This is a genomic window from Stieleria tagensis (genome assembly GCF_024129865.1).
In the GTDB taxonomy this organism is placed as follows: domain Bacteria; phylum Planctomycetota; class Planctomycetia; order Pirellulales; family Pirellulaceae; genus Stieleria; species Stieleria tagensis.
This window is the reverse complement of the sequence record NZ_JAMYFE010000007.1, coordinates 1-57,671: the sequence shown is the minus strand read 5'-3', so window position 1 is coordinate 57,671 and position 57,671 is coordinate 1. Positions and strand designations below refer to the sequence as shown.

Sequence of the window (57,671 nt, the reverse complement as noted above, 5' to 3'; positions counted from 1 at the left end):
GGGACCGACTTTGCCGCTTCTGACGAAGAGTTCCAGTTGTCGCCCTCGGGCGTCGGATTGGATGCCGACCTGGAAAGCAGCTCCCAAGTCATCGAAGTCGAAGATTCTGAAATCGTGTCCGACGCGGTCGACCTGCAAGACGATTTTGGCGACGACGCCGGATTTGCCGATGCGGGATTCTCCGAAGGTGCCTTTGACGACGCTCAGCCGCTTGATGCGGATGCATTCGAGGAAGCACCGGCCGGCGCCGTGGGATTGGATGCCGATCCGATGGGCGACGGGATTTCAATGGACGAGGTCAGCGATTCACCGGCCGTCGGTGCCTCGGCCGGCAGCATCGGCTACGAAATCCCTTTCTCGCTGATGCAGTGCCTGTCACTGATGTTCATCATTTTGGTGCTCTCGCTCGGCGGGATGCTGATGACCGACCTGGTTCGCAATATGTGGGCCTACAACGAAACCTCCGCGCCGGTCAGCTCACTGACCGATTCACTGATCGGGTTGATGGGCTGGGGCTCGTAGTGGCGCGTTAACTGTTAGAAGTGGGGTAAGCGTCCAGCTTGCCGTCATTACAACAGGTGAATCGCAAGCTGGACGCTTACGCCACGATTCGGGCGTTCCAGCGGATTGGACGGGTACGAAAACTGGGGGTGAGACGTCTATACTGACAGCGTCAGGATGAAACGCTCCCCGCCGGAAACGGATTTCCCCACCTTCCCCGCCCAAAATTCGAATGAAGACCACGGACCTGTCTGTGAATCCATCTCTGCGCACAGACCCGGCCAGTTGGCTCAAGCTGGTGATCCTGTTGCTGACCTCGACGCTGGCCCTGGGCTGTCAACAGCAAGACGAGATTGTCACCTACACCATCCCGACTCAATTGCCCCCGGAATTGCGGCCGGCTGATGAGCGATTGTTGGCGGTGATGGTGCCCCGCGGCGAATCGGTGTGGTTCTTCAAGGTGATGGGCCCTGCAGATGCCATCGCATTGATTGACCAGCCGTTTCGAGATTGGGTCAGCCAAATTCAATTTGATGAATCCGGCGAACCGGTTTTGGACGCGCTGCCCGAGGGCTGGCGGCAAGGCGGTAAAAAGCCGATGCGGTTTGCAACCATTGACATCAATACCCCTAAAAAACAACTGGACCTAAGCGTTTCCACACTGTCCTCGTTTGGCGAGTGGGATGCCTATGTGCTGCAGAACGTCAATCGTTGGCGAGACCAAGTCAGTTTAAAACCGTCGGATGACAAATGGGCCGGCGGCGAACCGATTGAGATCCAATCGGCCGAGGGCGAGGCGGTTTGGGTTGATCTGACAGGAAAACCTGGTGCCAATTCGATGGCCGGCGGAGCATCCAGCGGACGAGCGCCGTTTCTGGATCGCATGCGAGCCGGTGGTGGTGGCATGCCGCCGATGGCTGCGGGAGACCCGGTTGCGGGAGGCCCGCCAGCGGCAGACGCTGCTGCCGGGACGGGCACTGAACCATTGAAGTTGGACTTTGATCTGCCCGAGGGCTGGCGGCAGGGGAAAAAGACGACGATGCGGATCGAGGCCTTTCTGGTCGGTCCGGAAGAGGCTGAGGCCGAGGTCACCGCGATCCCGGCACGCGGAGACGTGCGTTCCAACGTGGCTCGATGGATGGGGCAAGTTGCCGGTCAACAGCCAGGTGACGATGCGGTCGATGCCATGCTGGCCGGCGTGGATGAATTCGACGTTTCCGGCCGTCCAGCAAAGCGGTTCATCATCGCCGGCGATCAGGACTCTGACCAACAATCGATCGATGCGACGATTATTCCGCTTAGCAATGGTGAGAGCTTGTTCATTAAAATGACAGGTCCTCCCAAGACGGTGGCCGAGAACGCGGATTCACTGAGAACTTTCCTGGATTCGCTTTCGTTCTAACTGTATCGACAGGCCAGTGATCCAACGACTCACGAGATTGAAATCAAAATGGCAACGGCACCCAAACCCACCGACGCGACGACACAACAGCGCAATTCGTCCGATGTGATCACATCGTCGGATGTACTGGCCGCGCTCGGGTCACTGAAATTAACGGTCACGTTGTTCGCCGCCTCGTTGATTCTCGTTTTGGTCGGCACCTTGGCCCAAGACGAAATGAACATGCAGGACGTCAAGGAGCGTTACTTCACGACTTGGGTGGCTTGGATGCACCTGGACGATTTCTTTCCCCAGGCGTTCGTGCCACATGCGCAGCCGTTTCCCGGTGTGATTCCGTTTCCCGGCGGGGCGATGATTGGGCTGTTGTTGCTGGTCAACTTGATCGCGTCCAAAACGACTCGCTTCAAGGTCTCGTCATCGGGTAGTCGCTTGATGGCGGGCATCGTGTTCTTGGTCGTCGGTTTCGCGGTTGCGGGGCTGATCGTTGCCAGCGGACACAGCAGTGATGGGCTACAGGGTGCGCCACCGATTTCCTACGCAGCGCTCTGGCGGTTCGTCCAGGCGACCGGGATCGCGGGAGCAATCGGGCTGACCGCGGTCGCCATGAATGTCCAGCACCGTTCGCTGCGACGGGTGGCGTACTTTTTTGCCGCGTTGGTTGCCGGTGTGATTGTTTACACGTTGCTATCGGGCACACAGATTGGTGAACCGGGACTGCGGATCGTTTGGCAGTTGACCAAAGGCCTAGGTGCCGGATTGATCTTGTTGGTCGGATGCCTGTTGATCTTTGGACGCCAGGGCGGCAATTTGCTGCTGCACTTTGGGGTCGCCCTGTTGATGTTCGGTCAATTTGCGTTTGGTGATCGCCAGTTAGAACAACGAATCAGTTTGATCGAAGGCGCGTCGACCAATTCGCTGGTCAACCTGGACCGCGTCGAGTTGGCGTTCATCGTTTCCGACGACGACAAAGACACCGTGACCGCGATCCCCGGGGCTCAGGTGGAGGCGGCTAAATCCAGCGGCGACTTGATTCGCGACGATGCCTTGCCCGTGGACATCAAAGTCCTGCAGTACTTTGGGAATTCCGATTTGGTCAATCCCAAGCCCGGTGCCGAGAATCCGGCGACCACCGGCGTGGGTAAAGAGGTGCAAGCGATTGCGGCGCGGCGACGCGGCGGAACCGATGGCGAAGTCAACGTGGCGGCGGCCTACATCGAATTGATCGACAAAGAATCCGGCCAGCCGATCGGCACGCACCTGGTCAGCCAAATGTTGTCCGACCGCGAAACACTGGTGCCCGACGGATCGTCCGAAGATGTCTACGACACCGTCAAAATCGGTGACACCGATTACAAGATCGGTTTGAAGTATCACCGCGAAGTCAAACCGTACTGGGTTCATCTGGAAGACGTGCAGCGTCGTAACTACAGCGGTACCGAAACGCCACGTGACTACAGTTCGTATATTCGCATCATCGATCAGGAGACCGGTGAAGATCGTCGTGAACGTGTTTGGATGAACAATCCGCTGCGCTATCGCGGGGAAACCTTTTTCCAATCCAGTTACACGCCGTTGCCAAACGGCAAAGAGTTGACCGGATTACAGGTCGTTCGCAACAGCGGATGGTTGATCCCCTATGTCGCCTGCAGCATCATGGCGCTGGGCATGTTGGCTCACTTCATGGGCACACTGAAACGTTTCGTCGGTCGCCGCGAGCGGGAGTCGGTCAAAGAATTGGCGGCACTCGATGACGCCGCGCGGAAACGTCGCCTGTCGTTCACACCGGCATGGATTGCGATCGCCATCGCCGGCAGTTTCGCGCTGTTGATGTTGATTCCTTGGCCGGCCGTGATGACCTCGCTGCGCCCCGCCACGCGAGACACTGAATTCGATTTCTATACCGCGGGGAAAATCCCGGCGCAGTTCGGCGGACGGGTGATGCCGCTTGATGCGTTCGCCCGCCAAACGCTCAAGGCGATCAGCAACAAAGAATCGTTGTCGATGGACAACGCACCCGAAGCGATCAAGAAACGCGTGGACGGTAAATCGATGCCCGCGATCCAGTGGTTGATGGAAGTCGCGGTCGACCAATCGGCGCTACGTTACTTGCCAATGTTTCGTGTCGACGCCGAAGAGGTTCGCAGTCAATTGAAACTGGAGCGTCGCGAAAGCAAGTTGTATTCGCTGGACGAATTGTTGTCCCAGTGGTCGGCGGCCAGCGCGTTGATCGCCGCCGCCCGGCAAAAAGACGAAGCGGCGCTGTCGTTCAAAGAACGCAAGTTGCTGGAACTCGATCGCCGTACCCGCCAATACATGTTGACCGCCGAGGCGTTTCAGTTGCCGCGACCGCCGGAGGTACCGACCGACAATCTGCCCGAGGGCATCACGGCCGAAATGGTCCAGCAGTTTGCCGTCTCGCAATTGAAGCAGCGGATGGATTCGATTCAAACCATGCCTACGGCGCGGATCATTCCACCGACGCAAGACGAAGTGGCATCGAGTGTGAACGACCCGGATTGGAAAGCATTCGCCCCAGCATTTTTCGACGACGCATCGCAGGGGCCGTCCGCGGAAGGCGACGGCCAATGGGCATCGGATCCGTTTAGCAAAATGATCGAAGCCTATGCCGACGAGAAACTGAATTATGAAGGTTTCAATCAAGCCGTTGATGATCAATTGTCGCTTTCGGCAGGCTATGCGGTGCCCGGATTTAGTTCCCGCAAAGTCGCTTTGGAACGTTGGATGGAATCCAATTCGCCGCGGATCCGAGCGACGATCCTGTACATCATTGCGTTAGTCATGGGACTGGTGTTTTTCGCGACCGGTGGACACCGCTTGCGCAACGCTACCTGGGGTGTGTTGCTGGTAGCCGCAACGATTCACTCGGTTGCATTGCTTAGCCGAATCTATATCACCGGGCGCGCACCGGTGATCAACATTTATTCGTCGGCCGTGTTCATCGGTTGGGCGGCAGTGGTTTTCGGATTGGTCGTGGACCGTATTTTCCGCTTGGGATTTGGCAACATGTTGGCTGCGATCACCGGGACATTGTCCCTGTTGGTGGCATGGGGGCTTAGCTCCGGTGACACGATGCCTGTGCTGCAGGCGGTCTTGGACACGCAATTTTGGTTAGCCACGCACGTGATCAGTGTCTCACTGGGCTACGTCGCCACGTTGGTCGCCGGCATTTTGGGAATCGGTTATCTGGTTAACAATTGGCTGGGGGCGAGCGAAAAATCCCGTCAATCGTTGTATCGAATGATCTATGGTGCCACCTGTTTTGGAATTCTGTTCAGCACGATCGGAACGATCCTGGGTGGCTTGTGGGCCGACGACAGTTGGGGCCGCTTTTGGGGCTGGGACCCCAAAGAGAATGGGGCCCTACTGATCGTGATTTGGAACGCGTTGATGTTGCATGCTCGCTGGGACGGGATGGTCAAGGCACGCGGATTTTCGCTCCTGGCGATCGGCGGCAATATCGTCACCGCCTGGAGTTGGTTCGGGACCAACGAACTGGGGATCGGACTGCACAGCTACGGATTCACGGAAGGCGTGCTGCGAACATTGATGGTGTTCATCACGATCCAAATCGCCTTCATCCTGGCGGGGCTGTTCTACTGGCGCAAGCCCAGCAGTACGTAACGATGCACAGGGCACGTTGGTGTGGAGGATTTATCCGACCGGATTCTGGGAGCGTCTACCCGGTCGGATAAATCCTCCACACCAGCGCCGAGTGGATGTTAGTCGGCGGCGTTTTCCTGTGGTGTGCTGAGCAATCGGCGGCCCAGATTGCCGTAGCGGTGGTAGTCATGCGAAATCGATTGCTCGTTCATGTAACGCAGCGTTTCGATGGGCGCATCGTCGATGACGGTTTCCGCAACGATCGTGACGAATGCCGTGCGGCAGGCGTCATGCAGCACGGTTGCCAACTGTTTGGTTGGTACCAGTAACCGCAATCGATCGACACGTCCATCGGAGATCTCTGCGGCCAACGCGACGTCTGATTCTTCGACCCATTCCGGGTGCCATGGCGAGGTGGCGGCCAGCACCAGGTGATCGGAGACGGACTGAATCAATTGCGTTCCCGGCGGGTGTTCTGAATCGAACGAGTAGGTGACGTTGCATCCAGCGGTTGCCGCGGCGATCATCGACAGCGCGATGTCGTTGGCCGATTCGTTGCCTAGCAACCGGATCCGCAATTGTTTGACAGGCAGATAGCGGCGCCAGTTGTCTTGGCCGATCAATCCGAAGTGATCATGCATCTTGCCAAAGGTGTCGTGCCAAGCGATTTGGGCGTCGGCGGCGAAGCGTTGGACCAGTTTGCGGTCGAGTTGGCTGTGTTCGTCCGCAACCGCCAGCAGAGCTGACAATGCATCTTGAATCGATGGCTGCTGGATGCCGGTGTCGTCTGTTTTGGCCGTTGTAGTGGTTTCATCGACGGGTTGGTCAGGGCCATCGCGGTCAGGGCCATCGCGGTCAGGGCTATCGAGATGGATCAGCGGCAACACATAGTGCGGCCCGCCGGCTTTGGCCGCCGGCCCATAACCACTGCTGCCGACGCCGCCGAACGGTTGACGCAACACGATCGCACCGGTCGAAGGACGATTGACATATAGATTGCCGGCATGAATGTTGTCCCGCCACAATTCTTGCTCGCGGTGATCCAGACTTTCCAGCGCGCTGGTCAATCCGTATCCCGTCGCATTGACCATTTCGATGGCTTCTTCCAGCCGGCCGAAGGGCATCACACCCAACACCGGACCGAACAATTCGGTGCTGTGGGTGAAGCTACCCGGACGCACGTTCCATTTGATCCCGGGGCGATACAGTTGTGGGTTGTCGTCGACGTGGCGCGGCATCACCAACCAGTCTTCACCGGGTTCGAGTTCTTTGATGCCCTGTTCCAGATCACCTGACGGCGGACGAATCAGTGGACCGACACGTGAGGTGACGTCCCATGCCGATCCGACAGGCAGACTTTCGGCGGCGTCGGCCAACGCCTCGCGGAACTCTTTGTCGTCGTACAGTTCTTGTTGCAGTAGCAGCAAGGAGGTCGCGCTGCATTTTTGTCCGCTGTGACTGAATGCGCTGTGCAGCACATGTTTGATCGCCAGGTCGCGGTCACACAACGAGGTCACAATGGTCGCGTTCTTGCCACCGGTTTCGGCGATCAGATGCAAGTCCGGTCGCGACGCCAACATGGTCTTTGCGGTTTCCGTTCCGCCGGTCAACACGACGGCGTCGATTCGCGGGTCCGTGACCAGACGTTGTCCCGCTCCGCCGCCGCTGCAAGGGATCAATTGCAGCGCCGATCGTGGCACGCCGGCGTCCCAGAAACAGCGGGCGATTTCGTAGGCCGGCAAGACCGTGTCGCTGGCCGGTTTCAAGATCACCGTGTTGCCGGCGGCGAGCGAGGCGACGATGCCGCCGCAGGGGATCGCCAGGGGAAAATTCCAGGGGCTGATGACGGCCACGCTACCACGGGGCCGGATCGAGAATCGCCCGGCCGCGGAACGCTCCAGATAGGGCTGCATCGTCAACGGATAGAACTCGGTGAAATCGATCGCTTCGCTGACCTCCGGGTCGGCTTCGGTGATCAATTTTCCGCCATCAATCATCATCGCGCCGATCAAGTCACCTCGGCGCAGACGCATGTTTTGCGCCGCGGCACGAAATAGATCGTAGCGTGATTGCCACGACATCTCTCGCCATCCGGCGGGATCGTCGTGGGCAACGCCGATCGCGTCCAGCACGTCTTGCTCGGTCGCTTGGACGAATCGACAGGCAACGCTTTCGGGCCGTGACGGGTCATAGGATTCACGGGTCTGGCGGCCGGCGTCGCTATCGGCGGCACGTGATTCGTCGCCGATCAACAACGGAATCGACACCGCTTGGTCGTCGCACTTGGGTTTCCACTCGGCGATGACCGACTGCGCCCACTCCGAGTGATGTGGCAATGACCAATCCGTGTCGGGCTCGTTGATGTATTTCCACCAGCGCGCGGCCGGCTCGGGTTGGGCGGCAGGTTGGCGGTGGTCTTGCGTGCGACGGGGGTTGGTGTCGACGTCGTCGATCTGACCTAACGATGTGGTGAAGTCAGATGCCAGTTTGTGCCAGGCTTCGGAGTCCGGTGTCAGACGAAACGAGTAGCGAAGGAAATTTTCCGGGCCGGTGTTTTCATCTAACCGACGAATCAGATAGCCGATCGCATGTAGGAAGTCGTCGCGCCGACAGGCCGGTGCATACAACAACATTTTTGGTGTCGATTCACACAGGGCGCGGCGCTGATGATTGGCCATGCCTTCGAGCATTTCGAATTGCATGCGGTCCAGGACCGTTCCGGTCAGGTCGTCGGCGGCGGGCTGATCCAACCGGGTGCGATTGCCCCATAGCAGTGCCAGTGCGATGTCGAACAAGTTGTGCGATGCCACACCAATCCGTACGTGACCTTGGGCGGCCGCGTCGATCATCAGCCGCAGCATGCGTTTGAAATTGGCATCGGTATGCACTTTTTCCTTGTACGGCGTTTGTGGCCAGCCGCCGACCGAGGCCTCGACGCGTTCCATTTCCATGTTGGCGCCTTTGACCAACCGGACCGTGATCGGTAACCCCCCGGTGGCGACTCGCTCGGCGGACCACTGCAGCAGGTCTTTGAGGACCAAGTAGGAATCAGGCACATAGGCTTGCAGGGCGATTCCGGCTCGGGCTTTTTGCATGCCGGGTCGACCCAGCGTGTTCTTGAAGACGTCTGCGGTCAAATACAGATCGCGGTACTCCTCCATGTCCAAGTAGACGAACTTGGATGTCGAATGGCCTTTGGAGTTGACGTAGGCTTCGCGGATGGCGGCGCGATACAGCAGTTCCAAACGGTCTGCGACGACACGCACGGTGTGTTTTCTGGCAACGGTCGAAACCTGGCTGTAGATCGTCGACAGTTTGACGCTGATGCACGCGATCTCGGGTGTCCGCAACGCCTGTAGGTAGTGCTGCAATCGTCCGCTGGCGTCGTGTTCGCCCAGCAGCGCCTCGCCCAGAAAGTTCAGGTTCATCTGCAGCCCGGTTTCCTGCCGAGCCGCCAAGTGTTCGCGCAGCGGTTCTTGTTCGGCAGGCAGAATCACGTTGGCCGTCTCCTGCCGCATTTGTTCTTTGACCATCGGCACCGCGACGCCGGGCATGTAGCCGCCAAAGGTCTGAAAACCTTTCAGCATGGTTCGTTCCAACGGGCTGAAGAACCGCGGGATACCCTGCACGTCCAAAATGTGCGTCAACTGATCCGCAACGCGAGCCGGGCTGTGCGTGCGAAACGCTTGGTCAGTCATCTCGACCAATGTGGCTTTGTCGCCTGGGTGACCGATCATCCGGTCCAGTTCGGCCTGTTGACGGCGTTCCTGCGGCGTCTGCAAGGTCTGCGAACGGATCAACAGAGCTTTAGCGATCGCAATCGCCGCGGCTGCATCGTCGCCGGGATGGTTGTTGGCGATTGCCAGCAGAGATTCGAGATCGAGTGGTTTGTCGTCGGCCATTGCTTTATAGAACCAAGGTGCGGTAGACGGTCAGTTGATGCACGATAGGCGGCTCGGCAACCACGTCGCAACAGGGCGCTAACTGGTATTGTTCATGACCTTGGCGTCGAGCGACGCAAATTCATCGTTGGTACGGTGTTACGAGAGCCTGTCAGAAATCAATCTGCGCCAATCAGCCAGCCGCGCACCCGGGGGCCGGTTTTTTGGAGTTGGTAATGTGGGTCACAAGGGACGGTGAGCTAGTGCCGCAGGGACCGTGAGTTAGCGCTCGACGGCTGATGAATCATCCGGGCGCTAGTGTTGGCGGATCGCTGGGCCGCCGGAAGCACGGCGAAGGCTACGGATTTCGCCTGCTGGACGAGAGGCAATCGCAGGCGCCGCGGCGGCGGGCAGGAAGATTTGATGCCAGCTGGAGACGGCGCTGCTGGGGGGATCCAAGATCGCAGTGATCTGTTGAGTGTCGCTGCGGCCGCCATCGGTCCATGCGATCGGACGGCTGTGCGCATAGATGGCTACGCCCGGCTGTGCCGCGTCGCAGACTCCGGTCAACTGAATCGATGCGTCGTTGATTTCAAAATCGATCGCTGCGATCCCGCGCGGGGTGGCATTGGAACTGCCGATCGCCGCCTGTTCGTCGATGATCAGTCCCAAACGATCCCGCATCGATGCCAACAGCGGATAGCCGAGTCGAATTTCGGTGGCCCGCAATGAACCGATCATGCTGACCCGCCGACCGGGCTGGATCAGACAGCGTCGCAGATGCAATTCCGCATCGCCGATCACACGGTGTGGCAAGTCTTGTGTCAGCCGACTGAGTTCGATTCCGGTGATCGTTGGATTGCCCAGTTCATACACCCAGCCGTCGGCTTGTTGACGGGCGGTGATGCTGCCGGAAAAGTGCGCCTCCGGTCCCAGCATCTCGGCGGCCGGAATGTATTCGGCGATGGCGGAGCAGGGCAGGGCAGTGCCGTCGGTGGAAAACACCACTTCGGTACTCGGCAAGGGATTGCTGCGATCACGAAACAAACTGGCGCGCAGCAGCGGCTCGCCTGGCGTGCTGGTGTCCCCCGCCGACGCGATCACGCGCACCCCAGTCGACTCGGGGGTGACGGTCGCCGAAACGTCTTTCAGCGGCAGCGATCCGGTGCGGCTATGAATGTTCAGATTGGACGCAATGATCTGGATCGGCAACACCGTGTGCGCCGGCGCGCTGATCAGCCGGTCGTGGATCAACGACCAGGCGCGGCCCAGCCCGGCGGATTGCAGTTCGGGCTGGTGCAGCCAGATGCCGACGCGATCCTCGTCGTGCAAGTAATCGATCAGGCGGATTTTGGCGATGTTTCGACCCGTTTCCGGATCGCTCATCCGTACATTTTTCAGCACGTACTTGCCCGGCGCGATTTGCTGGCAACTGTCGATCTGGAACACCAGCCCCGTTTCACGTCCCAGCTGATACGTCAGTTTTGCCAATTGGCGTGATTGGTACCACGAGGTCCAGGTCACCAGCACGGTCATCACCACCAACGAGGTCGGCACCGCGCAGCAGAAAACGAACAACAACCGAGCCACGGCTCGCTGGGTTCGTTCATGCATCCATGCAACCCCTGAGGATAGGAAACCCTGAGGATAGGAAAGTCCAGCTTGGATTCTAGGTCTGATTCCCCCGTCGTCGGTAGACCGGTTTAGCCGCCAAACCGGGGAAAACCAGCCAACCGGCGGTTGCTAGCAAACCGGGCTGGTGTGGAGGATGTATCCGACCGGGTGTGTTTCCCGTAGCTGGGCCCGCCAGGGTTCAGACCGACAGAACCCTGGCGGGGCCAGCTACGACACTGGCTTGCTGCGACGCTGCATGGTCGGATAAATCCTCCACACCAGCGCTACTCCGTTTGGATTGGGACTTGGTATTTCCAGACGACTTGGCGGACGCCTTGTTTCTTTAACCAGGCATGGACGCTGGCAAAAGCCGCTGCGGCGTCTTGGGTGGGTGACAGGTACAGCGAGACCAGCGATTGACCGTCGCCGGGGCGGGGCAGCGGGTCGATCTGTGGCGTTTCGTCCATCAGGTCTTCCTCGACCACGTAGGCTTCGACCAAAACGCTGGTTGCCAGCAGGGGACTGTCGGCGGCGAGATAACCCAGTTCTGTCAGCAGCGGTTGCAGATAGTCTTTGGGCTGTGGCGATTCGCCTTTCTGTTCATAGGCCCGTTCGTCTTCTCGCCACAATTTGAGGGCTTGCTCGTATTGGGCATACGCTTTGTAGAGCCGACCGGCTGATCCCTGGGCAGTGTCGGCTTGTCTGTCAATCCAATCGAGCCGGTCCTGTTGCACCTGTTTGGCGCGATCGGCAGAGCGTCGGATTTGTTGGCGAAAGTTCTCGGTGGTCGGATCGTTGGTGATATCGACCGACTGCGGTTCCGCCGAATCCCAAGGCACTGAATCGGATCGGCCTTGCAGGACTCGCAATTTCGTTTGCAGGTCGCGCTGCTTGTCGGTGAGCGAACGTTTGGGCGTCCAGGGTGCGATCGGAACGAATTGTCCGATGGGATCGGGCAGGTCGTCCGCGGCGGTCGTCAATTGGTCGGCCAATTCATTGTCGACGACGACCATCAATTCGGGCGTCATGGTCGCGAACGATCGCCGCCAGATCGCATCGTCCATCGATTCGAGTCGCGGATCCTCGTTGGCTTGTCGTTCCACCGCTTGGGCTTGGGCAACAAAGTCCAGATCAAATTCGGCTTGTGGATCAGCCGCCATTGATCGAGTCGGCCGGCTGGTGAAGACCACATCACCGAGTCGTGAGACGGAATCGTCGGTGTTTTCCGTCAGCTGCGTAAAGGCGGCGGAGGCGGAATCGGCATCGGGAAAACGCCAGGCCAGCAGGTCCAGTTTGGTCTGTCCCGGTTCGGCGGCGGGTTGGCCCAATTTGAAATCACCGTCGCTGAGCGGGACCGACAGATGCTGGGATTGGAATTCGGGGAATTCATCAAACAGATCATTGCCAAACCCGACCACGGCCAGCGTAAACAGGCCGATGATGCCTGACACTAAACCGGTGAAATAGAGAGCCCAAAGCCCCAACGTGGCCGGCCAGTTGGGCGGGCGGACGGTCACGTTTTCGTAAACCGACAGCACCAGTTTTGCCAGTGCTGTGGTGCCTTGGGTCGGCAGTTTCGCTTGCTCGACCGCGTCGGACACAATCCGAATTGCTTCGACCGGCATCTTGTCTTGGGTCGGTTCGGGCAGCGTCTGGCCGCGGACCAGTTCGGTCGCTTTCGTGGTTCGCCAGACGGTCGGCAGACCCACCATCATGGCGAACCCGATGCCGAATAAAAATGGCTCGCCCGACCAGGCGGCGAATGCCAGCAGCATGCCGATGGTCATGATCCGAAACAGCAAGTCCATGACTTTGGATCGCGAGAACAGGGTCAGGTGCGCAACCTGGCCTCCGTCAAGCGGCAGGAAAGGCGCCAGGTTCATCACGTTCAAGATCAACGTGAACAGGGCAGCGTTAAAACAAAGTTCATTTCCGGTTGCCCAGCCGACGACGCCCAGCAGCAAACCGATGGCGATGCTGGGCAGCGGACCGGCCAGCGCAACGATCGCTTTCTTCCAGCCGCTGACGCGATAGTTTCGACCGCTGACCGCGGCGCCCAGCAGGGGAATGAAGAACATGTGGATGTTCTTGTATCCAAACAGCTTCATCGCGACGTAGTGCCCCAGTTCGTGGACCAACAGAATTGGCACCAGCAACAGCACCATTTCGATGTCCCACTGCATCGCACCCAGGCCGACGAAGAACGCGATCGAGACCGCCAGCAACAAGATCTTGGTCAGCCAGCCGGACTGTTTGGTTTCCTGGTGCCGGACCGCGTCGATCAGTGGTTGCAATTCATCGACCGGGGAAGCTTCCGGGGCCGGTTGGCTGGGCAACGGAGCGTCATCGGGCACAAGTTCGGCCAGCGGAACCGCGTCGTCGAAGGCGCCTGCCTGGGAAGCGGCTGGATAAGCGACCGACGAGTTGCCGGCGGTGCCAGCTGCGACTGCGGCGCGCTCGGTCGCCGCGCTGACGATCGGGTTGGCAGCGGGTCCGGGGACGAACACGCCACGTTTTACTTGAAAGGCTACAAATTCTTCGTGAGTGTGCTCCAGCAGATCGAAGGCGGACTCGGATTCGTTGGCGATCATCGGCCGGGCATTGCCCAGGGCATCGCGGAGGTGATTCTGGTGCAGTTCTCGCAGTCGTGGCGGATCGACTTTGGGGTGATACTCCGCCGCCCAGTCCGGCGGATCGATCAAGTCGCGCGTGGCTGCGGTCGTCAGAACGATTTTTCCGCCCGGGCCGAGTGAATACAGGGCCAGGCGGGCAAAACGATTGTGTTTTTCCAAGTTCGGCCACAGCCGATAGCGGACCCAGGCGACGGTGTCACCGTCGGCGGATCGATAGGCCGCGCCGCCGTAGCGCGTGTTGTTTTGGACGTCGTGGATTCCGATCCAATCGATCCGCGTGAACCCCATGTCGGCCAGCTGTTGGTCCAAGCCGGTCAGTGCCGTCATCAGCTCGGGTTTCAGCGCCTGGCCGGCGATCCGAAACGGTTGCAGCGACGCGACCGGCGGGATGTCGGTGGAGGATGGGATTGGGATGCGGAACAGTTTGACGAAGCAGGCGATCACCAGCACGATCGGTTTGGTGATCCAGTTTCCCTCGTACAGATACTCGGCAAACGAGACGTGTGGGGCGCTTAATTTAAAGAACATAGTGCCGAGTCGTTCGGTGAGGAAAATTGCCGGGCCGATCACACGCTTCGTCGGGTCAGGATCGACCGGAGAACAGCGATGCTTCTTCGATCGTGATGATGCCTTGGAACGCTTTGCTGAGCGCGCTGACTCGCAGTGTCCGCATGCCCTCTTTCACCGCTTGTTGGCGGATCGCATCGACGGATGCATTTTCAAAGATCATGTCGTGTAGCTTTTCCGACAACGTCAGCATTTCGAAAATCGCGACCCGACCGCGGCAACCGGATCCGTTGCATTTGGTGCAGCCTCGGCCGCGATGAAAGCTGGCTTTCTCGGCCTGTGCTGGGCTGATCCCCAGCGATTTCAACTGCGCGGCGGAGACATTGACCGGGGCGCGACAATGTTGGCAGATTCGCCGGGCAAGTCGCTGGGCGACAACGACTTTTAACGCGGCGGTGATCAGGAACGGTTCGATTCCCATGTCCCGCAGTCGTGCGATCGCGGTGACGGTGTCGTTGGTGTGCAGCGTGGACAACACCATGTGCCCGGTCATCGCGGCTTGAAAGGATGTCTTGGCCGTTTCCGTGTCACGAATTTCACCGACCAGGATCACGTCCGGGTCTTGCCGCAGTAACAATCGCAACACTTGGGGGAAATCCATGTCCAGGTCGCGGCGGACGTTGACTTGGGTGATCCCGAACACGTTGAATTCCACCGGGTCTTCGATGGTGGTGACGTTGCGCTCCATTTGGTTCAGCCGATTGATGGCCGAATACAGCGTCGTCGTTTTGCCGCTGCCGGTCGGGCCGGTGACCAGGCACATGCCGTATTGTTGTTCGCTGGCCGTGGCCATGACCTGGGCTTCTTTGGCGTTCATACCCAGTTTCGTCAAATCCGAATTCAGCCCGGTCGCGTCGACCACTCGCAACACGATCTTTTCGCCGAATCGCGTCGGCACCGACGATACGCGGTAGTCAACACTGCGGCCGTCGATCACCAATCGCAGACGACCTTCTTGCGGTCGGCGGCGTTCGGAGATGTCCAGTTCGGACAGGATTTTCACACGTGACGAGATCTGTGGGTAATCGCTGGCCGGGCCGGCGGCGATCTGCGACAGGCTGCCGTCGACACGGATTCGCACGCGAAAGGCTTGTTCGAACGGTTCAAAGTGGATGTCCGATGCGCCGGCCTGGAACGCTTTGGCAAAAATCGAGTCGCAGAACGCCACGTTCTCGCCGCCCGATTTGTCGGACGGCGTGTCGTCACGATTCGCAGCCTTGGGCAGTGAAACGCTGGGCAAAATCTGGGGAGGCTGATTCATTTCATAGGGGTGGGACGGGTTACGGAGCAGGGCTGGTTATGCGATTCTTGGCGCATGAACGCAAACGATTTTGAAAAATACGACGGCCTGATTTTTGATTGCGACGGCACGCTGGCGGATTCGATGCCGGTCCATTATGTCGCCTGGCGTGACACGCTGCAGCGGCACCGTATCGAATTTCCCGAAGCACGATTCTATTCGATGGGAGGGATGCCGAGTGACAAGATCGTCACGCTGCTGTCGACAGAGCAGGGCGTACAGGCCGATCCGGTCGCCGTGGCGAATGAAAAAGAGGTTTATTTTCAGACGTTGATCGACCAGGTTCGCCCCAAACAGGCGGTCTGTGACATCGCTGTGGCCTTTCATCGCAGAAAACCGATGGCCGTGGCCAGTGGCAGCGGGCGGATCGTGGTGGTCAAGCAACTGGTGTCGCTGAAGATCGACGAATTGTTTGCCGCCGTGGTGACCGCCGAAGACACCGAACGTCACAAGCCCGAACCCGATGTTTTCTTGGAAGCGGCGCGGCGGATCGGCGTGCGTCCGGAACGTTGTGTCGTGTTTGAGGATTCTCCGTTGGGTTTCCAAGCCGCCGAAGCGGCCGGGATGGATTGGGTCGATGTACGCTGAGCATGCTATCCTTTTGAATCTCGTCCGGTGGATGCCGGATCCCCGCTCTGTTCTTTGATTCATCGTCTTCCGCAGCATGAACCGCAACGACGCCGGCCGATTTGATTACTCGGACATTGATGCGGGAGATTTGTTGCCGGGATGTTCGATCCCGGTGGTTGGTGACGACGGGCCACTTGGCGACGGCCAGCCGTTGCATGCGTTTCGCCGCTTTCAACCGTTGGCGATGGATGGACATGGTCCCGCCGCACTGCGTCAGATCGCCGATTCGATGACCGATGTGATTCGGTCGCTCGATCGGTTGCACGGATTGGAACGTTGTTACGGGCGCATCACGTCGGGTTCGCTGCACAATCGTGGGACCGAACGGGCGCCGGCGGCGACGTTGTGGATCGACCCGCAGCGGGCAGCCCAGTCGGATGCCGTTCATGGTGGCGACAGCGAAGCGATGTATTGGACCGCGCCGCGATTGAAATCCGCCGCGAACGCTCATCCGGCCGATGACTGGTACGCACTGGGGATCGTGCTGGCTGAATTGGCGCTGTCGTCCAGTGCGGTCCGCAAGATTTGGGAGCTCAGTCGCCAAGACGGCCAGTTCGCCGAAAGTTTGATCAAGAACCTGAACGTTTCCGGGTCGGCCAAGCGATTGGCAAAGATGGCGACGGCGTTGATCCGTGACGGCGCAGCGGGCAAAGTGAATCCTGCAACGATTCAGCGGCTGAGTGCGCGGCGACCGGTCTATCCCGCTGGGCTGATGTATTGCTTGCTTGCGATCATGACCGTCTCGGTGTTGATGAACGTTATCGGTGCCTCTCTGCAATCGGGGCAACGAAAACAGCAGCAGCAACTACTGGCGGCGATGGAAAAGGATGTGGACCGCTTGACGCAAGAAGTCGAAACGATGCATTTGAAACAGGCGGAATCGAAACTCGTTGCGACTGCGGTACCGCAACCGGCCGCTGATGTGAACCCCAGCGGCGGTGATCAACGCCGTTGGACCGAGCAACTGGCCGGTCGGTCACTGGAGCAAGTCATCGCGCAGGCCGGCGATTTTCGATCGTCGCAGTGGGCGCGGTCACTGGAAACATTGGCGACTGTCAACGGCCAGCAATCATGGCGGGCGGCTGATCCGACGCTGCGCCGCTTGATCCAGTTGGCCGTCGATGCGCCCTGGGAATCTCGCCGGATCGAGCAGGCCACTCAGCGGCTCGATGCACTCGGCGAAGCCTACCAGCGCTGGCAATCCTGGGCTCGCAGCAAACGCGGCATCGGTGAACTGCAAACTCAACAATCATTGCTGCCGTCGGGCCAAGTCAAAGATTTGCTGGGGCAGTGGTTGGGGGAAGCGTTGGAGGTTCGTCAGTTTGATTTGCGAGTGATCGATGTTCGTCCCGCGGCCGACAACTCGTTCACCGCGCACCGGGTCGGGTTTGATACGCCGCGTGGTTCGGCGTCGCTGGATTGGCAGTGGGAAACCAGCGAGGGCAAAGCCGCCTCGATCGAATTGCCCGTGGAGGATTATCACGCCGGCGATCCGCTATCGTTCTGGTTGCAACAGGACAGTTCGATTCCGCTGTGGAACACCACGGTGATCGCGCACACGCTGGAAAGTCCGTTGTTGGTTTGGCAACTCGGGCGAGAGCTGCGGCTGGAGGATAGCGAAAGTGGCTATTCTGTGATTTTGACAACAAACAAACGATTTGGACCGCCCGTTTCGATTGGAGATCGGGCCTTGGGATCTGGGGCAAAAACAGCACCCCCATCGGCAACGAAAAAGGTCGTTGATCCGATGGATTCGTTACCGTTTTAAATGCCAGCGATTGAAATGCAGTTCGATGGGTGAGTTTTGAGGTGACACGGTTGCATGAGACATTGATATTTCCCGGCCCGACGCGAACCGGCCTGTTGATTTTGCTTGCCAGTCGCGGGTTGGTGTGGAGGATTTATCCGACCGGCTTTATTCTTCGCAGAAAACCGTCGCCCGGGTCGGATAAATCCTCCACACCAGCGCTCCCGGGTCGGATAAATCCTCAGTGAACTCCAAGTCTCAGTGAACTCCAACATTTGATGGCTCCATGATTCGATCTCTCTTTACTTTGACGCTGATCACCTTCGTTGCGATTCCTGCGTCGGCATTCGATCCTTCCGAATGGTTATCGGTCGGCGGGGAAAAGTCCACTTCGCCGCAAACCAATTCAGCACGCAACAAGCTGGATACCCGCGAATTGTTGCAGCGTTATCCGGTCGGCAAGACTTGGGCGGCATCCAAGGTGTTGCGGATTCGCGGATTAGCAGTCAACGAGAATTGGGGAATCGAGGGACGTACGAATGTCGTCTACACGAACCGCTATTCCAGCAAGACACAGGTGTTGGAAAACGAACTGGGCGATCTGACGTTTCAGATCGATGTGTTGGAGGCGTCGCAGCAACGTGTGACCAGCGAGAAACGGTTGCGAGTTGCCGATTTCAGCGATGCATCACCGATTCTGAAAATTGGTTTGGAGCAATTGTTGGATGTGACCCGCACCACCTTGCCGCCGGCCGACGTCGCTTACAAGCTGATGATGACGTATGGGAAAGTCGATCCCCGGTATGAGAAAGTGTTGACTCGGTTGGCTCAGGCCAGCGGATTTGACGTCGAACGATTGACGCAGATCGACGAGGCTCAGCTGGTCGAAGACCCGGCGCAATATTCTGGATGTCAGTTCGAAGTCGTTTGGTCCAACGGTTTGGGTGTCACCCGCGTGCGGCAGACCGATGGACCGGTGACGGTCAAATTGGATGACATTCGCCGCTGGGCCGAGGCGGCTGATCCGCTGTTGGACTATTACGTGATGGACAATGTGAATCGCCCAGTCGGCGACACCTGGAGTGTGGATGCCGGCAATGCCAGTGGGATGTTGGTCCATCAGCAGGGTGGGCAATCCGAAGGCACGCTGAAGATGAAGTACTTGCGAGACGCCAATTACGACAACCAGACCTGTCGCCAGCTGGTGATCCAGAACGGCGATCTGACGTTGGCGCTTGACCAGAACGCCAAATCCTATGATGCACGGGTGCGGGGCATTCAAGGGCGAGTGTTTTATGGCAAGTCAGACTATCTGGTGTTGCAGGCCAACGGGACCTGCGAGATCAAAGCCAATGTGAAAAGCAAAACTCATCTGCTGTTTGGAACCAAGTGGCAACGCGACGTTCAGACCGATTTTCGCTACGAGGCCCAGTTGATTGCGAGCGGACAGTGACCCAGGGCCTGCCGTCGCCGCGCAGTGCGATTGAATTTCAAAACCCCGGCGCGGTGATCCGGCTAAACGATCAACGTTCATTGATCATCGGCCGATCGGACAAGCCCGTCGACGGATCTGAATTGCATACCGTTCGTCATCGCGGGTTGATGGATCACCACGCCGCGTTGACGATCGTGGATCGGGATCGGGTGCAGGTCGAGAATCTGTGTCCACAGGATTCGAGTGTCTTTGTCAATGGACGCCCGATGCATCATGCACTGCTTCTCGGTGGCGACGTGCTACAGATCGGTCCGCTGGCGTGGCGGTTGGACAGCGGCAAACAAGTGCTGGTGCCGGTGTCGCCGATCGCCGGATTTGATTTGGCCGTCGATGCGGAAGTCCCCGGCAGGTTGACGCGCACACGATTGACTCTCCATCGCGGTCAGATGACGGCGTTGGTCGGGCCCAGCGGATGTGGCAAGTCGACGTTGCTGGAAACGATCCGCGATGGCAGTGGGTTGGTCGGCCAGTTGCAGACCGCAGGCCGCGTGTACTTTGTTCCCCAGCGTGATCTGGTTCACCATGATTTGCGTCTGGGCGATGCCCTGCGCGCGATCGGTCGCATCTATGGACGCCAGTTGTTGCCGTTCGAGATCGATGCGGCGCTGGATTCGGTGGGTTTGTCGCCTTCGTCGGCCGAAAAGTTTCCGGGCCAACTGAGCGGCGGCCAACTGCGGCGGTTTCGCATCGCCGGGGCATTGTTGTCCGGTGCCGGGGTGATCGTGTTGGACGAACCCGACAGCGGGCTGGATCATGAAACCGCCGACGAAGTGATTTCGTTATTGCGATCGTTGGCGATTCGAGGGGCCACCATTATTGCCGTGACCCATCATCGTCATGTGTTGGCCGCATTCGATCGAGTGATCACGATGCAGCCGACCGAGGGTGGCGGGGCTGTCGAAACCGATGACCAGCGTCAACAGGCCGGCGATGCCGAAGCGATCGTTGTGGCCGATCACTCGGCTGGTCCGCTGGATTGGAATTGGCGGCGGTTGCCGGTGCTGTTGCGACGCGAGCAACAAAAACTAACGTCGCCGCGGTTGTCCTGGTTTTCACTCGGATCGCTGCGATTGCCCCATTGTTTGATCGGTTGGTTGTTGGTGCCGTTGCTGTTTGCCGTTGCGGTGGCGGTCAGCGTGCCGACCGACCCCGAGCGTGATTTGGCCGACGGGTTGTATGGCCAGATGGCGCCGATCGCGCGGCTGGGGTTTCTGGCTGTTGTGTCAGTGATCTGGATGTCAGCCAGCCAAAGTCATTTGTCGATCACCCGTGATCGCGAACTGTACGACTATGAACGGTCGTATGGACTCAGTTGGGGCGGGATCTTGACCGCCAAGTCGGCCGTGTTGACGCTGGCCGGATTTGTTCAGACCGTCGTGTTTGCGGCGCTGCTGTATTTGATTCGGCATGTCTGGTTGCAGCGATCCTTTTTTGTTGACGAGCGGATCACGCAGCTGCCCGGTGTGGTGCTGGTGCTGTTGGTCGTTTCGTTGGCGGCGACCCTGTTGGGGCTGTTGATTTCGGCGGTCGCCGGACGCGCGCCGTTGGTGGCGACGGCCATCCTGCCGGTGGTGATGATGTTTCAAATTCTGTTTAGCGCACCGTTTGCGGTCTCCAAACCCGATCGTTATGAACCGTTGGCTGATTACGGCCAGTTAACGATTCAGATCGACGATTCGGAGGACAGTGATCCGCAAGACGACTGGGAGGATGAGGTGATGGACTCGGAGAAACCGTTGTGGGTGACGTCGCTGGTGTCTTACACGACGCTGTCACGTTTTGGCGACCAATGGCTGCGCTCATTTGCGGTCACGCCGGATCTGCCTGAGAAAGCCGCTGTGGCCCAGCGACGATCGGCGGTCGCACTACTGGTGATCGCGGGCGTTTGCTTTGTGTCGGCTTGGTTTGTGTTGCTGATGCAATCGACGCGAATCGGCGTTCGCCGACTGACGCGGGTGGCTGCTGTCGCCGGGCTGCTGGCGTTTGCTGTCGCGGCGCCAGCGGTAGCGCTGGGGCAACAACCGGCGGATCAAAACGTGCAGGGTCCAGCGGATGATGCGGGACAGGCGGGGGCTGGTTCACCGCCGACAACCATTCGATTGTCGATCATTGATGGTCGGTACGACGAAAACCAGCTGCGCCGCGCGATGGGCGGACATGCCGAGGACACGCGACTGTGGCGTGAGTTCGGCAATCAAGATCGAATCGGGTTGGTGGCTTTGGAATTGGTCGGCAAGATTCGATTCACGCTGACCGAGCGCGAGTTGACGATCGAGCTGATGCAGACGCCGCACTGGGACTTGATGAAACGATTGGCTCCGCCGCGATTGATCGGTGCTGATGCGGTGCCAGCGGACGGGGATGTGGTTTTGTTTGTGCATGGGTTGGAGGGCGGTGCGTCAACGTTCGTGGCGTCTGCGCGTGAATTGCGGGCGCGAGGGATCGCATCGATGCGATTTGATTATCCCAATGACGGGCCACCTGATCAGGTTGGTCGTCTACTGGCCGAGCAGCTGATCGAGTTTCAAAAGCTGCATCCCGGGGTTCGAATTCATATCGTTGCGCATTCCCTGGGCGGGTTGGTTGCGACCTGGGCGGTCACCGAGCCGGGGTTTCCGGCTGATTTGGTGCCCGACGTCTTTACGCTCGGCAGCCCGTTTCACGGATCAGCGTTGGCCGAGTTCCACGACGAGTTGGAATTGTTCGACGTGGCGTACCGGTTGGCGACACAGACACCCGGTGCGCTGGACACGATTGCCGACGGCCGTGGCGAAGCGGCGCGGGCGTTGATCCCGGGCAGTGAGTTTTTGCGTCGATTGCATCAGCGGCCACGGCCGGTCGGGATTCGATTTCACCTGGCCGCGGGCACCAAAAGTTTCATCGGCGCCAGCCGCCGCGAGCGATTGGCGCTGGAGTTGCCGGCGGAGTTGATGCGCTTAACCGTCGCCGAAGGGTACTCCGAGCGGTTGCAGAAGTTGTTGGCAGCCGACGAACTGCGTCAGGGGCGGGGGGATGGGGCGGTCACCGTCCGCAGCGCGTTAGGACTATCAGATCCGGCAAGTTCGACAAGTTTTCCACTTTCGCACACCGGGTTGGTGTCCGATACAGAGCCATTGGAGTGGGTGCTATCGCAGGCCAAATTGGGCGAACCTGTGAAACCACAGGCAAAGTAGGGGCTTTCTCCATTTACAAAACGGGGCAGTCCCTCGTAAACTGCCGGGCTTTCCCGAGATCGCTATCGGTGCGCCCGTTGGGTGGTTCGTGGCACAGTTTGGGTTTGGCGTTCCACCCTCGTTTTTTCCTGTTTTAGCGTGTTTGATTCCCTTTCGGACGGTTTGCAATCGGCGTTCAAAAGCTTGCGTGGCAAAGGCAAGCTGACCGAAGGCAATATGCGCGATGGGTTGGACATCGTTCAACGCTCGCTGCTCGAAGCCGACGTGAGTTACCCGGTTGTCCAGGAATTCATGAAGCAGGTGACCGAGCGAGCGCTCGGACGCAAGGTCCTGCTAAGTCTGCGACCGGAAGAAGAACTGGTTTCGATCGTCCATTCGGAATTGGTTTCGATCCTGGGGCCGGTGGATCCGTCGATCCATTTGAAGGCCGATCGCCCGACGATCATCATGCTGTGCGGGTTGCAGGGCAGCGGGAAAACGACAACTTGTGGCAAGCTGTCACAACTGTTGAAAGAGCAGGGGATCAAGCCGACATTGGTCGCCGCCGACCTGCAGCGTCCGGCTGCGATCGAGCAATTGAAGGTCATCGGTCAACAGTTAGATGTGCCGGTTTACAGCGAACCGGACAATAAAGACCCCGTCAAGGTTTGCAAAAACGGTGTCGCCCAGGCCGTTGCCGATGGGGCTCGGGTGGTGATCTTGGACACCGCCGGCCGGTTGGCGATTGACGAAGAGCTGATGGCCGAACTGTCGCGAATCGACAAAAAGGTTGGTCCCGACCAGGTGTATCTGGTGGTTGACGGGATGACCGGCCAAGATGCCGTCAATAGCGCTGACGCGTTCAACAAATCGCTCGAGTTGGACGGCGTGATCATGACCAAATTGGATGGTGATGCCCGCGGCGGGGCGTTGCTGTCGGTAAAACACATCACCGGGGTGCCGATCAAGTTCATCGGCACCGGTGAGCATTTTGATGCGCTTGAGCCGTTTCGACCGGAGGGCATGGCCGGCCGGATCTTGCAGATGGGCGACATTGTCGCCGCGGCTGCCGAGGCGCATCGGATCGTCGATGAACAAGAGCGGGAGGAATTGGAAGCGAAAATGGCTTCCGGCGACTTCACGCTGGACGATTTTAAGAACATGATGGAAAAGGTCAGCAAGCCGGGTCTGATGGGCCGGATGATGAGCCTGATGCCCGGAATGGGGCAGTTCAAGGATGCGATGAATAGCGAAGAGGCCGCCGGCGGCATTCGCCAGACCATCGGTGCGATCAACAGCATGACCGCGGCGGAACGGAAGAACCCCAAACTGATCGACGCCGCCAGGCGGACTCGGATCGCCAAAGGTGCCGGTGTGCAGACGCCGGTGATCAGCCAGTTGGTCAAGCAGTTTGAAGTGATGAAGCCCCTGATGCAGGGCATGGCCGGCGGATCCACCATGGATCGCGCTCGCATGATGCAACAGTTGCAAGGTGCGATGGCAAGCGGCGACGGCGGGTTGGGTGGCATGCGAGTCAAGAAACCGACTGGCAAGCGATTGTCCAATGCCGAACGCGCCAAATTGCGCAAAGATCGCGAAAAGATGAAGCGACAGATGAAGCGAAATAAACGCTAAATACAGATAACCCGTCCATTTGACACAGTTAGTTTTTTCCTGGAGTGAGTAAGCAATGGCAGTTCGAATCCGTCTGAAAAAGATGGGTCGTACCCACCGACCTTTCTTCCGAGTTTGCGCGATGGACCAACGGTCGCCGCGTGACGGTCGGGTGATTGAAGAGTTGGGTTTTTACGACCCGATGTGCCCCGAAACCGATGCCCGCGTGCAGTTGAAAGGTGATCGCGTCGATCACTGGATCGGTGTCGGTGCCCAACCGAGCGAAAAGGTCGCTGTACTGATCAAAAAGTACGGTACCGATGGCACCCACTTGGATGCCCAAAAAGAAGCTCTGGAGCGACTTGGTCGCCGCAAAGAATACACCCCCGCACCCCCGGAAGCTGCCAAACCGGTTGCCGCTGAAGCCCCAGCCGAAGAAGCTGCTGCTGAAGAAGCGCCCGCGGCAGAAGAACCGGCTGCAGAAACCGAAGCAGCTGCTGAGTGAAATCGGCAGTTGTTCCGGGAGAATTGATCCGTGCGATTTGACATCGTCACCCTGTTCCCGGCGATCTTCGACGGTTACCTGACGCAAAGCTTGTTGGAAAAAGCGATCCAGAAAGGTCTGGTCGAAATCCACCGACATGATTTGCGTGATTGGGCCGCCGACACGCCGCACCGCAAGGTGGATGATCGACCGTTCGGTGGCGGACCCGGCATGTTGCTGCAAGTCGATGTGACGGTGCCCTGCATCGAAGACGTCGATCAAATGGTGCAGACGCCGGCCAGAAAAATCCTATTGACGCCGCAAGGCAAACGATTCGACCAGCGAATGGCCGAAGACTTGGCGGTCAGCGACCGAGTGATGTTGTTGTGCGGTCGCTATGAAGGGTTCGATCAACGAGTGATCGACCTGTTGGAACCAGAGGAGGTGAGCATCGGGGATTTCGTTCTCAATGGAGGCGAAGTCGCAGCGATGACGATCATCGACGGCGTCGTGCGATTACTGCCCGGTGTGCTCGGTGATGAAAACAGTAGTGTGGATGATTCATTCAGCCGAGGAAATCGGTTGTTGGAGTTTCCACAGTACACGCGACCGAGAGAATTTCGCGGGCACAGCGTGCCCGAGGTTTTGTTGAGCGGTAATCATGAAGCGATTGCTGCCTGGCGGACCGAGCAAAGTCGCAACCGAACGAAACAGCGCCGAGCCGACTTGCTCGACCAAGAAGACAATTAACAAACCACCTAGCCGGGCGCGCCTGTCGCGCACGTTAAACCAAAGAAGAAGAGAGAGCGATGAGCCAAGCCATCATGGACAAGGTCGAAAAGACCTCGATCAAAGAAAACCCGCCGAAGTTCGAAATCGGTGATACCGTTGACGTTCACTTGCGAATTTTGGAAGGCAACAAAGAGCGGATCCAAGTTTTCACCGGTGTCGTGATCGCGATTTCGGGCAGTGGATCCAAAGAGATGTTTGTCGTTCGACGCATCGTGGCCGGTGAAGGTGTGGAGCGTAAATTCCCCATCCACAGCCCCCGCATCGAGAAAGTCGAAGTCAAGCGCAGCGGTGTCGTACGACGCGCCAAATTGTACTTCTTGCGTGGTCGCGTCGGCAAAGCCGTTCGTTTGAAAGAACGTCGTCGTTCGTAAGCAACGCCGCGTGGCAAACGAGAGGCGTGAGTTTTGACGTTGCGATTTCTCAAGCCCAGCGGGCGGCACATGTACTGCCGGCGGCGTAAGTCGCCGAATCAATAAGGAATGAGCCCCCCATAGCCCGGAGGGCGACACAGTCATCCAGCACCGCTGCGTGAAAGCTTGTGTCGCCCTCTGGGCTGGCAACTAAATCACTTGAATTACCGGCGGCTCACACCGCCGGCAATTCGTGTATCGCCCTCCGGGCTGTTAAAGCGCAACTTCAAAACTCACGCGTCGGGTTGTAATAAAACGCAACTGAAATTGCGTCCCAGCGCCGCTTTCTAGCCAAGGTCTGCTTCCTCCCACCACAGGGGCGCCGGCGCTATGCCCAGGCTTCCGCTTGCCAGCACGCTCGGCCGGTTGCACGGTCGTTATCAGGATTGGCGGTACGGTCGTGTGGATCCGCAGGCGCCGATCGGGCGGCAAGGCGAACAGGTCGCCGCGCGATTGTTGCGACAAAAAGGGTTGGTCGTGATCGCCGAAAGCGAGTCCGACCGCGGTGGTGAAATCGATGTCATTGCCGCCGACAAGCGAACTCGTACGATGGTTTTTGTTGAGGTCAAAACGCTGCGGACGCTTCGTCCCGGTCATCCAGCCGATCGAGTGGACGCGAACAAGCAAACGCGGATCACTCGTGCTGCACTGCGATTTCTCAAACGTCGCAATCTACTAGGGACGCCCTGCCGGTTTGACGTGGTCGCGATCTGGTGGCCCGATGGATCGCCCCAGCCGACCAAAATTCAGCACTACGAACATGCCTTTGAAGCCGCCGGTGAGTTTGATTTGTGGTCGTGAATCCCGATGACTATCTAGGCGTCTGTAGTGTGATTGATCACGACGCCGCCGAGATCCGGCGCGTGGCGGTGCAGTTGTGTGGTGCAGATGCAATCGACACAGCGCGGCGCTGTTTCGAATTCGTGCGTGACCAGATCCGTCATAGCAGCGATTTTCAACTGAACCCCGTGACCTGTCGCGCCTCGGACGTGCTGATGCACGGGACGGGATACTGTTATGCCAAAAGTCATCTGTTGTGCGCGCTGTTGCGAGCCAACCGAATTCCCGCCGGGATGTGCTATCAGCGGCTGACGGTTGCCGGTGACCAACCCCCGTTTTGTCTGCACGGATTCAACGCGGTGTATCTGCCGCCGTGGGGTTGGTATCGCATCGACCCGCGAGGCAATCGTGACGGAATCGACGCGCGGTTTGATCCACCAACGGAGCGACTTGCGTTCACCACTGATCATCCGGGGGAAATCGATCTGCCGGGGATCTACGCCCAGCCACTTCCCCAAGTGGTGGCCTGTTTGACCCGCCACAACAGTTGGGGCGCGGTTTACCGGGATTTGCCAGACGTTGACTGCACGGCCCGCAGAAGCTGACAAGCATTGCCATTTTTGTTGTCTGTTTTGAACGTGGTGCGTTTGCGATTCAATGGCTCACGCGACGCACGCCTGCTATCGTTGATTGCTGTGTTCCGTATTCGAGGAATCGGATCCGCTATATTGATCTGTTCCTGTCGTTTCTTCTGATCCATGGTTTCCCGCCTCAACCATTTGACTGTCGATGAATAAGTTTGCTGCGATTTTGATGACGATCGTGCTGTTGCCGGGAATGGTTGTGGCTCAGAATGCGGATTGGCCGCAGTGGCGTGGTCCAAATCGGGATGGCCATGCGGCACCGCAGCGGTTGCTTCAGCAATGGCCCGACGGCGGCCCGAAATTGGCCTGGAGTGCCGACGGTTTGGGCACCGGATACTCCGCGGTTTCGGTCGTCGGTGACGATGTGTTTACGATGGGTTCGATCGACGGCCAGAGCGTTGTGGTCTGTTTGTCGTTGACCGATGGATCGGTGCGTTGGCAGACGGCGATCGGTCGCGCCGGCCAAGGCGAAGATTACAACACCGGTTGGGGTGATGGGCAACGCGCTACGCCAACCGTTGATGGTGACCAGGTGTTTGTGTTGTCCGACATTGGCACGATTGCGGCGCTTGGCAAGACCGACGGCGTCATCGCGTGGCAAGTGGAATCGGTCGACGACCTTGGTGGGTCGATTCCCAACTGGGGCTATAGTGAATCGCCGCTGGTCGATGGAGAACGCGTGGTGGTGACCCCGGGCGGCAGCAACTTTATGGTCGGTTTGGACCGGCGCACGGGCAAGAAAATCTGGTCGACTCAAGACGTTGATATCCCGGCGCAGTATGTCTCGGTGATCAAAGGCCGCTTGGGCAAACAATCGTTTTATGTCACTGCCAGCGAGCCGGGTGTGTTGGCGTTTGATGCCGACAGTGGCAAACAACTGTTCGCCGATTCGGCGACGGGGAACAAAGTGGCAGTGATTCCGACGCCGGTTTTATCCGGTGATCTGCTGTATCACACCAGCGCCTACGGGGCTGGCAACACACTGCTGAAACTGCGCGAAACCGATGACGGAATCGCAGCCGATCCGGTTTACGCGTTGACCTCGAAAACCATGGAGAACCACCACGGTGGTGTGGTGTTGGTCGATGGAGTGATCTATGGATTGACCAAGCAAGCTCGTGGCAATTGGATGGCGCAGCGTCTGGAAAGCGGCGAGGTCTTGTGGCGCGAGTCGGCCGGCGAGAATCGCAGCGGTTCCATTTGTTATGCCGACGGCCGGTTGTACTGTTACGGCGACGCCGACGGATCGGTGACGTTGATCGAAGCCGATCCGAGCGGTTGGAACCAGCGCGGTCGGTTGACGTTGCCCGCGCAGACCCAGATCCCGCGCAAGTCCGGCGCCATTTGGACGCACCCGGTGGTTGCAAATGGCCGATTGATCATCCGTGACCAGGATCTGATGTATGCCTATGAGATCGCTGCGGAGTGAAATCGCGGCGGCGGAAAGACTTTTTGAAAATTCTTGGGAAGTCTTCCTAAGAACAACGGTTGGCGGGTGTTTTGTGAATAGACACAGAACAACAAGGCGACGATGGCGGACCAACACGGCAGCGAAAAACAAAGCTGGGTGCGGGATCTGGTGCGGCTGCATCAATCACCGCTGATCCGTTATGCGCGGTCGATTGTTCGCGACGAACATGCCGCCCGCGACATCGTCCAAGAGACTTTTTTGCAATTGTGCAAACAGTCGCCCGAAGGACTCTCTGGCCGCGAAGTCGCTTGGCTGTTCCGTGTCTGTCACAACAGCGCCCTGAACCGCTTGCGGAAGGAACGACGGATGACTCATAGCACCGAAACGGCGGAGTCGGCGGAGATCAGCAATGACCCTTCGCTGGCGATGGCCGCCCAAGATGACCGCAGTTGTGTGCTGCGGCTGATCGAAGAGTTGCCGGAGAACCAACAGCGGGTGATCCGCTTGCGATTTCATTCGGGACTGGCCTATCGCCAAATCAGCGAGGCGACGGGTTTAACCGAAGGCAATGTCGGCTACTTATTGCATACCGCACTGGGCAAATTGCGAGAGCAGATGATGCGACTGGAGACGTGATCGGCAGTTTTGTCGGTCGTGTCCGAAGTGGCTGGTTGATGCATGTGCTTTCAATATTTGTCTGGGGAATGAATCGATGATTGATAAAAATGATCCTCGCCTGACGGCGTACTTATGCGACGAATTGCAGCCCACCGAGCGGGCGGAAGTCGACGCGGCGATCGAGCAGTCGGCGGAGCTTCGGCGGCACGTCGACGGGCTGCGGGAAACAATGGCTGCACTGCAGAGTGTACTGGCTCCCGGGGCCGACGACGATTCTCAGGCCGCTGCTGATCGTTTGACTGACCAGCAATTGGCCGAAGTGGATGCTGCCGCGGCAGCGTCCGGCGCAAACGTCACCACAGCACTGCCACAGGGCGAATCAAGTGGGCGTGCGACCTGGCGGCGATTGGCGATGGCGGCATTGCTCTTGTATGCCGTCGGAATTTCTTTCTTTGCCTTTCGCAGACCCGTCGCGTTACCGGTGACCATGAGCGGTGTGCCCACGGTCCATGAATCTTCGGCAAATCAGCAAGCAGCGGACAAGCGAGAATCCGAATCGCTACAGTTATCTGCAGCGGATGCCGCGACGTCGGACTCACCGTCGGAAGCGATCATTGAAAACCCCGCCGGCCGAGGCGAGGGCAGGGGAGGGGCCGTCGAATTGGGTCGGCCGGCGGCGACCCTGGCCTATTCGCCAGAACTGAGTGACCGCATCGATCAGCCGGCTGTGCAGCAACTGCGGACAGAATCGTTTGCCCTCGATTCACCGGCCACTGCGCTGGCGCCAGCCACTACACCAGCACCAGCACCAGCGATGGCAGACGCTGAGTCCGTTGAGTTGCGGCTCGCCGCGCCGCGAGAGCCTGTTCCGCAACAGGCGACCCCACAACGACCGCGTGAAATGTCCAGGCGTTATCGCAGCCCTCAACCCGCCGGCCCACCGCAGGCGGATCCATCCTGGGACGAAGCCGAGGTCGAAAATATGTTCGGTGTCAGTGGAGGGAGCAGTGCCAATGCGACCAGTCGAGGTGCAATGGCGATGGATGGCGTGCAGCCGATGAATGACATGTACGGATCTGATGAGTTGAATATGGAGATGGGGATGGACATGATGATGCGAGGGGGGATGGCAGGTGCCTCGCAGCCGGAAATCTCAGCACGCTCGCCCGTGGCTGCGGAAAGTCAATTCTTGGGGTTCGATAGAGCGCCTGAATTGCAATCGGAAGCGGAGGCTGATGTCAATCGAGAGATGCAGACTGAACTGTTTGAATCTGGCGCCCGGCAGTCTGGTGACTCTCTCGGTCTGGAACGTGGGCGAGCGCAGTTGCGACGGTCGCAACCCCGATATGCTGCTGTCCAGCCGCCCAGCGCGGCGATCGACGAAGCATCGCCCACCGACGAATTCGCATCGCCGGCTGTGGACTTTGACGTGGATGACCCTCAACCGGTCCAGCAGCAGCTGAGCGAGACCAGGCGTACCCAGGACGCCGATGCAAAACGTCAGCTGGCCAAGGGAGGCTCGGAAAGGCGCCTGTCTGAAAGGAAGGAATCGGAAGCAACACCGAAGCCCTGGAAACCGGCTTCGGCGGCCACCAACCGGGCTCGGCTGAGTATTGGACAACACGACGACTTGCTGTTGGCCGCTCGCGACACCTACGTCCGTATCGACGGTTTTCGAGCCCGTGTGATGTTCGATCTGTATTACTACAACGACCGGGCCCAACAGCTCGAGGGGCAATTCCTATTGCGATTGCCCGACGATGCCGCGCTGCACTATTTTGCGTTCGGGCCGACCAACCTGAGTGTGCCTCGGGCATCGCCGGCGACCCGAACGACCGGTAAGCCGGGTGAAGAGACCGACGACGCTGCCGTCGACAAGGTTTCTCAAGCGGTGTCGGCGCTGCGCAAGCAGACCGCATCGATCGGATCGGACTTGGCGCGGCGGGCGCGGGATCCCCAGTACAAATCGGAATCCAATTCGACCTTTGCTGATGTGAAAACGGCCTATGTTGCTCCGCGACAAAAAGCGGCGCTGGCCTATGAGGAAACCGTTCGCCGCCGCGTCGATCCGGCCTTGGTCGAATGGGCCGGTCCCGGCATCTTTCAAACCAAAGTCTTTCCGCTGATGCCCGGCAAGTTGCATCGAATCGTTGTCGGCTATGACGTCACCTTGGCCGACGTGGCAGATGACGATGGCGGATTGGATCGATTGTTCCAGCTGGACTTGCCGGAGGATGAAGCCGGCGGACGAGTGGAGTTTGACATCGTTGCGGCAGCCGGAACGAGCGCCACGATCACGCCGGATACGGATCCGTTTGTGTCCGGCGGCCGCGCGTACTATCGATTCGAGGACGCTGCCCCCCGCGACTACACGGCACGCCTGTCGGGAACCGAATCGGTCGTCATCAAACATTCTGATCCCGCCGGCGGTGATTACTTTGCGACCCGTGTGATCGCAGATTTGCCGCAGCAGGATGCCAAGGTCGACAGCCGCCGCGCCGTGTTCCTGTTGGACACGTCGTGGAGTGATCGCCCGGAAGCGTTTTCCAAGCGGTTGGCGCTGTTGGAACAGATCCTACGCCGCAATCGAGACTCGATCGATCAGTTCGCGGTACTGATGTTCAATGTGCAGCAACGCTGGTGGCAGGAACGGTTCGTCGCCAACGATGATGAAAGCTTGACGGCGTTCCTGACGTTGGCCGACGATTTGGCCTTGGAAGGAGCGACCGATCTGCATGCGGCGTTGGTGGAAGCGACGGCGCCGCGTTGGAGCCGGCCGACCGACAAACCACAGCCGCGGGCAAACTTGTTTTTGCTAAGTGATGCGGCGGCGACCTGGGGGGCGACGGATTTGCCAACACTGGCCGGAACGCTGCGTCAATCATCCGCTGAAAACGCTGGCGGTGCTCTGTTCACGTATCCGTTCGCCGGTCAACCCAGTGATCGCGCGGTGATGCGATTGTTGGCCGACGCCAGTGACGGGGCGGTGTTCACCGTGGCCGACGCCAACGAATACGAAACCGCCGCGGTGGCTCACCGCAGCCGTCCCTGGAAATTAACGACAGCCTCGGCCGAGGGAGCTGATGAAGTCTTGATTCAGGGCGGATCCAAAACGATCTACCCAGGACAGCCCTTGGTCGTCGCCGGACGCGGCCCGTTGCAAGGACCGATCGAACTGGTGTTCCAGCGTGGCAGTGAGTCACAGACGGTGACGATCGATCCCAAATTGGAGGTCAAATCCCCGGCTGCGGCCAGACTGTACGGTGGCATCGCGGTCGACCAGTTGGAACCGTATTCCACGGAACTCGAAGAGATCACCGTTGCATTCGCGCGCCACTTTCGTGTGCCCGGACGGACCTGTTCGATGGTGATGTTGGAATCGGAACAGGATTATCAACGGTTCGGTGTGAATGTGGCGCCGGAGGAAGACCAGTTGGTGATCGCCAGCACGTCGGTGTCTGCGGTGATCGATGCCCAACAAGTAAACGACACCACCGCATCCGCAGCTTCGCGAGATCGATTCGTCGACTGGATTGAATCCTTGCAGTCGGCATCGCTATTGAAGCCATCGACCGCGCTGCGGTTGGCGGTGGATCAAATGCCGGCCGACTCGTTTGGCTTCTTGCCGCGACCGTTGCAGTGCCGCAGTTATTTGAAAAGCGAGTTCGAGCCAAACTATTTGGACGAATTGGCGATCGACACGCCCAGTTTCGAAGGGGTGATGTCGGCCGCGGACCAGATGCTGATTCGCTTTGGTGCCGATGACGCGATCAAAGTTGCCAGCACGCTGGTGGAAGCCAAACCATCGGATATCGACACCTTGCGCAGCGTGGCTTTTCGGGCGCTCGAGTGGAATCGCGGCGATCAGGCCGTTCCGTTGCTCTGGCGAATCGCTCAGGCCCGACCCTACCAGCCGCAATGTCTGATGTTGCTGGCACGAGCATTGGCCGAGTCCGGCGAAACTGATTCGGCAGTTGTCTGTTACGAATTGGTCAATGGTGGAAATTGGAACGAGCGTTGGTCCAGCGCCCCGCAAATCGCCAAGGTTGAATTGCTGAATTTGCTGGAGCAGATGGATGCCGACGACGGCCAGTTATCCGGTTACGCCCGCGCCCGGTTGCGTCAACTGCGCACGCAAGTGGCCGCCCAGGGCGTGGACGTCAGTGTGATCATGCATTGGAACACCGACCGTACCGACGTCGATTTACACATCATCGAACCCAGCGGAGAGGAGTGTTTCTACAAGCACAAATCGACGGCGTCCGGTGGTCAGATGACGGCCGACATCACGCAGGGGTTTGGTCCCGAGATGTACACGCTGGCGACCGCGCCGAGTGGCGAGTACAAGGTCCAGGCCAGGTATTTTCGATCGGATCAGAATCGTACCAGCGCACCGACCGAAGTCCTGGTCACGCTGGTTCGTGATCTGGGGCGTTCGTCTGCAAGTCGACAAACAAAACGATTCACCTTAAGCGGCCAGCAGGAGAAGCAGTCCGTGCTGCAGTTCCGCGTGAAGGAATAGTCCACCTATCGTTGAGTCTGGGTTGTAGCAGAACAGGTATCCTAGCGAACAGCGTCGGTTAAACCGCTCGGGAGACGGAACGTCCGACACCGTTAGGCTCTCGTCGGTTAAACTGCTGAAGTGAGTACCATCCGGACACAGATAATAGCCTTGAGTCAGACCCGATCTGCCAGTGGATTCACTTTTTCCGATTTGCGGTGTCTTCCACTCCAGACGAACTTCGTCGTCTGTTACCTGATCCGGTCTTTACCGAAGCGATAGGAGTGTTGGAAATGATTGCCCGAAACCCAGAAGAGAAACGATACTACGAATCCCGTTTGAAAATGCAACGTGACGAACAAGCACGTCTCGAAGCCGCAGAGGCCCGCGGTGAGGAACGTGGTGAGGCCCGTGGTGAGGAACGTGGGAAGGCAATCGGTCGCGTTCAGCTTTTGCAATCACTTGTTGGAAATCACGAATCAACTGTTGATCAGTTGAGAACGCGAACTTTGGACGATCTCGCTGCGATGGAACAAGACTTGAAGCGGCAACTTCGCGACCGTGGCTAAGGCAAAGGTGTGACTTTAGGGGACACTTTTTTATAACGAATCAGTGTCGTAGCTGGATCCGCCAGGATTCAGTCGATCTGAACCCGGGCCGGCAGGGCTACGGGGAGCACTGTTAGTGAATCTTTCAATGATGCTTAGCGAAGCACCGTTTTGATTAACAACTTTGATTCACCTTGGACGGGGACGGTGGGGCCGTCGCCGAGGGCGATGGTTGCGGTCACGGTCAGTTCGGTGTCGTTCTCGAAAATCGGCGTGGCGTCTTTGCCAGATGCCTGGACCGCGTTACATAGCCAGGCCATGTAAGCACCCAGACTTTTGGTTAGCGTTCCGGAGGTGCCAACGGCGCTAACCAATTGCGGCAATCCGATCGAGTACGACGTGCCGACCGAGGTCACGTCTTCAAAAACGATCGGCGGCAATTGGTTGCCGGCATGCATCGGGTGCAGGGTGATCGTCGCGGTCTCGGTGTTGCTGGTCAGTCCGTTACCGGCGGCGACATCAATGATCGCCAGTCCGCCGTCGGGTGTGATCAGTGGGGCCGCCGGTACGTATGCATCGTCTTTGATTTTCAGCGGCACGATCACGGTTGCGGAGGAATTGGCCAACACCGGGGCGCAGAGGTTCGTGTCGCATCCACAGTGGTCTTTACGAATCACCGGGATCAATAGATGACCGCTGACGCCATACGGCGTCGCCACATGTGCATCGATGAATCCGCGATAGCTGTTGACCGATTGTGGTTGATCGTCGCGGTCTTGGTAGACGATGCCCAGTCGTTCGTCATCGACCACTGGCAGTCCACGGGGAAGAGTGACCTGCATGATTTGTCGGCTGAGCAATGACAGCGACTTGGGGGCCTTGGTGCCCGCGATCAGCTTCGTTTCATGGACACTGAAGTTGTCGCCAACCAGAAAGAACACTTGGTCGTCGACGTCGGGGTCATACCCGGGACTGCCATACCAACCCAGCAGTTCGGGGCCCAATTCACGAGTGCCACTGCTGAAAATTTCAAAGCCGCCCAGCGTATTGGATTCTGGGATTTGACAGCTGAGTGTTTGCAGGGGCAATTCGCGATCGAGTTGAGCGACGCGCCGTAGCATGCGATCGGTTTCGCCGCCACGATAGAGGTCCGGACGGCTGATACAGGTTTCCGCGGCGATTCGCATTTGCGTGATCGCGCGGCTGAGTTCGGTGATTTGCTTCATCGACAGTGCCGAATGCGAGGGTTTGTCCAGGCGGAACCAATTCGTGCGCGTATCGAGTGTGACGCCACTGATGAAGGAGGGCGCCAGGATCACGGCGATACACTCTCGCATCCCGGGTTCGAGTTCACGTTCGCGTAGTAGTTGGCGATCGGTCGGTCCGCCGACGACCAGATCGCGTAGCAGGGTGACGGCGTTATTCTGGACGGCGGCCGTTTGGAACCGCGGGTAGAAACGCCAACCAAAGGTGTCTTCGCCGTGTGCAAATCCGACGACGGTTCGATTGACATCGATGGTTGCCATGTCACGCTGCAACTGCCGGACAAATCGCATCGCGCCGTTGGCGCCGATCTCGCCACTGGCAACCGCGATCGCCGTTGCAAATTGCATTTGTCGATAGATGGATGCCGAATCGGCAATGTTCTGTTCGGTGACCATCGGATCGATCGTAAAGATCTTGAGCGGCCAGCGAGCAGTGACATAGGCGTTAAACGCGTCGCGGGCTTGCGGTGACGGATCGGGCCCATAGAAAGTCAGCCACTGCGACGGTTCAACGCCGCAAACCTGGTCGATTTGGTATTGCTGCATGTCATCGATCAGCCGGTCGTTCAGCAATCGGGACAGCACATAGATGCCCCAGACCAGCGTTTCGCTAGCCCGGTGTGATTGGTCGTCCGCCAATTGATCCATCACCCATTGGCGCCGTTGGGCGATTTCCTGTTCACGTCGTAGTCGAACGAGATCTGAAAAGGGTAGCGCGTCGCCGGAGACATCCATTGACGTCCACAGGTGTTGCATCGGTGGTCGCGACAACATTTCATAGGCCGCCTGGATTTCCTCTCGCAAAAACGATTGCATGTCCGTGATGTGCACGATTTCACGATTCAGCAAATTGCGCCGGAACGCTCGATGGGATTCAACGGCCAGATGCCCGAGTGCTTCGATCCCGTAGACTTCGATCAACTGGGTCGGCGGAACTGGCATCTGCGAACGCCGCGTCAGCGAGTTGCCGTCGCTGACGATTGCACTTTCTGAAGCCAAGAAGTTCTTCAGCCCGGCGGTTAGCTCTTGGATTTGGTGAACCGGCAATTCCAGGCTCTGGGCAGCGTTTCGTTCGGGTGCTTGGTCAAGTGCTTCAGATTCATCGACGGTCGGTTGCTTGGATCCGTAGGTGTCGCTGATCTGTTGGAATTGGCGTTTAGCATTGCTGTAGGCGTGATCGGATACGGACATGACCATTGGCATGGCAGGCACCAGTTCCGTGTCAGACGGCTGGCGTTGCACCATGCCGGCATGTTTCTGGCTGTCGACTTGATGCTCTAGTTTTTCGAAATAGCCCACCAGTTCATTGAACTCGTCGATGAATCGCGGGGCCGATTGGAAATCAAGGCGGCCTTGAACCACGAATGCGTTTGGCATCAGGCGAAAGAATTCGAATCGAGTGATGTCCAGGCCGTTTTCGTTGGCCTTGGCAATCAGATAATCGATCAGTTCCGGATCGTCCGTCACCAGGTAGCCAGTGGACAGCAGCGCATTGAGTTTGCCGATGGTTTGTTCGTAGCGTTGGAAATGATCTAGCAACTCGGAAACAAATTGAGGGTCACTGTTTAGAAATCGGGTCAGCGGCAGTGCGAGTTGGTCGATCAGGTCGTTGACGACTAGGTCACGGTAGAGTGACGGCAGCAGATCTTCGCCGAGTTGCATCGATGCAGAAACGGTGATTTCGGCGCCATGCCCCTGCTTGCTGTAGGTGCCCGGTAACACCGAGATCGGCAATCGCACCAAGTTGATGCTGTAGCCGGGCGAATCCGAGGTGTCATCGCCTTCGTTGATTCGCCGCAGTTCCGAGAGATGATCCAAGTAGCGTTTGTGCTGGTCCAAGACGGCGGTCTGTTCCAGTTTTAGCGCACCTGCGAACAGGCTTGTGCTATCGCTGGAGAGTCCGAATCCACCGACCAGCGGATCGTTTTGCATGTCGATGCTAATACTGGTTTGCTGGCTGGTTCCCAGCAGGTTCGTAGCGTCGGGAGCATTGGTGCCGGAACCGACGCCGACGGCCGCTGCCAACAGCGCTTGATCGCGGACGAACGAAGCGCCGCTCAAGCGGTTTTCGTCGAACTGGCCGACCTCATCGGAGAGTTGTTGTTCCACTTCCTGGCGGTACTTGGTCAGTCGAGCTTCGCCCCAGACGTCGGGACTTTTGGCGACGATGGTTCCATAGCGATCGATCTGGTGTTCCAGCCAGTCGATGTTTTCGGCCAGGGTTTCAACGGCGTTATCTTGGCAGGTCGCAGGTTTTTTGCCGTGCCCGGCGAGCGGGTGGACGATCCGCTGCAACCAGGGCGGCCCGGCGGTGGTCGGTCGTGCGGCGAAACTGAGCGCGAGGCAGAGCAGGGCACTGGCGGCGAAGCAAAAAATTGATCGGTTCGTCATTCGCATGGTTCCGCCTGATTTCAAAAGTCACGTTGTTGACGGTGCCGCGCTGCTTGGAGCCAATCGCACAACCGTCACCATCGTTTCCTTCGGGAGATGGTCAGGGTTCCCCCCCGTTGAAACCTCGTCGGAGAGCGAAGTTCAAACCGGCCAGCCGGGTCAATCGCTAGGACCGGTACAGTTTCCAACTGAATATTCGTCTACTCAATTCAGTCCCGGTCCAGCTTGGGAGATCGCTCAATGCCCGGCTTTAGGTGAAGAATGCGACCTGAAAGCAAGCTCGCGACGTTCGACGCTGTTCCTGCCACAGCGACTGCATTAAGCTCGCTCAAGCGTTTTGAAGTTGCGACACGAACTAAAGCACCAGCCCGTGACGCGTCGGGTTAGGAAAAAACAACGGCTGATGCAAAAGCGCGATTTCAAGATTGACGCGTGGGGTTGCACGAAATCCTATCAAGAATCGATCTGCACACGAGGGTGTTTGATTGGCCATGCACTGGAACCGGACGTTCGATGCGGAGCTGATGATCAATGATTTTTTCGTCACCTGAGTTCGTCTATCTGTTCTTCCCGATTTGCTTTTTGCTGTATCTGGGGATCTCGCAGATCAAGGCGGTTTGGCCGGCGCTTTCGTTTTTGGTGATCGCTTCGGTTATTTACTACGGTGTCTGGGAGCCGGGTTACATCTGGATCCTGGTGACTTCGATCGGAGTCAACTATCTGCTGTCGGCTCTGATGCGGCGTTCCGATCGGAGCGCGAAGACGGCGATGTGGCTTGGCATGTGCTTCAATCTTGCCGCTCTTTTCTATTTCAAGTACTTCGCGTTTGCGACTGAAATCGCACAGATGCTTGGACTGCGGGAAACATCGGTGGCCGCGATGATGTTACCACTTGGAATTTCATTTTTTACGTTTCAGCAGATCACGTTTCTGATCGATCGCAGCAACGGCGTGCTGGAACATCCCTCGTTGCTCGACTATTCGTTGTTCGTCAGTTTCTTTCCGCAACTGATCGCCGGGCCAATCGTTCATCACTCGGAAATCATGCCGCAGTTCGCGAGCGTGCGGGTCAGTTGGGACGCAACCGCGCGCGGATTGTATGTGTTTGCGATTGGACTATCGAAAAAGGTGCTGATCGCAGATGAAGTTGCAAAGCTCGCCAACCTTGGTTACGCCAATACCGAATCGCTGGGGTTCGTTGACGCCTGGATCGTCAGTCTCTGTTACACGCTGCAGCTGTACTTTGACTTTTCGGGCTACTCGGACATGGCAGTCGGTATCGGTTTGGTGTTTGGAGTCCGATTGCCTTGGAATTTTCTTTCGCCCTATCAGGCGACCAACATTTCCCAGTTCTGGCGAACCTGGCATGTCACGCTTTCTCGGTTTCTAAAAGACTATGTCTATATCCCCATCGGTGGATCACATGGTTCCAAGGCACGTACGGCGATCAATCTGATTTTGACCATGTTGATCGGAGGGGTTTGGCATGGGGCCGGTTGGACGTTTGTGCTGTGGGGATTGATCCACGGTGTTGCCCTGGCTGGCTACCACCTGCTGCGTTCAAAACTGACTCGGGTGCCGACGATTGTCGGCTGGGCTGTCACGCTTTTACTGGTGCATTTTGGCTGGGTCTTTTTCCGATCGACGACGATTGAGCAGTCTCTAACGATGCTTGGACAAATGATGTCGCCCTCTGTTTCTAACTGGAGTTATCGTCAAGAGGCTTGGGTGGCGTTTCCCTACATGCTTGTGGGATTGTTCATCGCGCTATGCTGTAGAAACACCGCCGCAATCGAAAGTCGGTTGAAGCTATCGATTTGGGACGGTGTTTACGCTGCTTGTCTGCTTGCCACCTCGCTTGTTTGGATCCTGGGTCAATTCGCAGCGCCGGAGTTTCTGTACTTTGATTTCTGAACCAGCTCAAACCGAATCGTCCCCGGGTCGTCCACGCGCTGTCGTGTTGCTGGCGTTGATCGCCATCTCATCACCCTGGGTGTTGGCCTTTGCACTCGGTCCACGAGAGCCACGCATTCGTGCCTGGAGAAAATCCGTCTATGAGAAACAAGAATCTCGCGCGGAACAGGTATCGTCCCCGAAAGTGATTTTGATCGGCGGCAGCAATGTGTTGTTTGGCGTCGATCGCTATCTGCTGGAAAATGAGCTTGGGTTGCCAGTGGTCAAGCTAGGTCCCTATGCGCCCATCGGGGCAGATGTCATCGCAGACCGAGCGACTCGATTCATCGAGCCTGGTGACACCGTCGTGCTGATGGCTGAATGGTCCAACTACGAAAATTCCACCAACAATTCGTCGCGTTTTGATCGCTATGATTGGCAGGAGTCCTTTCCCGCAATCGAAGAAGGTCGAGTTCTAAGTGATCGACTGAAATGGTTTTGGATCTCACGTCGGACTCTCTCCAAAGTTCGGGAACGCATCGATTCGCTGCCACGCCGCTTCGGCAATGCTGCGCTGGCGGTGCTAGGTGGATCCGCGACAGACGAGACCGAACCGGCGGAGCCTCGGCGGACTCGTTCAGGTGACATCTACACGGTGGAGAGCTTTGACGAATCCGGAGAGCCAAGCGTGGCGCGCGAGTTGCCTCGGAAAACACAGGATCAGATGCACGGGATTGATTTTCCGACCCACCTCGATTTTGTCGACAATCGTTCGGAACGATTTGGCAATGCGGTGCACCTTCTGGATCAAGCCTGTTCCGAGCGGCAGGCAACATTGTTGGTGCTGCCACCGATCACGCTGGCCATCGCAGGAGTCGACGCGAAGGCACGTGAGAACGCGCAGCGCGAGCTCGCCAGCTCACTGAAGCAGCATGGTTTTCCGGTTGCGTTTTCACCAGGCCAGTTGACGGGAAAAGCGGAATGGGCCTTCGACACGCCCTATCATCCGATTGACCGGGGCACCGAACACCTCTCTCGAGAGCTCGCCCAGATCATCAAACCCTGGTTACTCGATCCCACTCGATGACATTGTCTGGGTTTGGGTTACACTCTTAGCCAACTGCGTTTCATCAAGATTGGTTTTTATGTCTGAACAACTTGCCCCCAGTCGCGACGGTTTAAGCGGTGACGATGTTGCCGCGATTGACCGTTTGCACCATGCTTATGCCGACCTGTGTGCCGAACTGGCGCGTGTGATTGTTGGCCAATCCGAAGCCATTGAGCAATTGGCGATTTGTTTTTTCGCCCGCCGCCATGCGTTGCTGGTGGGTGTGCCGGGATTAGCCAAGACGCTGTTGGTCAGCAAGTTTTCCGAAACATTGTCGCTGAGTTTCAGTCGGGTGCAGTTCACGCCTGATTTGATGCCGATGGACATCACCGGCACGGACATTTTGCAGGACACTCCGGAGGGGCGTCGCGAATTCCATTTCGTTCGTGGGCCGGTGTTCGCCAACGTGGTGCTGGCCGACGAGATCAATCGAGCGCCACCGAAGACGCAGGCAGCGTTGTTGGAAGCGATGCAGGAAGGCAATGTCACGGTGCTGGGCAAGGAGTTTGCATTGCCGTCGCCGTTCATGGTGTTGGCGACCCAAAACCCTGTCGAACAAGAGGGCACCTATCCGCTGCCCGAAGCTCAGCTGGATCGGTTTATGTCGCTGATTGAACTGGGGTATCCCAGCGAAGCGGAGGAGATCAAGATCGCGCAGTTGACCACCGGCGCGGCGCAGCCAGTCCTGGATTCCCTGTTGTCGGTCGACGAGATCCTGGCGCACCAGGAAGTGGTGCGTCGTGTGCCTGTCCCCGATCACTTGTACGAGTTTGCCGCCAAACTGGTGCGACAAACACGACCTGACGGTGGGACCGCGCCCGATTGGCTGGTACCGTTGGTGGCTTGGGGCGCCGGTCCCCGGGCGGTGCAAAGTCTGATTCTAGGGGCCAAAAGTCGGGCCGCGCTCTATGGCAGCTACATGGTGCGGATGGAAGACATCATTGCGGTTGCCCCGTCGGTGTTGTCCCATCGTTTGGTGCTAACCTTTGCGGCCCAGTCCGAGCGGGTCTCGGCGCGTGAGATTGTGGCGCGGCTGCTGTAGTTCCTGCCCCACTTTTTCGTGGCCAACCCTAAAAGTTTGCTGTGGCACGGTGTATGATGCGTCGTCCTGGCGAGCCTGCTCGCCGAACCCTCTGCGGCCCTCTGTGGCCGACCCGCCTGGAGGGCAGAATGGACCGTTTGCCGTTCGCATCCACACGCCGTTTGGTCAGGCTGTTCCCGCCGAGATCGTTTCTGATTGATGGATTCTAAATTGCCAGATGTCGACCCAGGACGGGAGTTTTTTGATCCGGTGTTGGCCGAGCGTTTAGCGACGATCCCGTTGTCGGCTCGCGGACCGATGTTAGGAACGGTTTCGGGCCGCCATCAAAGTCCTCACCGTGGATCCAGTGTCGAATTCGCCCAGTACCGACGTTACCAACCCGGCGATGATCTGCGGCGATTGGATTGGCGTGCCTATGGTCGTAGTGATCGTTTCTATGTGAAAGAGTTTGAGGCAGATACCAATTTGCGATTGGTGTTCGTGGTCGATGCGAGTGGTTCGATGGGATTCGGTCAGAAACTGCACGTCGCCCGACAAATCGTCGCCATGCTGGCGTACTTGGCGATCGGGCAGGGCGACGCCGTCGGACTGGTGGCGGCTGGGGAATCGGCGGGTCGTTTCATCCCGCCGCGACGGATCGCCGGCCAAGTGACCGTGTTGTTCAACGAACTGCAGTCAATCACGGCCGACGGGCCGACGACGATCGAAACGACGCTGCACGAAATGGCAGAGACGATTCGTGAGCGGGCGATGGTGGTCGTGATTTCCGATCTGCTATTCCAGCCGGCTTCGCTGCGTAGCGGATTGGAGCACTTGGCGTTTCGGAAACATGATTTGGCATTGTTGCACCTGATGGATCCGCGCGAACTGCGACCGGATTGGGATCGACCAGTTCGATTGCAAGACTTGGAAAGTGACGAATCGCTGTTGGTTGATCCGGACGAAATCGCCGCCGGGTACGAGACGGCCGTGCGTGAATTTATTGATGAAATCGAGACGATCAGCCGCGAGACGGCGGTCGATTACCATCGCGTGATGTTGGACCAGCCGATCGAAGACGTGTTGATGCGGTTGTTGGTTCGTCGCAGAGACACCTCGCCATGAGTTTTTTGCGTTCCGCAGCGCTGTGGTTCTTGCCGCTGGTGTTGATCCCGATTGTGATTCATCTGATTCATCGGCGGCGACACCCCACGATGCCATGGGCGGCGATGATGTTTCTGCATCGTGCTGCCGGTTCGCGCAGGGGACCGGCCAAGTTGCGACGCTGGTTGATTTTGGCCACCCGTATGTTGGTCGTTGCTGCATTGGTGTTCGCATTGGCGCGGCCGTTGTCCAGCGGTGCATTCGGAGTCGCCGCCAGTCGAATCGGCCAGGGAGCCACGTCGATCGTTTTGTTGGATCGTTCGCCCAGCATGCAGCGACGGGTCGCTGCCAACCAGACTCGGATGGAAGTCGCGCTCCAGGGTGTCCAGCAGACAATCCAGACGTTGGGCACTGACAAAATCATCTTGATTGAAAGCGTCGGTCAGCGGCCGATCCCGATCGACGATCTGAATTCATTGCCGGCGGCGCCGGTGTGCAGCCCGAGCGCCGCTCGAGCCGACATCGCGGAAATGTTTCAGACCGCGGTTCGCTACTTGCAAGACCAGGATCGTGGACCGGCAGACATTTGGATTTGCAGTGACGGCCAGACCGGCGATTGGCAACCCCAATCGCAGCGTTGGCAACAGGTTGCAATGGAGGCCGCGGGCCTGGGAGACGCTGTCTCGGTTCATCAACTGAGTTTTCACCCCGACGATCAAATCAATACATCGGTTCAAGTCGACCGTGTCCGCTGGAGCCGAGCGGGGCAGGGCAGGGCGGTCTTGATTTCAATCACGTTGGAGCGTGACGATCCGACCGCGGTCGTGGTGCCGGTTCGAGTCACCGTGGGCGCGGTGACCACGACGGTTGATATCGCCGTGGCGGATGGGGTCGGTGAACTGGCCGACTATCGAATCGATGTCGGCCAAGAATCCGATCTGGTTTTCGGCAAGGTCGCGATCGCAGCCGACGTGAATACGGCCGACGACATTTCCTACTTTGTCGCACCGACCGAGGTCCGTCCGCAGTTGAGTTTGTTGACCGAAACCCGCTGTGATGCACTGGAGGTGGCCGGGGAAGTTTTTGGAACATTGGTCTCAGAACCAGCCAACCTTGCCGAGTCGCAAACACAACTGTTCGGCGATTGTTTATTGTGGCAGGGCCCGCTTCCGGCCGGCCGTGAATCGGAATCAATCAAGTCGTATCTGGACGGCGGCGGACAAGTGGTGTTTTTTCCGCCCCAGCAATTGATCGCCGAGACGACGTTTGAAGGCGTCGGCTGGGGAGCCTGGGTGGACGACAACGTTCAAACGGCATCGCTGGATCAACTTGAGTTTCCGATTCAGCGCTACTGCGCCGTCGAAGGAGAGCTGGTCAAACTAGCGGAGGTCGGCGGTCAAGACGTCTTGATCGGCAAGATGCGTGTTGGCACTGGGACGGCTTGGTTCTGCGGCACCGACGTCAGCAATCCCAACAGTCTGTTTGTGAAAGATGGATTGGCGCTGTACGGGTTGTTGTCCCAGGTGCTTGAAACGGAACGTGCAGACGCAGCAAATTCGGATGCGATCGCGGGCCTGCAGGCAACCGTCGCATTTCAGTCTGACGTGGCGGCCGATCCACAGATCTTGCTCGGTGATGCCAATGATTTGAACATCACACTTGAGCGAGGCTTTCACGCCGGCGTCTACCAATTGGCCGACGATGGGTCTGGCACACCGGAGTTGTTGGCGATCAATTCACCGATGGAAGAGTCACTGACTGAATTCTTGACGGCTGATCAGCGGCGCGAATTGGTGCCTGGGTTGAAATGGAATGAAATCATCAACGCTGGGCCAGACCAAAACGCGACGACGGGTTTCGTCCGAGAGATTTGGGGTGCCGTTTGGGTGTTGCTGATCCTGGGCATGCTGTCGGAAGCTTGGTTGTCGTTTCCGCGTCGCAACCGGAGTCCGGCGTGATGTGGATCTTCAGTCTTTTGGCGATCGCCGTTGTCGTTGGTCTGGCAGTTTCCGCGTGGCAGCGCGGTGGTCGGCGTTGGCGAACAGGATGGGTCGAAGGATTGCGGGTGCTGTTGGTCGCCGCCGCGGTGTTGTTGTTGTGGCAGCCCGAGTCGGTTTATCAAGTTGAATCGGATCAAACGTCCGCCGTGGTCGTGTTGGTCGATCAATCCAACAGCATGCAGACGCTGGATGCCAAATTCGAAACCGCCTATCAGACGCGCGCTGCGGCAGCGGATCGGGTCAGCAACGATTTGGCATGGCAGCAACTGGGGGACCGGTTTCAACGCGTCGTGGAACCCTTCGCGGTCGAAAACGCAATGCAAACGGATTTGGCCGGCGCAATCGATCGGGTGGCGGAGCAATTTCAATCGGTTGCATCGATCGTGTTGGTTTCCGATGGTGATTGGAACCAGGGTGGATCACCAATCGGGGCGGCTGCAACGGTGTCAACTTCGGCAGCGGTGCCGGCCGGGGTGTCGACGATTGGTATCGGCAGTGAACAGCGTTTGCCAGATGTCGAGTTGGTTTCGGCGGATGTGCCGACCTTTGGAGTGGTCGCCAAACCGGTTCGCATCCCCTTCACCGTTCGCAATTGGTATTCACAACCCAATGAGTTGACCGTTTCGTTGCAGGTTTCCGATGCGAACGCCAGTCTGTCGACGGTGGAACAGCAAACGATTCAAGTCGCCGCGGGAGGGCGATATGACGGAACGTTCACTTGGCAGTCGGATGTTGCCGGCCCATTTCAATTGACGATCGATGTGCCGGTCGTGCAGACGGGCGGGATTGCAGAAGCCAACGCAGAAAATAATCGACTGACGAAACAGATTGAAATCCGCAATGAACAGCTGCGGGTGTTGATCGTTGAAAGCGTGCCTCGATGGGAGTACCGCTATCTGCGCAACGCCCTGTTGCGTGATCCAGGGATCGAAGTGTCTTGCTTGCTGTTTCAACCTGATTTAGAAAAAGTTGGCGGTGGTGGTCCAGATTACTTGTCGGCGCTACCCAGTGATGCGGCGGAGTTAGCATCCTATGACGTGATCTTTTTAGGCGACGTTGGTGTGGGTGCGAAACAGTTGACCTTGGAACAATGTCAGCAGATCCGTGGTTTGGTTCGGCAACAGGCCGCAGGTTTGGTTTTGATGCCGGGACGCAGTGGAAACCAAAACTCGCTGTTGGATACAGAATTGGCCGATTTATTTCCGGTCGAAATGGATCGCAATCAGCCGGCCGGTATTGGTGGGCCCACTCCGGGGACGTTAACGTTATCGGCGATGGGGCGGCGGAGCCTTTTGACAGAGTTGACCGAGACGGCGGACACCAACTGGAGCGTCTGGAAATCATTGCCTGGGTTCTATTGGCATGCGGCGGTCACCCGTGCCAAGGCGGGCAGCGACGTCTTGGCCGTGCACGGACAAACCAGTAATTCCTATGGTCGTCTGCCGTTATTGGTGACCGGGACCGCCGGCGCGGGCAAAGTGTTGTTCATGGGGACCGATTCGGCGTGGCGGTGGCGACTGGGTGTCGAAGACAAATACCACTATCGATTTTGGGGCCAGGTCATTCGCTGGATGGCGTACCAGCGGAACATGGCGGTGGGCCAGACGATGCGTTTGTCGTATCGACCCGAACAGCCACAGCCCAATGAAACGATTTCCTTTCGCGCCAGCGTGATGACGAGCGGCGGTGAACCGGCGACAGCAGACGTTGTGGCGGTGGAAACGGTTTCACCGAGCGGCCAACGCCAGACGCTGTGGCTAGACAAACAGGACGCGCAGTGGGGCGTTTATGCCGGCCAGACCCAGTTGGCTGAAAGCGGTGAGTACACGTTGACGCTGGTTCATCCCTCTGAACAATCAACGATTGACGCGCGGTTGGTGGTGCAGGGCAGGGGGCGTGAACAGGTCGGAGGGCCGGCACGTTTGGATGTGATGCGTGAAATTGCACGCGTCGGCCACGGCCAGATTTATGGCGCAACCGAGATTGCGAGCCTGGTGCAGCGATTGAACCAATTGCCGCCGCCCGATTCCGATCTGCGTCGTATCCAGTGGTGGAATCATCCGGCGGTCCTGTTGGCTATGCTGGGTGGGTTAGCATTGTTTTGGATGGGACGAAAATGGGCAGGAGCCATTTAGTGATCAGTGACCGGCGACAACAGCGACTGGCGATTCCAACCGGCTTGGTGAACAAGTTGGCTGGGTTCCGACGTGCGCTGTTGATTCGGATGGCCGGCGACATGGGGAAATGGGTGGCAGCCGCTGGATTGATGGCGTTTTGGATCTTGCTGGTTCTCGATCGCGCCATGGAAACGCCGCAGTTGATTCGCGCCGCTTTGTGGTTGATGATCGGATTGACGGTTGTCTTGGCGGTGATTCGGTTAATGCAGACGGCCCTGCAGAGTCGAACGCTGTTGCAGATTGCGGAGCTGATTCGAAATCGAATGCCGATGTTGGGGGATCATTTGGTCGGTGCGTTAGAACTCGCGGATAGCCGAACCGAGCAAGCGCGGTCGACCTCGCTGTGTGTCGCCGCGCTCGAACAAGTCAGCGTCGACGTGTCGCAGCAGAACTTGCACGACGCGTTACCGGTCTCGCGTTCAAAGCTGGCGGCGCGTGTGGCGATTGTGTTGTCGGTCGCCTTGGCCGCGACGCTGATCTTGGCGCCCGGTTTGGTGATGCAAACAACAACTCGATTGTTGTTTCCGTTGTACCCGGTTCCACGTTTCACCTTTGTTTCCTTGGCGAAGCTACCCGAGACATTAGTGGTCCCCCACGATGAAGAATCACCTTGGCAGGTCGCTTTGACGGCCGACAGTTCCGTGGTGCCTGGGCAGGCGACGATGACCATGGGAGGCCAACGAATACGGGGTCGATACGATGCCGAAGGCGGTTATCCATTGATCCTGCCGCGGTTGATCGAACCGGTCGATGCGGTGGTCCAGGTCGGCGACGCCATCGATCGTCTGCGGGTCATCCCTAAGATGCGCCCGGAGCTGACCGATGTGCGTGTCGAGGTGATTTTGCCTGACTATCTGCAGCATCGATCTGGTCGATTGAATGAGGCTGATGCGTCGGGGGAAACGGACAATGCGATCGGTCAACAGTTGACCGGCGGTCAGATCGAAGTGGTGCGGGGCAGCACGATCAAGTTGCATGTGAACGCGTCGACGTCGCTGCAATCGGCTTCGGTCGATGGAGATCCTTTGGCGGTCGCGGAAAACCAGTTTTCGGTGTCGATCCCGAGTCGTGACGAACCAACCGACCAGACCGTACGACTGGATTGGATGGATCAAGACGGGTTGCAGGCCGCGGCGGAGACGGAGATCGTGGTTCACCGATTCCTCGATCGAGGCCCCACGTTGTTCGTCGAATCCGATGAAATCCCCTCTCACTTGCTGAATCGCCAGCAATTGAATTTCCGCGTGTTGGCCGAAGACGATTTTGCGGTCCGCCGTGTTGGGATGCAGTGGACGGAGGCAGACCAAACAAACGAGCAAGTGTTGGCCGGTGGTGTGACCGACGTGCAGGGTGCCATCGCAGCCGTCTTTCAACCGTCTGCGGTGGGCGCCCTGTCGGGTGAGGTCCAATTGCGTTTTTGGGTCGAAGACGATTTTCCGGATCGTGAACGTCGCTACAGCGATCCGATCGTCTTGAACGTTCTGTCGACCGACGAGCATGCCGTTTGGATCGCCGGACAATTTGACCGCTGGCGACAATCCGCAATGGACGTCCGCGATCAAGAACTGAATTTGTTTCAACGAAACCGTGAACTCAGCCAAGTTGCTGCCGAGCAACGCGACGCTGCCTGGCGTCAGGCAGTCGCACAGCAATCCGAGGCCGAAGCGTTCAACGGGCGTCAGTTACAGACGCTTGCCAAGGAGGGTGAAAACCTGTTGCGCCAGGCTGCTCGCAACGATGCCGTGGCGACCGAGTATGTGGAGACATTGGCGGAGACATTGGCAACACTGCAGGGAATGGCACAGGATCGAATGCCGCAACTGGCAGAGCGATTGAAACAAGCTGCCGCCGCCGAGCAAGAGGAATCAGAGTTTGCCGAAGTCATCGATCAAGAGACATCGATGGGCAGCGCAGCTGGCGACCCTTCCGATCCTTCGACGTCAAAGCAAAAAGACGATTCGTCGTCGGAGTCCGAGCGATTGGGGTTGGCCGGAACGACGGTTGTCGACACCTCCAACCGCGCCAGCCAATCCGACGAGGACCAGGACGATGATCCGTTGCAGACCGCGATCGACGAGCAGACGGATTTGGTGGCAGAGTTTGATGCGGTTGCTGAGCAACTGAGTGAATTGTTGGGCAAGATGGAGGGCAGCACATTGGTCAAACGTTTGAAGTCGATCAGTCGGCTTCAGGATCGTGTGGCAATGCAATTGGGCGCGGGGATCGGCCAAACGTTCGGTCAGCCGCCATTATCCAACACCGCATCGGTCAATCTATCGTTGGACGACGTGGCGGAATCGTCGCGCCGAATGCGTTCGGTCTTGGATGATTTGGAAGCGTTGTGCGAACGTCGCAATCTGCCTCATTTTGCTGCGGTCCTGAATGAAATCCAACACTCCGAAGTGCTGGATCGGTTGAGTGATTGGCGCGAGCGTCTGGCCGCCCGGCCGGGGACCTCCATTGCGATTGCCGAATTCTGGGCAGACACCATGGACCGCTGGGCGGATGATTTAATCGATCCAGGTTCCGGCGAAGCAGAGCAGGGGCCAAAGAGCAGCAAGTCATTGCCACCGACGGTGGTCTTGGATGTCTTGCGGGTGTTGGAATCAGAGGTCAACCTACGCGAACAAACACGGGTGGTCGATCAAGGTCGCGGCGCAATGCAGCAAGAACAATACAGCACGGCGGCACTGCGATTGGGTGATCAGCAGACGTTGATTCGCGATCGTCTAGAAGTTGTTGTGGAAGATGTAAACGCACTGCCCGGTGCACTGCTGGATTTTGCTGGCGAACTGGAAGTGTTGCAGGCGGCGGTATCCGCGATGGATGATGCCAAGACGTTGTTGATCGCGCCGGACACGGGGCCCCCTGTGATCGCTGCCCAGACCGAAGCCATCGAGTTGTTGCTGCGCAGCAGTAAGGTCAATCCGGCCAGTGGCAGCGATTCCGGCGGTGGCGCCCAAAGCAGTAGTGGCGGTGAGACCGATCAGGTCGCGGCTTTGCTGATCGGCCGTGGATTGAACGAGTTGGCGGGGGAGAGAGTTTCCGAGACCGAACTGTCGGTGGGGCGTGATCGCGGCCAAGTGCCGGAGCAGTGGCGTGAGGGACTTGATCGCTATTTTCAACAACTCGAGCAGCGTTTGAAACAACCGCGTCAGCCAGCGACCGGAGGGCAGCGATGATCTGGCGTTTCCCGCTGTTTCTGCTGGTGTGGCTGTGGTTCGGCGGCCCGCCGCATCGTTTGCATGCACAGTCACCCACGATCGGCGAAATGGTATCGCGTGATGCCCAACAGGTTTACGCAAAGGGGCTGGAATTCCTGGCTCGTACCCAGGATGCCCGGGGGACATGGCCGGCCGGCGAAAGCGTCGGGCCGGGGACGACCGGTATGGCCGTACTCGCCTTTCTGGCGTCCGGAGAGGACCCGAATTTTGGACCGCACCGCGAAGTCATTCGCAAAGGTTTGCGGCACATCATCGGCAGCCAATCGTCGGTGACCGGATACATGGGCCCCAGTATGTATCATCACGGATTCGCCACGCTGGCATTGTGTGAAGCGTATGGCAGCGTCGACGATACGGACTTGTTCACGGGCGCGCGCTCCAATTCGCAGCGCAGTTTGGGCGCCGCGGTCGAGTTGGCGGTGCGATCGGCGCTGACGTCACAGCAACAAAACCGCAAGGGCGGTTGGCGTTACGCCCCCAATGCAAGTGATGCCGACACGTCGGTATCTGGCGCAGTGATGATGGGGCTGTTGGCGGCTCGCAACGCCGGGATTGAAGTGCCGGACGAAGCCGTTGACCGAGCCATCGCCTATTTTATCGAGATGACGGCATCCGACGGCACGGTCGGATACACCGGTGCGACCGATGGCGGCGGCCAGTCGATCGCTCGCAGCAGCATCGTCAACTTGGTGCTCGCGATTGCTCGTCGGAAAGACCTGGACGCCTACGATCAGACGACGCGCTACATCGTCGCCAATCAAGACGCTGATCCGAACTGGCCCGAATACGCACGCTACTATCAAGCCCAGGCGCTGTTTCAATCCGACGTGGAAGTATGGAAGCAATGGAACGAACGATTGATTCGTGTGTTGAAACGCGAACAGCAGGATGATGGCAGTTTCAAAGGTGACTTGGGGGTGACCAATAGCACGTCGATGACGTTGCTGGCCTTGGCGGTGAACTTTCGTTTCTTGCCGATCTATGAGCGCTAGAATGATTCAGTCTCTGATCCAGCGGATGCGGCAAGTCTCGCCGATGGTGCTATTGATCGTGGTTGCCGGTTTGCGCTGTCCCTCCGCTGCAGCGGAATCGTCACCGCTGCGATTCACATTCCTCGACGGCAGTGTTGTCCATGGGCGACTGGCCGGATCGGACCGGCCGCAGCATGTGCGGTTGGTGAACGATCTGTTTTCACAGCCGATGGAAGTCCCGCTGGCGATGGTGTTAGACGCTGTGGTGCCACATGCCGATGACGATCAAACCCGTGGGGATCAGGCGGATGCGACGTTCCGTTCGTTGGCGTTGCTACTGACCGATCGGACGCGATTGATCGGACAGATTCAGTCGTGGGACGATAACACGTGTGTCGTTGAGACCCGTGATTTAGGGCGAGTGGAATTTGATCCCCAGCGTTTGGTCAGTGTGACGGCAGCGGATCTGGTACCGCAGCAGATTTTGGCGCTTGCTCATACCGCAACCCGTTGGCAAACGGGCGCCGGATGGACCTTTGTCGATGGCCAGTTGGTCGCCGACCGTGGTGCAGCAATCACTGTTGGCGAGCTACAGTTGCCTGATCGATTTCACCTTCACCTACAAATCGAATCCGAGGGGCTGGTCGATTTGGAATGGTCGCTCACGGATCTGCGTCGGGGCAGGGCAGGGCAGGGCGGTCCGGACGGGCGTGTTGATCGCCGTGGTGGTTCACTCTCACGATTGCCGTCGGAACGATTTGTGACGCGGATGGAGTGGTTCGGACAGGATCTTTCGATCGTTCGTAGCAACGCGTCGGTATCCGATTCGGCGGTGTTCCGATCCCTGCGGCCCAGTGGAGTATTGGACGTTGACTTGTACTGCGACCAAACCAATGGCGTGTTGTCCGCCTATGAGTCAGGACAGCTGCAGGGCAGGGTGGGGCTGCGCGATGACATGCCGATCAAACGCCGGTCGATTTTGTTGGAGAATCGAGGTGATCCGGTGGTCGTCAAGCGACTGGATTTGATGCGTTGGGACGGCATTGATCCCGTGTCGCGGCGTCTGCCGGAGAGGTTTAGTTTGCTGCGTGACGAAACATTGCTGGGCGGTGTGGCAGACCAATGGCGCGACGGTCAATTTTTAATTGCCGGTCACTCTTTACCTGACGGTCAGGCGATCGATCAGCAGCAATTGTTGCGAATGGAATATGGCCGCCAAACCACGCCGGAACTCAACGACACTTGCGAACTGACGCTACAGGATGGCTGTCGTGTCGTCGGCAAGTTGGTCGGGCAATCCGCCAGCGGCGCGCTGTTGGTTCAAGGCCATGCAAACGTCCGCTATGAAGTCGAATCGAGTCGCATCAGACGGTTGGTTGCGGCAGGGGACGTCGCTGGCGTTGGCGATGAAGACGATCCCGTTGCTGCCGCCGAGTTAATTGCCGATGGGATTCAGCTACGTGGTCGTCTGGTCAATTCGCCCGCTGAAGCGGTGCCCTTTGCCTGGCGGCCAAACGTGGCGACAAATCCGTTGCCGATCGTCGCCCAACAAGGCGTGCGGGTCGAGTTTGCCAGGGTCAGTGCGGGCGGCCAGGCTGAGGCAGAATTGATTCCCAGTGTGCAATTGATCGACGGAGACGTGGTGCCTGGTGAGTTGGCAGCGATCGATCGCGAGGGGGTCAAACTGATCCAGACTTGGGCCGGGCCGGTCACGGTCCCAACGCAACAGGTTGTCGGTGTACGGTTGCAACGTTCCGCGTCGGCGGGTCAAACCAGTTTGGAATCCGTCTTGACCGTTCCGCGCCGGTTGAAGAATCAGCCGCCGACGCATGTGCTGGTGTCACCGGCTGGCGATCTATTGCGCGGACAACTGGTTTCGATGGATCGGACCCGGGCACGCATCGAAGTCCGTGAGATCACCAGGCAGATCGCGCGTGAGGACATCGCCCGCATCGTTTGGATAGATCAAACCGGCCAGCGGACGCCGGCATCACGTTTTGCGGTTCAGACGCGGCAGGGCGCGCGAGTCGGTTTCCAGCTCGCGTCAATCGATGGCGATCAATTCCAAGGCGACAGCGAGGTGTTGGGACACTGTGTTGTGCCGATGCAATCGATTCAGACGCTGCACTTCGGTGACCGCCCTTGGCCCGTCGCAGCAGCTTGGCAATCGATTCCCGCCCTCGAGCCCAAGACATTTGAGGATTGATTGCTGCTGTGACTGCATCACTAGACGCTGTCGCCGCTTGGCCGCTGAGTGTCCTGGAGTCCATTTTCGCGGAAGCCTTTGTTGCGTAGCAGGCAGGCGTCGCAATGGTCGCACGGTCGGCCACCTGGGCCAGGATCGTAACAGGAGAGCGTCATCGAATAGTCGACGCCCAGTGCCAGGCCGGTGCGGATGATCTGAGCTTTCGTCAAATTAATCAGGGGCGTGTGGATCGTCAGTTTTCGACCGCTGGTTCCGTTGCGTGTGGCCAGATTCGCCATGGTTTGAAAGGCATCGATGTAATCCGGACGACAATCGGGATAGCCGCTGTAGTCCAGTGCGTTGACGCCGATGAAGATGTCGACTGAGTCGATCGTTTCGGCAAGCGCAAGAGCGAGTGATAGAAACACGGTGTTGCGTGCCGGCACGTAGGTGATCGGTACCGTATCACCGATTTGATCCGCCGAGTCGGACTTGGGGACTACCAATGAATCATCCGTCAGCGCCGATCCGCCGAACTGGGACAAATTGATGTCGACGATCCGATGCGATGCGACTTGGAAGTGTTGGGCTAAATCGACCGCGCGATCCAGTTCGTACTCGTGCCGCTGTCCATAACGAAAACTGATCGCGTGAGTGGCAAAGCCCTGGTCGCGTGCAAGCGCCAGACAGGTGGCGCTGTCGAGTCCGCCGGAGAGTAGGACAACGGCAGGGGGGAGCGTGTGGTTCATGCGACTATTGCTTTTTCCAAAGCTTGCGGCCGATCGAGGGATGGTAGTTGGTCCAGTTTTCGTTGTTGGTCAAATCGGCTTCGATCAGACTGGTGAACGAAGTGATTTTTGCATCCAAGTTATCGATGTGGTGCAGTGTGATCGCTTCCAGCGTCGATGGCAGACGGGGGCTGCCATATTCCAGTTGTCCGTGGTGCGAGACGATCAGGTGTTCCAGTTGGGTTCGCAGGTCGGCGGGGAAATCCAATTCAAAATGATCTTTGAATTTGGCAATCGCATCGCCTAGCATTTGCACGCCGATGACAATGTGTCCAACCAGTTGACCACGGTCGGTGTAGCTCAGTTCGCCGCTGCCGGATATTTCCTCCATCTTGCCCAGGTCATGCAAGAACGCGCCGAACATTAGCAGGTCGGTGTCCAGACGTGGGTAGCGCGGGCCGATGAAGGCACAGATCTGCATCAAGTCGACGGTGTGTCGGAGCAGTCCGCCGGGGTAGGCGTGGTGGTTGGACACTGCGGCGGTTGCCAGACGCAGTTTGTTGACAAAGTCCGTGTCGGCCAAAAAGATCTCGCCCAGTCCTCGCAGGTGTGTGTTGCGAAGCGAGCCGAGCAATTGGCGAAGTTGTTCCAGTGAGGCGTCTGCTGCGGAGGCATCAAACTGGTCAAAATCGGCAGGGTCGACTTCGCCGTCGGACAGCGGGTCGATCGCCGTCAAAATGATCTGCAACGAACCCTGGTGGACTTGGGTTCGCCCGATGCAGTGGACATAACCACCACGGTCAATTTTTTCGTAGTCCGAATCGTCGGCGTTCCACATCATGGCAACGATCGAGCCGGCTCGATCGGATAGCTTCAGCAGTAGGTATTTGCCGCCTTGTCGATTGACGCGGATTTGCTTGTCGGCCAAACGGAACGACTGCTCCAATGCTTGACCGTCAATTAGTTCGTTGACAGGAGTACGAGGCACGACAATTTCCAGAAAACGCGGAGTGGAAGGCGCAGGAAAAGGCAAATTGAACGAGCGGTTGCCACCGGCGGCCAGCAAAAGGATGTGGCGATGAGCGGTCGGTGGCAAGGTGTGGGCCGAGGCGGGGGAGCCAAGAAATCGCTCGCCACCACAGGGTAGGGGGGATATTCTCGCAGAGGACTTTGATTACGGGAAGCGAAGGTTATACTAGGAATCATGTCTACGCAGATTTCATCCCAGGCCGCGACACGATCGTCGGTCAATCTGGTTCGATCGTCACATTCTTGGACGGAAGCTGAAAGTGCTGCCGGCTTTGTCTTGCGGTACTTGCCGCCGATGCGGAAACAGCTGGTCGAAGTGATGGGGTCCAATACCGAAGCGGACCAGGCATTGAAGATTTTGCTGACGCATTTGGTGTCCGCCGGATTCGGCGAGCACAGCAAAGGTCGATTGCGAGACTTCCTGGCCAAAGCGGTGCGGTCCTGTTCTAAAGCCAGACTGACAGAACTGGGGACCTTTGACGCCGAAAAAGACCTCGCGACCAAGGTCGCGTTGGAGTCCAAGGGTTGGCTGCTGAAATGGCGTGACTGTTTGCTCGAGAGAGCCTGGCGGGCGCTCGAACGCGCCGAGCACAACGACATCAATCGCCCGCTGTATTCGATCCTGTGGCTGAGCACGGTCGATCCCAAAGCAAATCTGGAAGAATTGTCGGCGGCGGTTGAAAAACGGACCGGTATCAAAGTTCAACCGGCCATGCTGCAGCAGTTGAAACTCGAAGCCAAAGCGGCGTTTGCTCAACTGTTAGCCGACGAGGTTGTTGAGACTTTGGAGACTCCCGATAAGACGTCGGTCAAAAAAGAAATTCAGACGCTGGGCATTGGCGGCGCCTTCAACGGATTGAACGTTTGACAGCGGCGATTGGAAGTCGTCGCAACCTATGTCATACTGATCCCTCCCCGCACACCGGTTCACCGGTCCCACCTATCATACCACCGGCACGTTCGCCAACCGAATGTCTGTGTGGGTCTATGGAGTATTAAACGCGATGACGATTCTGATGCGTTTTCAAACGGTATGGATTCTGGCTGCTGTCGTGGCGGTTGGGACGTTTAGCGTCGGTCAAGCCACCGGCCAAGACAGCGCGCAAGAACGTCGGGCGGTCGATGACGAAGGCCATCTGGTCGATTTTCAACGTGACATCGTGCCGATCTTCCGCGTGCATTGTTTGGAATGCCATAACGAACAGGAAGCCAAAAATGATTTTCGGATCGACGATCCGGATGCGGTGTTTTCCTATGTCGAACCCGAGGACATCGAATCGAGCACGTTGTTCGTTGAATACCTGCTGTCGGAGGATCCCGATTTTTTGATGCCGCCCCCGTCGCATGGCGGACCGTTGACCCCGGCGGAATTGGCGCTGGTGCGGGTCTGGATTGAAGAGGGGGCCAGTTGGCCCGAAGGGACCCAGTTTGATGCGGGCGATCATGCTGACTTGGCCGTCCCTCAAGAGGTTCCCCCGGAACCCAAGACGTTGCTACAGCGGGTTTGGACCTTTCAAGGTTTCTTTCATCCTGCCACCGTCCATTTTCCCATCGCCTTGTTTTTGTTGGGAGCCGTTTTTGTTGTGCTCGGTTGGAAATGGCCGGCACTTGGAAAACAAGTCCCCTTGGCTTGTCTATTGATCGGCGCGCCCACGGCCTTGGCGTCCACGATGATGGGTTGGGCATTTGCGGCCGATCAAGGATACGGTTCATGGTCCAAGGTGGACTTCGATAGTGAGTTGTTTTGGCATCGCTGGAGTGGCGTCATCGTTGCCGGCACCTCGGTCGTTTTGGCGGTGATTGCATTGATCGGATTGCGTGGTCGTAGTGATCGGCTGGATCGGGTTTGGAAGATCGGACTACTCGCCTTGGCGGGAATGGTCGGAGCGGTCGGTCACCAAGGCGGCGAGCTCAGTTTTGGCAAGGATTTCTACCCGCGCGCCTTTCGAATCTTGTTAGGAAATGAGGAACAACCGGCAGATCCGCCACCGGTAGATGGACACGAAGTGGTGGCCGAGGCGCATCCAGTTGAGTGAGTGGTTGGCATCGATTTTTCCCCAACCGACTTGAGAACTGTTGAAGCCAGCGCTTTTGCGATTCACTCGCCCGAGGGAGAGTAAAGAGATCGATGCGGCCATTTGCCGAGTCATTTGAGTTTGAAAAGGCTGTTAAACGCAACCCGACGCGTCAGCGAGGGATTTAGCCGGTTGATGGGATCCCTCGCTGACGC

Annotated in this window: 34 protein-coding genes and 1 pseudogene (1 of these 35 running past the window's edge); 28 read left to right on the top strand and 7 right to left on the bottom strand. The window is 58.1% G+C overall.

Features of this window, described 5'->3' with window-relative positions; translation table 11 throughout:
- The 3 genes from NHH03_RS00400 to ccsA form a co-directional block, all read left to right on the top strand.
- Positions 1–522, top strand: the end of a protein-coding gene (locus tag NHH03_RS00400) for a helix-turn-helix domain-containing protein (RefSeq protein WP_253153635.1). 1,065 nt of this gene lie to the left of the window's left edge; only the last 522 of its 1,587 coding nucleotides appear in the window; the start codon falls outside the window, past its left edge; it ends in the stop codon at positions 520–522.
- A 211-nt stretch (positions 523–733) separates the two neighbouring features.
- Entirely contained in the window at positions 734–1,903 is a 1,170-nt protein-coding gene (locus NHH03_RS00395) for a hypothetical protein (RefSeq protein WP_253153633.1), read from the top strand.
- Positions 1,904–1,951: 48 nt separating this feature from the next.
- Positions 1,952–5,545 carry a cytochrome c biogenesis protein CcsA gene (gene ccsA, locus NHH03_RS00390; protein WP_253153631.1) on the top strand — a complete coding sequence of 1,198 codons (3,594 nt, stop codon included), beginning with the start codon at positions 1,952–1,954 and terminating at the stop codon, positions 5,543–5,545.
- 98 nt (positions 5,546–5,643) lie between these two features.
- On the opposite strand, the gene NHH03_RS00385 is transcribed toward ccsA, so the two are convergent.
- The 4 genes from NHH03_RS00385 to NHH03_RS00370 form a co-directional block, all read right to left on the bottom strand.
- On the bottom strand, positions 5,644–9,426 hold the full coding sequence (locus NHH03_RS00385; RefSeq protein WP_253153623.1) for a proline dehydrogenase family protein: 3,783 nt from the start codon (positions 9,424–9,426) through the stop codon (positions 5,644–5,646).
- 294 nt (positions 9,427–9,720) lie between these two features.
- Positions 9,721–11,019, bottom strand: coding sequence for a hypothetical protein (locus NHH03_RS00380; protein WP_253153622.1), 1,299 nt, complete (start codon positions 11,017–11,019; stop codon positions 9,721–9,723).
- 284 nt (positions 11,020–11,303) lie between these two features.
- The gene (locus tag NHH03_RS00375; protein ID WP_253153621.1) at positions 11,304–14,180 is read right to left on the bottom strand and encodes a site-2 protease family protein; all 2,877 of its coding nucleotides are present in this window, start codon (positions 14,178–14,180) and stop codon (positions 11,304–11,306) included.
- 55 nt (positions 14,181–14,235) lie between these two features.
- The gene (locus NHH03_RS00370) at positions 14,236–15,480 is read right to left on the bottom strand and encodes a GspE/PulE family protein (protein ID WP_253153620.1); all 1,245 of its coding nucleotides are present in this window, start codon (positions 15,478–15,480) and stop codon (positions 14,236–14,238) included.
- Positions 15,481–15,534: 54 nt separating this feature from the next.
- Between NHH03_RS00370 and NHH03_RS00365 the strand changes: the two genes are divergently transcribed.
- The 14 genes and pseudogenes from NHH03_RS00365 to NHH03_RS00300 all read left to right on the top strand — a co-directional run bounded on the left by NHH03_RS00365 (position 15,535) and on the right by NHH03_RS00300 (position 34,366).
- Positions 15,535–16,107 (top strand): HAD family hydrolase, encoded by a 573-nt coding sequence (locus NHH03_RS00365; RefSeq protein WP_253153619.1) that lies wholly within the window; start codon positions 15,535–15,537, stop codon positions 16,105–16,107.
- Between the two features lie 76 nt (positions 16,108–16,183).
- Positions 16,184–17,917, top strand: a complete 1,734-nt coding sequence (locus tag NHH03_RS00360; RefSeq protein ID WP_253153618.1) for a hypothetical protein — start codon at positions 16,184–16,186, stop codon at positions 17,915–17,917.
- 265 nt (positions 17,918–18,182) lie between these two features.
- Positions 18,183–19,349 (top strand): hypothetical protein, encoded by a 1,167-nt coding sequence (locus NHH03_RS00355; RefSeq protein ID WP_253153617.1) that lies wholly within the window; start codon positions 18,183–18,185, stop codon positions 19,347–19,349.
- Complete coding sequence (locus NHH03_RS00350) at positions 19,346–22,564, top strand: ATP-binding cassette domain-containing protein (RefSeq protein ID WP_253153616.1); 3,219 nt, start codon at positions 19,346–19,348, stop codon at positions 22,562–22,564. Before NHH03_RS00355 ends, NHH03_RS00350 begins: the two co-directional genes overlap by 4 nt.
- A gap of 138 nt (positions 22,565–22,702) precedes the next feature.
- Positions 22,703–24,178, top strand: a complete 1,476-nt coding sequence (gene ffh / locus NHH03_RS00345) for a signal recognition particle protein (protein ID WP_253153614.1) — start codon at positions 22,703–22,705, stop codon at positions 24,176–24,178.
- Positions 24,179–24,299: 121 nt separating this feature from the next.
- Positions 24,300–24,662, top strand: a complete 363-nt coding sequence (rpsP, locus tag NHH03_RS00340) for a 30S ribosomal protein S16 (RefSeq protein WP_390895473.1) — start codon at positions 24,300–24,302, stop codon at positions 24,660–24,662.
- 30 nt (positions 24,663–24,692) lie between these two features.
- Positions 24,693–25,524, top strand: a pseudogene (gene trmD, locus NHH03_RS00335) (tRNA (guanosine(37)-N1)-methyltransferase TrmD).
- Positions 25,451–25,804, top strand: a complete 354-nt coding sequence (rplS, locus tag NHH03_RS00330) for a 50S ribosomal protein L19 (RefSeq protein ID WP_253153609.1) — start codon at positions 25,451–25,453, stop codon at positions 25,802–25,804. The pseudogene trmD and the gene rplS overlap by 74 nt, the downstream one beginning before the upstream one ends.
- A gap of 369 nt (positions 25,805–26,173) precedes the next feature.
- Positions 26,174–26,644: a YraN family protein gene (locus NHH03_RS00325; protein ID WP_253153608.1), complete on the top strand. Its 471-nt coding sequence runs from the start codon at positions 26,174–26,176 to the stop codon at positions 26,642–26,644.
- On the top strand, positions 26,641–27,228 hold the full coding sequence (locus tag NHH03_RS00320) for a transglutaminase-like domain-containing protein (protein WP_253153607.1): 588 nt from the start codon (positions 26,641–26,643) through the stop codon (positions 27,226–27,228). Before NHH03_RS00325 ends, NHH03_RS00320 begins: the two co-directional genes overlap by 4 nt.
- 184 nt (positions 27,229–27,412) lie before the next feature.
- Positions 27,413–28,696 carry an outer membrane protein assembly factor BamB family protein gene (locus tag NHH03_RS00315; protein ID WP_253153606.1) on the top strand — a complete coding sequence of 428 codons (1,284 nt, stop codon included), beginning with the start codon at positions 27,413–27,415 and terminating at the stop codon, positions 28,694–28,696.
- Between the two features lie 102 nt (positions 28,697–28,798).
- Positions 28,799–29,314, top strand: coding sequence for an RNA polymerase sigma factor (locus NHH03_RS00310; RefSeq protein WP_253153605.1), 516 nt, complete (start codon positions 28,799–28,801; stop codon positions 29,312–29,314).
- 76 nt (positions 29,315–29,390) lie between these two features.
- Positions 29,391–33,818 (top strand): VWA domain-containing protein, encoded by a 4,428-nt coding sequence (locus NHH03_RS00305; RefSeq protein ID WP_253153604.1) that lies wholly within the window; start codon positions 29,391–29,393, stop codon positions 33,816–33,818.
- Positions 33,819–34,015: 197 nt separating this feature from the next.
- Complete coding sequence (locus NHH03_RS00300) at positions 34,016–34,366, top strand: Rpn family recombination-promoting nuclease/putative transposase (protein ID WP_253153603.1); 351 nt, start codon at positions 34,016–34,018, stop codon at positions 34,364–34,366.
- Between the two features lie 134 nt (positions 34,367–34,500).
- On the opposite strand, the gene NHH03_RS00295 is transcribed toward NHH03_RS00300, so the two are convergent.
- Entirely contained in the window at positions 34,501–38,001 is a 3,501-nt protein-coding gene (locus NHH03_RS00295) for a hypothetical protein (protein ID WP_253153602.1), read from the bottom strand.
- A gap of 531 nt (positions 38,002–38,532) precedes the next feature.
- Between NHH03_RS00295 and NHH03_RS00290 the strand changes: the two genes are divergently transcribed.
- From NHH03_RS00290 to NHH03_RS00250, 9 genes are all read left to right on the top strand, one after another.
- Entirely contained in the window at positions 38,533–39,915 is a 1,383-nt protein-coding gene (locus NHH03_RS00290; RefSeq protein WP_253153600.1) for an MBOAT family O-acyltransferase, read from the top strand.
- A complete protein-coding gene (locus NHH03_RS00285; protein WP_253153598.1) occupies positions 39,905–40,981 on the top strand; it encodes a hypothetical protein in 1,077 nt (358 codons plus the stop codon). The genes NHH03_RS00290 and NHH03_RS00285 overlap by 11 nt, the downstream gene beginning before the upstream one ends.
- A gap of 58 nt (positions 40,982–41,039) precedes the next feature.
- A complete protein-coding gene (locus NHH03_RS00280; protein ID WP_253153597.1) occupies positions 41,040–42,044 on the top strand; it encodes an AAA family ATPase in 1,005 nt (334 codons plus the stop codon).
- Positions 42,045–42,242: 198 nt separating this feature from the next.
- Complete coding sequence (locus tag NHH03_RS00275) at positions 42,243–43,148, top strand: DUF58 domain-containing protein (protein WP_253153594.1); 906 nt, start codon at positions 42,243–42,245, stop codon at positions 43,146–43,148.
- A complete protein-coding gene (locus NHH03_RS00270) occupies positions 43,145–45,085 on the top strand; it encodes a BatA domain-containing protein (RefSeq protein ID WP_253153592.1) in 1,941 nt (646 codons plus the stop codon). The genes NHH03_RS00275 and NHH03_RS00270 overlap by 4 nt, the downstream gene beginning before the upstream one ends.
- Entirely contained in the window at positions 45,082–47,262 is a 2,181-nt protein-coding gene (locus tag NHH03_RS00265; protein WP_253153589.1) for a hypothetical protein, read from the top strand. The genes NHH03_RS00270 and NHH03_RS00265 overlap by 4 nt, the downstream gene beginning before the upstream one ends.
- A complete protein-coding gene (locus NHH03_RS00260) occupies positions 47,244–50,486 on the top strand; it encodes a hypothetical protein (protein WP_253153588.1) in 3,243 nt (1,080 codons plus the stop codon). The genes NHH03_RS00265 and NHH03_RS00260 overlap by 19 nt, the downstream gene beginning before the upstream one ends.
- Positions 50,483–51,520 (top strand): prenyltransferase/squalene oxidase repeat-containing protein, encoded by a 1,038-nt coding sequence (locus NHH03_RS00255; RefSeq protein WP_253153587.1) that lies wholly within the window; start codon positions 50,483–50,485, stop codon positions 51,518–51,520. The genes NHH03_RS00260 and NHH03_RS00255 overlap by 4 nt, the downstream gene beginning before the upstream one ends.
- Before the next feature lies 1 nt (position 51,521).
- Complete coding sequence (locus tag NHH03_RS00250) at positions 51,522–53,705, top strand: hypothetical protein (RefSeq protein WP_253153586.1); 2,184 nt, start codon at positions 51,522–51,524, stop codon at positions 53,703–53,705.
- A 20-nt stretch (positions 53,706–53,725) separates the two neighbouring features.
- Here the strand turns inward: NHH03_RS00250 and queC are convergent, their stop codons facing one another.
- Together queC and NHH03_RS00240 are read right to left on the bottom strand one after the other, a co-directional pair.
- Positions 53,726–54,433, bottom strand: a complete 708-nt coding sequence (gene queC / locus NHH03_RS00245) for a 7-cyano-7-deazaguanine synthase QueC (protein ID WP_253153585.1) — start codon at positions 54,431–54,433, stop codon at positions 53,726–53,728.
- 4 nt (positions 54,434–54,437) lie between these two features.
- Positions 54,438–55,400, bottom strand: coding sequence for a 3'-5' exoribonuclease YhaM family protein (locus NHH03_RS00240; RefSeq protein ID WP_253153584.1), 963 nt, complete (start codon positions 55,398–55,400; stop codon positions 54,438–54,440).
- 216 nt (positions 55,401–55,616) lie between these two features.
- On the opposite strand from NHH03_RS00240, the gene NHH03_RS00235 reads away from it, so the two are divergent.
- Positions 55,617–56,309, top strand: a complete 693-nt coding sequence (locus NHH03_RS00235; protein WP_253153583.1) for a hypothetical protein — start codon at positions 55,617–55,619, stop codon at positions 56,307–56,309.
- A gap of 103 nt (positions 56,310–56,412) precedes the next feature.
- Entirely contained in the window at positions 56,413–57,477 is a 1,065-nt protein-coding gene (locus NHH03_RS00230) for a c-type cytochrome domain-containing protein (protein ID WP_253153582.1), read from the top strand.
- Positions 57,478–57,671: the final 194 nt, after the last annotated feature.

Excerpts from the sequence above, each read along its gene's own strand:
- NHH03_RS00395 (WP_253153633.1), top strand. The coding sequence starts at position 734 with ATGAAGACCACGGACCTGTCTGTGAATCCATCTCTGCGCACAGACCCG.
- ccsA (WP_253153631.1), top strand. The coding sequence starts at position 1,952 with ATGGCAACGGCACCCAAACCCACCGACGCGACGACACAACAGCGCAAT.
- NHH03_RS00385 (WP_253153623.1), bottom strand. The coding sequence starts at position 9,426 with ATGGCCGACGACAAACCACTCGATCTCGAATCTCTGCTGGCAATCGCC.
- NHH03_RS00380 (WP_253153622.1), bottom strand. The coding sequence starts at position 11,019 with ATGCATGAACGAACCCAGCGAGCCGTGGCTCGGTTGTTGTTCGTTTTC.
- NHH03_RS00375 (WP_253153621.1), bottom strand. The coding sequence starts at position 14,180 with ATGTTCTTTAAATTAAGCGCCCCACACGTCTCGTTTGCCGAGTATCTG.
- NHH03_RS00370 (WP_253153620.1), bottom strand. The coding sequence starts at position 15,480 with ATGAATCAGCCTCCCCAGATTTTGCCCAGCGTTTCACTGCCCAAGGCT.
- NHH03_RS00365 (WP_253153619.1), top strand. The coding sequence starts at position 15,535 with ATGAACGCAAACGATTTTGAAAAATACGACGGCCTGATTTTTGATTGC.
- NHH03_RS00360 (WP_253153618.1), top strand. The coding sequence starts at position 16,184 with ATGAACCGCAACGACGCCGGCCGATTTGATTACTCGGACATTGATGCG.
- NHH03_RS00355 (WP_253153617.1), top strand. The coding sequence starts at position 18,183 with ATGATTCGATCTCTCTTTACTTTGACGCTGATCACCTTCGTTGCGATT.
- rpsP (WP_390895473.1), top strand. The coding sequence starts at position 24,300 with ATGGACCAACGGTCGCCGCGTGACGGTCGGGTGATTGAAGAGTTGGGT.
- rplS (WP_253153609.1), top strand. The coding sequence starts at position 25,451 with ATGAGCCAAGCCATCATGGACAAGGTCGAAAAGACCTCGATCAAAGAA.
- NHH03_RS00325 (WP_253153608.1), top strand. The coding sequence starts at position 26,174 with ATGCCCAGGCTTCCGCTTGCCAGCACGCTCGGCCGGTTGCACGGTCGT.
- NHH03_RS00315 (WP_253153606.1), top strand. The coding sequence starts at position 27,413 with ATGAATAAGTTTGCTGCGATTTTGATGACGATCGTGCTGTTGCCGGGA.
- NHH03_RS00310 (WP_253153605.1), top strand. The coding sequence starts at position 28,799 with ATGGCGGACCAACACGGCAGCGAAAAACAAAGCTGGGTGCGGGATCTG.
- NHH03_RS00305 (WP_253153604.1), top strand. The coding sequence starts at position 29,391 with ATGATTGATAAAAATGATCCTCGCCTGACGGCGTACTTATGCGACGAA.
- NHH03_RS00295 (WP_253153602.1), bottom strand. The coding sequence starts at position 38,001 with ATGACGAACCGATCAATTTTTTGCTTCGCCGCCAGTGCCCTGCTCTGC.
- NHH03_RS00290 (WP_253153600.1), top strand. The coding sequence starts at position 38,533 with ATGATTTTTTCGTCACCTGAGTTCGTCTATCTGTTCTTCCCGATTTGC.
- NHH03_RS00280 (WP_253153597.1), top strand. The coding sequence starts at position 41,040 with ATGTCTGAACAACTTGCCCCCAGTCGCGACGGTTTAAGCGGTGACGAT.
- NHH03_RS00275 (WP_253153594.1), top strand. The coding sequence starts at position 42,243 with ATGGATTCTAAATTGCCAGATGTCGACCCAGGACGGGAGTTTTTTGAT.
- NHH03_RS00270 (WP_253153592.1), top strand. The coding sequence starts at position 43,145 with ATGAGTTTTTTGCGTTCCGCAGCGCTGTGGTTCTTGCCGCTGGTGTTG.
- NHH03_RS00260 (WP_253153588.1), top strand. The coding sequence starts at position 47,244 with ATGGGCAGGAGCCATTTAGTGATCAGTGACCGGCGACAACAGCGACTG.
- NHH03_RS00255 (WP_253153587.1), top strand. The coding sequence starts at position 50,483 with ATGATCTGGCGTTTCCCGCTGTTTCTGCTGGTGTGGCTGTGGTTCGGC.
- NHH03_RS00250 (WP_253153586.1), top strand. The coding sequence starts at position 51,522 with ATGATTCAGTCTCTGATCCAGCGGATGCGGCAAGTCTCGCCGATGGTG.
- queC (WP_253153585.1), bottom strand. The coding sequence starts at position 54,433 with ATGAACCACACGCTCCCCCCTGCCGTTGTCCTACTCTCCGGCGGACTC.
- NHH03_RS00235 (WP_253153583.1), top strand. The coding sequence starts at position 55,617 with ATGTCTACGCAGATTTCATCCCAGGCCGCGACACGATCGTCGGTCAAT.
- NHH03_RS00230 (WP_253153582.1), top strand. The coding sequence starts at position 56,413 with ATGTCTGTGTGGGTCTATGGAGTATTAAACGCGATGACGATTCTGATG.